We start from the raw sequence: 55,104 nt of genomic DNA, 5'->3' as shown, positions 1-55,104 counted from the left end.
CCGTCCGCGCCGGTTTCTTCAACCAGCGGCAGGATCGCTTTCCAGCTTTCCTCTTCGCAGGGCACCATGAGGGAGACAATCACCGCGCGGTCCGGGTAGTCGGCCTTTACCCGCTTGATCTCTTCGAGGTTGGTGTAGAGGTCGCGGTCGGTGATGAGCTCGATGTTGTTGAGGCCCAACAGCCGCCGGTCGGCGCCGTAGATCGCGCCGTAGCGCGGCCCGTTCACATTCACCACCGGCGGGCCTTCTTCGCCCAGCGTCTTCCAGACAACCCCGCCCCACCCCGCCTCAAAGGCGCGGCGCACGTTGTATTCCTTGTCGGTCGGCGGCGCAGAGGCGAGCCAGAACGGGTTGGGGCTTTTGATACCCAGAAAATCGGTCGTCAGGTCAGCCATGTCTCAGCCCTCCGTCAGCATCTTGTGCATATCTTCTGCGGCATCGCGGCCCTCGGCCACGGCCACCACCGTCAGGTCTTCTCCGGCGGTGCAATCGCCGCCCGCCCAGACCCGCTCCAGATTGGTGCGGCCCGGCCCGGTGACCTTGATCTTGCCGCTCTCGATCTCGATCCGGGGCGAGGCAATATCGAGCCGCTGCCCGATGGCCAGCAGCACCTGATCGGCCTCCAGCACCAACGCTTCGCCAGTGCTCGCCAGCTTGCCATCCGCCCCCGTTTCGGTGCGCTCAAAGGTGATCGCCTCCACCGCGCCCTCTCCGGTGATCGCCGCAGGGCTGGCATTGGTGACAATCGTCACCCCATGCTTGGCCGCGTGGTCCTGCTCCATCACGCTGGCCCCCATCGCATCGCGCCCGCGCCGATACACCATCGAAACGCTCTCGGCCCCCAGCATCTTGGCCTGCACCGCGGCATCCACGGCCGTCATGCCGCCGCCGACAACCACCACCTTGCGCCCAACGGGCAGGGCTGTGGCATCATCTGCCTGCCGCAGACGCGCGATGAAATCCACCGCGTCCTCCACGCTGTCGAGCGTCTCGCCCGGCAGCCCCGGGCGGTTCACCCCGCCAAGGCCGACACCGATGAACACGGCGTCAAAATCTTCCTGAAGCTCGCGGATGGTGAAGGCCTCGCCCAGCTTCACGCCGGTTTCCAGCTTGATGCCGCCGATCCCCAGCAGCCAGTCCGCCTCGCGGGCGGCAAAGTCATCAACCGTCTTGTAAGCGGCAATGCCGTATTCGTTGAGACCGCCCGGCTTTTTGCGAGCGTCATAGAGGGTGACCTCATGGCCATGCATCGCCAGCCGATGCGCACAGGCCAGCCCGGCAGGCCCGGCCCCTACCACGGCCACCCGCTTACCCGTGGGCGCGGCGCGGGTGTAAGGGTGGGTGTTGCCCGCCATTACCTTGTCGGTCGCATAGCGTTGCAGCCGCCCGATCTCTACCGGGTCTTCCTCCGCCGTGTTTCGCACGCAGGCCTCTTCGCACAGCGTCTCCGTGGGGCAGACCCGGGCACACATGCCGCCCAGAATGTTCTGATCGAAGATCGTGCGCCCCGCGTCACCGGGCTTGCCGCCCTGGATCTGGCGGATGAACAACGGAATATCAATCGTTGTGGGGCAGGCCGTTACGCAGGGCGCATCATAGCAAAAGTAGCAACGATCCGCTGCAACGGCAGCCTCATGCGCCCCAAGCGGCGGGTGCATATCTGTGAAGTTCTGCGCGATTTCTTCACCCGAAAGTCGCCCCGGCCGCACTCCCGAGGCATAGCGTGTATCGGTCATCGTGGCTTCCCTGCTGCAATGATCGGTTGAGAGAAGGCTGGCACAGGGTAAATTTTTTATCAAACGGTAAATTTCTTACTTGTGAAATTCAGGGGGTTCAAAGCGCTTGCGCTTTCACTTACGTGGCATTGGGCGTATAACGCTGCCCATAATTTGTGCCCGGCACGAACCGGGGCAGGCGAGAAAGAGGACGGCATGAGTAAGACCCACGATGCAGACGTCGCCTTTATTCAGGCGCTGGCAGAATTGTTGCGATCCAATGATCTGACCGAGCTTCAGGTAAAGCGGGATTACGGGCAGGACGACAGCCTGAATGTGCGGGTAAGCCGCAAGATGGAGCAACAGGTGGTGCAAGTCGCCCCCTCCGCCGCTCCCGCTGTTGCCGCACCCGCGCCCGCTGCGGCCCCGGCGCCCGCCGCTGCTGCGGCAGGTGAGGCCGAAGATCCGGCACAGGCCCCCGGCGCGGTGACCTCGCCGATGGTGGGCACCGCCTACCTTCAGGCCGAGCCCGGCTCGCCCGCCTTCGTCAAGGTTGGCGACAAGGTTGAAGAAGGCCAGACGCTCCTCATCGTCGAGGCGATGAAGACAATGAACCAGATCCCAAGCCCCCGTGGTGGTACGGTCAAGCGCATCCTCGTCGAAGACGGTGCGCCGGTTGAGTTTGGTGCCCCCCTGATGATCGTCGAGTAAGGCGCTGGCAATGTTCGATAAGATCCTCATCGCAAACCGCGGCGAAATCGCCCTGCGTGTGGTGCGTGCCTGCCGCGAAATGGGCATCCCCTCGGTTGCCGTGCACTCCACCGCCGACAGCGACGCCATGCATGTGCGCATGGCCGATGAGGCAATCTGCATCGGCCCGCCCTCCTCGGCCCAAAGCTATCTGAGCTTTCCGGCGATCATCTCGGCCTGTGAAATTTCCGGCGCCAACGCGATCCACCCCGGCTATGGCTTCCTGTCGGAAAACGCCAACTTCGTGCAGATCGTCGAAGACCACGGCCTCACCTTCATCGGCCCCACCGCCGAGCATATCCGGGTGATGGGTGACAAGATCACCGCCAAGGACACGATGAAAAAGCTCGGCGTGCCCTGCGTGCCCGGCTCCGATGGCGGCGTGCCCGATTACGAGACGGCGCAGAAGGTGGCCGAAGAGATCGGCTATCCGGTCATCATCAAGGCCACCGCAGGCGGCGGCGGGCGCGGCATGAAGCTGGCGAAGTCCGCCAAAGAGCTTGAGAACGCCTTCCGCACCGCACGTTCCGAAGGCAAGAGCGCCTTTGGCAATGACGAGGTCTATATCGAGAAATATCTCGGCAAGCCCCGGCATATCGAGGTGCAGGTCTTTGGCGATGGCAAGGGCGGCGCTGTGCATCTCGGCGAGCGCGATTGCTCTTTGCAGCGGCGGCACCAGAAGGTGTTTGAAGAGGCCCCCGGCCCCGCCATCACCCCGGAACTGCGGGCGAAAATCGGCAAGACCTGCGCAGATGCAGTAGCGTCGATCAACTATGCCGGCGCCGGGACGATTGAGTTTCTTTATGAGGACGGCGAGTTTTTCTTCATCGAGATGAACACCCGTCTTCAGGTTGAGCATCCGGTGACAGAGCTGGTGTTCGGCCAGGATCTCGTGCGCGAGCAGATCCGCGTCGCCGCCGGGCTTCCGCTGTCGTTCAGCCAGGAAGACCTCAAGCTCAACGGCCATGCCATCGAGGTGCGGATCAACGCGGAGAAGTTGCCCAACTTCTCCCCCTGCCCCGGTCGGATCACTCAGTTTCACTCCCCCGGCGGGCTGGGCGTGCGGATGGATTCGGCGCTTTATGACGGCTATTCGATCCCGCCGTATTACGACAGCCTGATCGGCAAGCTGATCGTCCATGGCCGGGATCGCCCCGAGGCGCTGGCGCGGCTCAACCGGGCACTGGGTGAGCTGATCGTTGACGGGGTGGATACCACCGTTCCGCTGTTCCGCGCCCTGCTGGAAGAGGCAGACGTGCAGAGCGGTGATTATGATATCCACTGGCTCGAAGGCTGGCTCGAAACCAACCTGCAAGGCTGAGGCCTAGCGGGTGGAGCCGCTCACAACCGATCTTCTGATGCGGGCCTATCGAATGGGCCTGTTTCCCATGGCCGACGATGCCGATGCAGATGAGATCTACTGGGTCGAACCGCGCCTGAGGGGCATCTTCCCCTTGGAGAATTTCCACATTTCACGCTCCCTCGCGCGGCTGATCCGGCGCGAGGCTTTCACTATTACAACAAACGCCGATTTTGGCGGCGTCATGGATGCCTGCGCCGACCGGGAGACCACCTGGATCAACGCAGAGATCCACCGGCTCTACCGCACGCTCCATGCCGAGGGCCATGCGCACTCGCTGGAGGTGTGGGACGGTGAGGCCTTGGTGGGCGGGGTCTATGGGGTGGCGCTGGGGGGCTGCTTTTGCGGAGAGAGCATGTTCTCGCGTCGCCGGGACGCCTCCAAAGTGGCGCTGGCCTACCTTGTCGATCACCTGCGCCGTTGCGGGTTTACCCTCTTTGACACGCAGTTCATCACACCCCACCTCGCCAGCCTCGGCGCGATCGAGATATCACGCGAAGACTATCGCAAACGCTTGGCCAAGGCGCGAAAACTCGACTGCGATTTCAGGAGCTTGACCGAGGTTCCGAGCGGTCACTCGGTGGTGCAGCGCAACACCCAGATATCATAGCGCTGGTGATCCATCGCATTGAGCGCGGGCGCCGAGGCAAGCATCCAGCCGGCAAATATCGGCGCTTCGGCGCTGTCATCTTCGATCACGAGGTAGGCCGTGGCCCGCGCCGGTGTTCCTTCGGGGTAGCGACAATCCGACAGCGTCACCTGAAGCGGCCCATAGCGCACCGTGCCACCCTTGCCCACTTCCAGATCGGAGGTGACGCTGGAGAGCTTATCCAACCCGCGCAAAACGGCGCCCTGCCCCTCCAGCACCGCCTGCCCAGAGGCCGACGTGGCAAAAAGCACCGTGGCGCCAAGGGCTTTCAGGGCCATCTTCATTCGTCAGATCCTGAAACGAACTTGGTCAGCAAGCCGATCAGGCTGATTGCGCCTTGGGTGTCGAGGATTTCGCCGCCCGCTTCGAGGTTGAAGGGCGAACCGCCGGGGATGATCTCGATGAAATTCCCGCCAAGCAGCCCTTCCGACGAAATCGCAGCAGAGCTGTCTTCAGGCAGTTCGATGCCATCGGAAATTGCGAAGGTCGCCTCGGCCCGAAAGCTCTGGGCGTTCAGCTCAAGTCCGCGCACCGAGCCGATCTTCACCCCCGCGAGTCGCACATCGGTGCCTACCGAAATGCCCTCGGCAGAGCGGAAGCTGGCCTGCAAAGGATAGCTGGCCCCCGAGGGGCCGCCCGCATCCGTCAGCCCTGCGGCATACCACAGGAACCCTGCAGCCGCGGCCAAAACGCAGGCCCCCACAATCGCTTCGGTGGTGTTTTCCGACATTGCCCCTCCGGCCGCCGCCCGGTTTCGCCCCTTACTCGGGGCTCCAGGCCTCATAATCTTGCCGCTTGGCCGGCTGGGCGCGGCGGATGGAGCCCGAAGGCGCATAGGCCAGCGGCGTGCCGGTCATGTTCTCGAGGTGCGGCTTCTCCCACGCTTTGTGGGGCAGCGGGCGGTCTGTCGGCGGTTCCTTGAAGGTCTTGTGCAGCCAGCCATGCCAATCGGGGCTGATCCGCGACGCCTCCACTTCACCATTGAAGATCACCCAGCGCTTGCTGTCGTCGGCATTGCGATAAAACACGTTACCGGCGTCATCCTCGCCCACGCGGGTGCCCTTGCGCCACGTAAACAGCTGAGTGCCAAGCGTGGAGCCGTTCCACCATGTGACGGCACGCAGAAGAGTGTTCAGTATACCCATTGGCTCGGCTCCTTTTGGTCTCGCCTGATATGCCTGAGCGCGGCGGAAAGGTCTAGAGTTTCGAAGAAATCACCCCGGTGTTGAACCCGCCCATGCGCAACTCGCCAAAGAGCCGCTGATACTCCATCTTCGGGCAGAGGTTCTGAATCACTGTCACACCCCGGGCCTCGGCCATCGCGGCAGCTTCGGCATTTTCAACGCCAATCTGCATCCAGACGGTTTTCAGATCAGGGAAGGCGGCCAAAGCCTCTTCCACGATGGGCGGCACATGCTCGGAGCGGCGAAAAATATCAACCATATCGACAGGCGCATCAATCGAGCTGAGGTCTGGCATGATGGTTTCGCCGAACAGCACCTTGCCCGCGTGGCCCGGGTTGACCGGAATCACCCGGTATCCCTTGAGCGAAAGATAGCGGGCCACGTAGTAGCTGGGGCGCACCTCGTTCATGGACACGCCAACGCAGGCGATCACCTTGGTTTCGGTGAGGATGCGGCGAAGCAGACTGTCAGCGTAGCTCATCGGCGGGCCCTGCAAGAGAAAAAAGCGCCCGAACCAAAAGGCCCGAGCGCAAGTCGCGGAACGAGGGACAGTGAAGTGAAACGCTGGTGTTCCGAACCAACGCTCCTGTTCATCGAGGTAGTCACGAGAACGATCTTTCCAAGAGCATGTAATGTACCTGTGAACGCGAGGTTAACGGCCGCGAGGTGATCCTGACGCGCTGCCGGGCAGGTTCAACCCTATTTTTTCAACGGTTTGGGCCAGTTGGCATCTGCCGCCGAGATATGGCCCGGGATATCCCGCTCCCATATGCCACGCACGGATTTGGAGTAGTTCAGGTAGAGCTTGCCTTCATGAACCGTAAAGGCCGATGGGTCTGTTGGGGCAACATAGCCTTGCGAGGCTGCATAGGCGCAATAGCCTCCATATTGCGGCGCATACCGCTGCGGCTCCCGCTCGAAAGCATCCCGATTCGCCGCGTTCGCAAAGCGCCAGGTTGCGCCCATCCACATGAGCTGATGCGCCGCCGTTCCCTCCACGGGCTTGCCCTCTTTGAAGTAGGCAACCGGGTCGTATCCCTGAATCGCAAGCGATGAGGTGGCAAAAATCGGCGGCTCTTCAGCAAGCGCAGGCATGGCGAGGCAGGCAAGAGCCGAGGCGAGCAACAGGCGGCGGGTGAGCATGGGCATCCTCCTTGGTGTGCTCAGAGGATGGGGCCGCACCCTCCACCTTGGCCAGCCCCTTCGCGCAAAGGTGATATCATGAAAACTTTCGCGCTGCGGCATAGAGAGACACCGCTGCAGCGTTGGAAACATTGAGCGAGCCGAACTCACCAGCAAAGGGAATCTTCACAAGCTGGTCGCAAGTATCGCGCGTGCGCTCGCGCAGGCCCGGCCCCTCAGCCCCCAAAACCAGCGCAACGGCCTGCCCTTCTGGCAGCGTCCCAAGGGCAGGCTCCAGCTCACTGTCGGCCTCGCCCGCAAGCCCAAGAATGGTGAATCCAGCAGCACGCAGTTCTTCCATCGTGTCGGCAAGGTTGCGCACCCGCAGGTAGGGCTGCCGCTCAAGCGCGCCGGAGGCCGTCTTGGCGAGGGCCCCGGTTTCGGGGGCCGAATGGCGCGCCGTTGCCACCACCGCACGCGCCCCGAACACCTCGGCGGATCTGAGGATGGCACCAACATTATGCGGGTCAGTCACCCTATCAAGCAGCACCACAAGCGGGCGGCCCGGCCCGGCAATGCACCGGCTCTCCACGCTGCCCCAATCCAGAGGCTTCACCTCAAGCGCGGCGCCCTGATGCACCGATCCCGGATCGAGCGGCACCGGAAACCGGCGCGGATCGGCGAGTTCGGGCTCCAGTCCCGCATCCTGCCAGCAGGCCTCTCCCAGCCGGTCGGCGGCATTGCGCGTCAGCACCAGCCGCAGCTTTTCGCGTGCCGGATTCGCGAGTGCATCGCGCACGGCATGCAGCCCGAAGAGCCACAAGGTCTCCGCCGCGCTTGCTCGCTTTGCGCGCTCTTTATCGACCACCCACGTCGGTTTTTTTGCCACGTCCACACCTCTCCTGATGTCGCGCCCCTGCATGGGGATGCTACGGGCAAATCGCAAGGTTTTTCGCCTTGACGCCCCGGGGCGGGCTTTGTATTCCGCTCCAGCGTTGGGCGACGAGCTGCAAGGTGCGGCAGCGGACTGTAACTCCGCCGGGGAGACCCATGCCTGGTTCGATTCCAGGGTCGCCCACCACTCCCCTACTTCGGAGATGATGAACCTGGGTTTGCTGGTGGCAGCCCTCGCGCCCGTGGCTCAGTTGGCCACGGCCTGCGCACCCGTTGTGATAAGAGACGGCGTGATCTGGCGCACAACACGGTTCCAGCGCGTAACCGGCTGCTCGGCAACGAAGATCACGTCATCAGGGCGCAACTGGAACTTGGCGGCAAGCGTGAAGTTGGCCGCATTGCGCGCGTCGAGATGCCAAGCTGTCACCGCACCAAACTCGCGCGGGTCCGCCGATGCCCGCAGCACGTAGATTTCTTTCACATTTCCGGTGTCGGTTGGGATGCCCCCGCCGCCTTCAAAGAGGGCATCAGCCAAGCTGGCCTGCTGCTCAAACGGCAGCGGGAACCGCGCCTGTTTGGCGACTTCGCCGGTGATGTACACGTAGTCTCGGTCAACCGCGCCCAACTCGGTGCGGGTCAGATAGTTCTGCCGCGCTTCGTTTAGCGCATCCCGGCGGATCGAGATTTCGGTGGAAAGCTCGCTCAGTGCGTCACGGCGCTGCTGGCTGCGGAAGCCGGCAAGGGTGATCTGCTGTTCAAAGTAAGCCTGCGCCCTGTCGAGCTCGAACTCGGTATCGACAAACACCGAATCTCCGTCGATCAGACGGATGCGCTTCAGGCCGGAGCGGGCGTAAAATTCACGCAGCGGAATCTGGTACAGCGTGCCGTCGCGGTAAATACGGATCGACGCGTAGTCATCGTCCTTGGCCGTCACACCGCCAGCGGCAGCAAGCACCTGATCAAGGTAGAGCGGTGTCAGCGTTACCGGAGCGACAGCCGGGTTTGCCACCGCACCGCCAACCGACACCTTCTGAGAATTGAATTCGGCGATCTCAAGCGAGAATGTCGGGTCGATCTGGGTTTCAACCAACCGTTGGAACATAGCCGCCTCGGCCTCTTCCACCGTCATACCGGCAATCCGCACGCGGCCGACGTTGGGCACGTTGATCGAGCCGTCATCCTGCACCGTATAGCCTTGGCGAGAGTTCTGCGCCGCCAGAAGGCCAGAGAGCTCTTCAACCGTTCCGCCCACTTGTGGTGTTGCCAGAAGCAACACATCGCCCACGCCGATGGTGTAGGGGCCGGGCTGTGCCGGTGGCGGCAGGCGGGTTTGCAGGCTTCCGGGCCGCGTTGTGGGCTCCACCACCGCATCCGGCACGGCTCCACCGCCACGCAGCCCACCGCCCGTTCCGGCGTTGGCCGAGAAGATGGCGGGCAGGGTTTTGGGCCGGTAGGCCCCGCGATTGGCGAGAAGCGTCGTCTCCGCGTTGACCGGCACAACCCGCACGCGCGTGCCATCGCTCGCGCCGCTCCGCACCTTCGGGCTTTGGTAGGCTGCACCACATGCGGCAAGGCTGGCCACAAGGCAGATCAGTGCCAGTTTTTGCATTGTTCTTGGTCCCTCGACTTCTCTCAACGCTTACTCCATCACCACGCGCATCACCAGCGGACCGGTGAAATCGCCCGCCCATTGGCGCGATTGCACCATTCGGCCAGACCCGGCGGCAAGCCAGTAGAGGTTGGTATAATCCTGATCCAGGCTTTTACAGGCTTCTTCGAACAGGGTGGTGTCCACACTGCGCAGCTGGCTGTCACGCGTGCCAACCTGAATCTGGCGCGCCCCTCGGCTGGATACAACGCAGACATAACCACGCGTCACAGCCTCATTCTCGCCATTCAAAAAGGTATGAAACCGCTCCGTCACGCCAGCGCGCCTGCCGAAAACGGCGGCCATGCTATCGTCCACATTGGAGCCGGTCATATCACCGCCAAAGCCCGCCGTTCCAACGAGAAACCCACGCCGCAGCTTTAGCGAAACCCCATCCGTACTGACATAGCTTTCCACCCCGTTACGGCTGACTTCGCGGAGCACAATCGTTGAGCTCTCGTCTTTCTCAACGGCCACCTGAATCGCCGGGGTGCCCGCCTCGAGCAATTGGGCAAAACGAGCCGTCGACGCGGTGCGAAGCTGGTTGGGCGAGGGAGGGCTGTCACTCCCAACGCCGAGCCCGCCACAGGCGGCCAGAACAAGCGTTGAAAGCAGGGCAAGCGAAGGCTTCATCGCAGGTACTTCCCCCAACTGTCGGCAATCTCACGCCCGCGGTAGGGTTCAACAACGCCGTAAAGACGGTTGCGGACCGAAAGCCGCGCGCCGCCATCCCGCACGATCGGGCGAATGGTCTGGCCGATGCTGCTGCGATTGGGCTGGCCGAGGATCCACGACATCGGCACCTCGACGAATAGGCCTTTGTCAAACGACCCTTCACCGAAATCATCGTAGGAAACGTCAGTAAAGGTGGCGAAGGCACCGACCTTGAAGCCATTCTTGAAACGGCGATCAATCGTTATCGTTGCGCCCCAATCACCTGCAAGGTAGCGCCCAACATCGAGCTGACCGTGAAAGCCGCGCCCCAAATCGTAATAGGCCGAAACGTGGCCTGTCACGACGTCATAATCCTGAAAGCCGAACAGCTGATCAAAGTCGCGTTGCACCGCGTAGTTCAGCTCGGCCCCAAGGGCGAGGCGGCTGTTGAGCGGATACCAGAGCAACTCGGCAGAGACGCCGCCAAACATCGGCTCAAGGTAGCCAAAGGTCAGCCGCCCGAACATGTCTTCGCGCGGGCGAAAGAAATACTCCGCGGTCAGATGAGAAATCTGAAGGTCAGACTGCTGTGCATAAAGCACCGTGTCAGAGCGCACATGCGGCAGCACACTGTCGGACTTGCGGGTTGCATCGTCGATGGTGCTGGTGAACGGCTTGCGCAGCTGACCAGAGAAGATCAGCCCCGGGCGCGGCTCCCACGCGGCGTTGAGCTGGATCCCGAGCTCATAACGCAGCGGCTCGTCAGGATCGAAAAGCGAAAACGCCGTGTAAGGCGAAATTCCCCAAGAAAAGCGCGGATAGGTTCCCGCCACCCCTGCCGGCTTTCCGACGCCGAATGCATCGGAAATATCAGCCCGCGCAAGACTGTGCCATTCGCCCTCAAGGTGGTTCTCCAGCTCTTCCAGATCGGTTCTGTTCACGGCAACAGTGGTTTGCGCCATGCCGCCTTCCACAAAGGTCACCTCAAAGCGTTCGATGCCGGGGGCAAGCGTGTTGGCCATGACCCGGGCCGTGCGCCCGGCGGCCTGCGCAGTGGCATCAAAGCGTTGGTTCTCAATCTGCACCTTCGCCGCGCCACCCTCCAGCCGATAGCCCACAAGCCGCAGGCCCTGCTCCGACAGGCGGGCCTGCAACGTGTCACGCGACGAGGCGACCCGCTTGGCCGGATCTGCAAGGTTCCAGCTCTGCGCAGCCACGCTGGAGCGAGGCAAAAGCGCTGGCGGCGCGGTCTCCTGCCCCCCCGGCGCGCGTGGGTTGGCGGGGTCGATCACATAGGAGAAGCGGAAACCAACTTCGTTGCCGTAGAGATAGTAGGCCCCGAAATCGAGGCCATTGCGGAACTTGTAGCTGACCCCGAAGTTGTAGGGCGACGACTGCGGATCAATGGAGATGCGGCTCTCGCGCCTGTAAGTGTCGCTGGAGTACTCGGCAACAAATGTCAGCCTGTCGGTGGCGTGCCATTTGATCCCGCCGAACAGGGCAGCGTCCCCCCGAAACCACTGGTCAAAGCCAAACTCCCCGGTCCGCGTGTCGCGATTGGGGCGGGTCTCAAAGCGATCGTCCAGCACGCCCAAAGGGTTCGCGAATCCGCCACGGCCTGCAAACCGGCCCCACCCCAAGCCGCCCGTGAACTGAAGCCTCGGCGTTACATACTTGCTGGCAACGATATACTCGCCACTGTAAATGCCTGTTCCGCCAAAGTCGCGGAGGCCGAGCGCGATGGCGGGCCACACATCACTCTCCTCGCGCAGGAGGAAATGCAAATCGAAGCTGCGATCGTAGAACAAAGTGTTTCGATTGAATACATATCCCTGCGCCGAGTATCGAAATGCACCTGTGATACGAGGAGTTATCTGAAAGGCGACCGTATTGCGCCAGATCGGCCCGTAGTTGGCGGTTGTCAGGGCAAGGTTTCCGTCGCCCAGGGCGCCGGCCGTTGGCATATCCACCAGACCGGGCGTACCAAAGAACGAGAGTTGCTCCGCTTTGGCCTGCGCTGTGGAGAGGGCAGAAAGCAAAGCGGCCACGCCTAAAATTCTAGTCGTAGCTCGCACCCACATCTCCGGTAACTTCACCCCAATCATCCCGTGCCACCTCTCCGGCGGCCTGCGCAGATAGAGGCGCGTGGCCAATGTCCGAGCGCGTCTCTTTTGCCGCAAATACCGTGGCTCTGCCACCTCTTTTACGGATGCCTCTGCGCAGAAAGCCCGACAGGCGTGATCCCGCCGACAGGGCGGCAAATCACCCTTTCGCCCCCTGCCCCCGCGCGTAAACGTCCTCGTAACGCACGATGTCATCTTCTCCAACATAGGTGCCCGTCTGCACCTCGATCAGCACCATCGGCACCTTTCCCGGGTTCTCCATCCGGTGCTTCGAGCCGAGCGGGATATAAACAGACTCGTTTTCAGTCACCAGCTTCACATCGTCATCAATCGTCACCTTCGCGGTGCCTTCGACAACGATCCAATGCTCGGAGCGGTGGAAGTGGCTTTGCAGCGACAGCGATGCACCGGGGTGGACCAGAATACGCTTCACCTGAAAGCGATCCCCAACAACAAGGCTCTCAAACCACCCCCACGGGCGGTGATCTTTCGGGAAGGTTGTCGCCTGCGGTGCCTGCTTCTTTTTCAGCGCCGTCACGGCCAACTTTACATCTTGCGCACGCGAGGTGTCTGCCACCAGCACGGCATCGTTCATGGCGATGGCCATCACGTTTTTCAGGCCAATCCCCACCAGCTCCAGCCGGTCGCTATCAGAGCGGAGCAATGTATCATCACAGTCGATTGCTGTCGCGCTGCCGCGCGCAACCACACCGCGCTCGTCAGGTTCGGTTTCACGCCAGACGGCATCCCAGCCCCCAAGGTCAGACCAGGCCCCATCGAAAGGAACAACCGAAAGGTTGTCGGCGCGCTCCATGACGGCGTAGTCGATAGAGATATCCTCCACCGCGGCCCAGGAGTCCGGATCAAGCCGTAGAAAACCAAGGTCAGGCTGAGCCCGCTCAACTGAGGCCCGAACCGGCGCAAGCAGCGTTGGGGCATGCGCCTCGAAGGCCTTCACCATATCTGCGGCACGGAACAGGAAAATACCCGCATTCCACAGGAAGTTGCCTGCCGCCAACAGCTCGGCCGCACGCGCCGCATCGGGCTTTTCAACGAACTGCTTCAGCACAATCGGGGCCGGCTCAGCCTGAGGCGGCGCAGCCAATTCCAGATATCCATAAGCCGTTTCGGCATGGGTGGGCTTGATGCCGAGCGTTACAAGGCGCCCTTCAGCCACCGCGGGCAACCCGGCCTGCACCGTGGCCACAAAACTTTCGGTATCAGGGATGAGATGGTCGGAGGGCGCGACCAGCAGCACCGCGTCCGGATCATCGGCCGTCGCACGGAGCGCCGCGGCAAGAACCGCAGGTGCCGTGTTGCGCGGCTCCGGTTCAATCATGACAGCACCGGGCTCTATCCCGGCTTGAAAAAGCTGCTCCGTCACGATGAAACGAAAGTCAGACCCGGTCAGCACGATGGGCACTGTAAACTCGGGCCCGCTCAACCGCCGCGCAGACCGCTGAAACAGCGTCTCCCCGTCGATGATCGCAGAGAACTGCTTGGGATAAGACTTGCGCGACAGCGGCCAAAGCCGGGTTCCAGAGCCTCCGCAGAGGATGACCGGGGTAATCTTCACTTCAGACCTCCTAGGCACATGTCGGTTTTAGGCCCGAAGAGGGCCGTTTCAAAAAGTCGGGCGTCCGACGGATAGGGGAAACACTCGCGCGAGTTGCCGAGATTCCAGCTTCGCCTTACTTGCCGGTAGGTGCGAAGACGACGCCAACGGTTTTGAAAATCAGGGCAACATCGGTGGGTAGGTTCATGCTGTGAGCATAAGACGCGTCCATCCGTACCCGCTCGGCGTAGCTAATGTCGTTTCTCCCTGACACCTGCCACGGGCCAGTTATCCCAGGGCGGACCGAGAGGTACTCACGGCGATGCTCTCCATAACGCGCAAGTTCTGAGGCCACGATCGGTCGCGGACCGACAAAGCTCATGTCACCCACGAGCACGTTCCAGAGTTGGGGAAGTTCATCGAGGCTGGTTTTTCGGATGAAATGGCCCAACCGAGTAATTCGCGGGTCATTGTCGAGTTTGAAGTCACGCTCCCACTCCGCAGCAGCTTCGGGGTTGGAAGCGAGGTGTTCTGCGAGACGCTCCTTGGCATTCGGCACCATCGAACGAATTTTCCAGCAATTGAACGGCTGCCCGTTCCGCCCCACGCGCTCATGGCCAAAAAGGCCCGGAGCACCATCGCGGCGGGTAATTGCACAGAGAACAAGAATAACTGGCAAGACGAGCGGCAGCAGCACCAGCGCTAACGAAAAATCGAATACACGCTTGCCATGCCGCATGTAGCTTAGCCCGTGGCGCTCATCTGCGGTCACCATATCCGCAGGCAGGTCCACAGGCTCGGCACCCGTCATTTTGACGTACTTCACTTTTTAATTCCCCCGGTGGTGGCATTCTCGTCGGTCTGTTTGGAGACTAGGCCCCACAGGCCACGAGGGCCTCTACTTTCGCTGCACTACAGTATCGAGCGGAGGCATAATCCAAGGATGCGGCAAAATCTACGACATTTTGGTGAAATTTGAGGCGACAGGCGAAAGATCGACTTCAATCTGAGCGAAAAACCCCGCCGAAACCAGCGGGAATGGGCCGATAGATGCTGCAACGCAGAGATTGCCGCCCAACTCAAAGTGAGGTACGGCAGCGACACTGAAAGGAGTAGCCCCCCCGTTCCGATAGCCACTCCTTAACCGCTTTACCGGTATTCAACGATTTCCGGATGCGAGCGTTGGGCAGGCCGGAACACCAAGCCGAATCAGATTCTGGCCGCTCATTCGGTAAAGGCCAGACGTTCTTGTTCGGCCCTCGGCGAGATACCAGTTTGCAATCGGCTCCGGATAATGACTGGCAATGACACGAGAGACATAGTCGAATTGCGCCGGCGACATGCGCCCAACAGCCATCGCCGGGCCATGAAACCCAAAGGTCGTCTTGGGAGATACGCAAACATCCTCGACACCAAGGTACATGGTGCAGGTCGAAAAGCAGACCTTGCCGCGAATCTCAACGCGCCGCTTCTCTGCCTTCAGTTCCTTAATCTCCGCCAGCCGGACGCGAATAAAACCGCCCCTGTCACTCCCGACGATAACAGCAACCGCGCTCTGCGCCTGCGCGGAACTGGGAGCCAGCGTTGATATGCCGGCACATAACGTCAGCGCGATTGCCCCCGTCTGACGTTTAAACATACGAAAAGCACTCCGGAAACCGGAGAGAATTGACCATTCCATGGCGATACACCCTTTTCCTCGCCGCCAGACAAACGCGAATGCGCAGACCAGCGGCCACCCTTTGCAGGGAGGATAAGAGCGTATGCAGATTAATTTCGGGTTTAGGACCGTCGAACATCATCCAAAAAATGATGAAAATTCAACGCGTTTTTAACGATACCGGGCAGCTCCCTGAGCTGCCCGGTGGTCTGGATCAGTTGGTCCCGGTCGTTCCGGTGGTGCCGGTCGTACCCGTGGTGCCGGTCGTGCCGCCACCACCGCCACCGCCAAGTCCGCCGAGGAGGAGCAAGCCGAGAGGTAGAGCAGCGAGTGGGCCTGCGTTGGTCGCAGAGCTCGGAATGCCCAGCTCTTCGGGCTTGCATTCGTCGAGTTCACGATTCGCCGGTTCGTCGCAGTCGATGACTTCAACGGTCTGGGCGAAGGCCGGGGCCGTTACGGCGGCAATAGCCGCAGCGGCGATGAGTGTGCGTACTGACATAACTGGTTCCTTCCGTTGCTGAGGCCTCCCTAACATGCCTCGCTGCAAAGCAGAATAGGGACTTCACATTCAACACGCAAAAATTGGCGGAAGCTTGCGCATGTGCGCACTTCTTGAGCGCAGCCGCCGCCTAAGCCTCGACAATAGCCTGCTGTTGTCGCATGGAGCGCGCATCCTTGGGGTCAGCGTCGGATCGCCGGTGCAATTGCACAGAGCATTGGCATATGCTCCAATTATCGTCTGGGTATGGGTAACTGAATGCAACAAATGACAAGTATTTCTGGTAGCGGAACTGTGCAGGACGCTCAGTCCGCCGTTCACGGCGATGGTGACGATGTCATCGACCTCGGAGCACTGCTGGGCACGCTCTGGCGCGGAAAGTGGATCATCGCGGTTATCGCGATGCTCGCAACCGTTATCGGCGGCTACTACGCTTATGGAATCGCCACGCCGAGGTACACGGCAACGTCCGTTGTAATCCTGGAAACTCAGGAACGCTCGGTCGTGGATATCGAGAGTGTCATGGGGGGCCTCTCGTCAGACTCGCAAATCGTGAACTCGGAAGCTGAAGTTCTCAAATCGCGGGGCCTGATCGGCAAAGTCGTCGATCGGCTCGATCTGACGGCGGATCCAGAATTCAACTCCGCCCTGCGCGATCCAAGCGCACTGTCAGAGCTGAAGTCCTCGATCAAAAGCACCCTTCTTGGCGCGCCCTCCGAACAAGTCGTCCCCGAGGACGTAACGATGGTGCGCCAACGGAACAATTCCATCGACTCTGTTCTCGAGAACATGACAGTCGCTGCCGTTCCCAACAGCCTCGTTTTCAACATCCGTGTAACATCGCTGGAGCCGGAGAAAGCCGCGCTGATCGCCGATACGATCGCCGAGCTCTACATTCTCAACCAGCTTGAAGTGAAGTTTGAAGCGACACAGGAGGCCACGAGTTGGCTGACCGAACAGGTTGGCGAATTGCGGGTTGAACTGGAATCGGGCGAAAGCCGTCTTGCCGAACTCAGCGCCGACAATGAGCTCGTCTCGGTTGAGGCGCTTCAGGCGCTGGAACGGCAGCTGAAAGAGATCCGTGATCGGGTCACCCAGACAGCCGACAACCTGGAAACGCAAAAGGCCCGCCTAGCGGTTTTTGAAGCAGCGAGCACGCGCGAAGAACAGGCAGCGGCGGCCAATGACATGCAGCTGACCAGAATGCTGCCCCGCGCTCAAAACGAGCCAGCCATGGCCACGGCCTTCGACACCCGTTTCACGCAGCTGGCAGAGCGCGCAAGGCTCGATGTGGCACGCACCAGCCAGCAGCTTGAGGGCCTGCGGACATCCGAAAGCGACCTGCGCGCACGAATCGACCAGCAGGGCGACGATCTAGTCGAGCTTCAACAATTGCAGCGTGAGGTCGAAGCCAGCCGCGCGCTTTATGAATACTTCCTGGGCCGGCTCAAGGAGACCTCTGCGCAGCAGGGCATTCAGCAAGCCGATAGCCGCGTTCTCTCAAACGCCGTCATCCCGATCAACGCATCCGAACCCCGGCGCTCGCTCATTCTGGCGATGTCCGGGATGCTTGGCCTGATGATCGGCGCCGGGCTGGTGCTGTTGAAAGAGGCGCGCAACAGCAGCTTCCGCACCTCCGACGAGTTGGAAGCCGCAACCGGGATCAGCGTGATTGGTCAGATCCCCCGCATCCCGGCCCGTAACCGCCGCAAGACGATCCAGTATCTGCGCGACAAGCCCACCTCCAACACCGCAGAGGCCTATCGGAACCTGCGCACCTCGCTGATGTTGTCCAATGTAGACAACCCGCCAAAGGTCATTGTCTCTACCTCGGCCCTGCCCGGCGAAGGCAAAACAACCAACTCCATCGCCATTGCCCAAAACCTCATCGGCATGGGCAAGAAGGTGCTGCTGATGGAGGGCGACATTCGCCGCCGCACGCTTTCGCAATATTTCGACGATCTGCCCAAACGCGGCCTTGTCTCCGTGCTGAGCGGCGACTCGTCGCTTGATGATGTCATCACCCAGACCGAAGCCTCTGGCATTGATCTGCTCGCGGGCGAACAGACCAGCGCCAATGCGGCGGACCTGTTCACCTCCGACAAGTTCCGTGACCTGATCACCGATCTGCGTGGCAAGTATGATGCGATCATCCTCGACACCCCGCCGGTTCTGATCGTGCCTGACGCCCGGATCATCGCCATGCAGGCCGATGCGGTGCTCTTCACGGTGAAGTGGGACGCCACATCCCAAGCGCAGGTGAAAGAAGGGCTGAAGCTGTTCCGCCAGTCAGACCAAAAGGTTACCGGCCTCGTGCTCTCGCAGATCAACCCCAAGGGCATGAAGCGCTACGGCTACGGCGGCAAATACGGTGCCTATTCCGCCTATGGATCTGGCTACTACAACAACTAAAGCAAACCGCCGCCGGCCAGACAGAAAACGGGGCAGAGCGCCACAAGCGCCCTGCCCCGCGATCTTTCTGGCACATCAGCTCTGGAAAGACTTCTCGATCTTGTCCAGTGTCTCCATTGCCGAGAGGGTCTGCGCTACCGATCCGTTCGGCTCGCGCCCCTCACGGATCGCCGCAAAAAACTCGCGGTCGATCAGCTCGATCCCGTTGTTCGACACGGCCACATCCGACAGGTCGATCGGGTTTTCCTTGCCGTCAAACAGGTCGTCGTAACGGGCAATGTACGTGCCGTTATCGCAGATATAGCGGAAGAAGGTGCCCAGCGGCCCATCGTTGTTGAACGACAGCGACAGCGTGCAAATCGCACCGGAAGGCACCTTCATCCCGATGGACATATCCATCGCGATGCCAAGCTCCGGGTGATGCGGCCCCTGAATGCCAAATGCCTCTGAGCAGGTCTCGCCGGTCTGATACTGGAACAGGTCCACAGTGTGGCAGGCGTGGTGCCACAGCAGGTGATCCGTCCAGCTCCTCGGCTCGCCCTTGGCGTTCATGTTGGAGCGGCGGAAGAAATAGGTTTGCACGTCCATCTGCTGGACCTTCAACTCACCCGCTTCGATCTTGTTGTGAATCCACTGGTGGCTCGGGTTGAAGCGCCGCACCTGTCCGGCCATGGCCACAACGCCGGTTTCTTTCTGCTTTTCCACCAGCGCCTCTGCACCCTCGATGGAATCGGCCATCGGGATTTCGATAAGCACATGCTTGCCGGCCTCCATGCAGGCGATGCCCTGCTCCACATGCACCTGCGTCGGCGTGGCGAGGATCACCGCGTCCACGTCATCCCGCGCGATGCACTCTTCCAGATTATCCGCCGCATGGGGGATACCGCGCTCGGCGGCCAGTGCCTCGATCTTGGCCTTGGTCGGCCCCATGACCGACGTCACCTCGACATCGTCAATGGCCGCCAGAGCGTCCAGATGTTTGATCCCGAAGGCCCCGTAGGCCCCCGCTACACATACGCGCATTGTCTTTCCTTCCGCTGAAGTTAAGCGTGATTTTCCAAGATGATATGGCCGACGGCCGTGTTGGACGCGGGCACGTGATAGTGCCGGTGCACCTCTGTGACCTTCTCGTCCAGCGCCCCGCGCATGACCAGCCACATCACCATTTCGATGCCTTCCGAGCCCGTCTCACGCAGGTATTCGAGGTGGGTGATATTGGCCGCCGCCTCGGGGTCGGTGGCCATGTAGTCGAGAAAGCGGTTGTCCCACTCGGGGTTGATCAGCCCTGCCCGCTCCGCCTGCAACTGGTGGCTCATGCCGCCGGTGCCGAAGATCATCACGTTGAGGTCTTCGGGGTAGCTGTCGATGGCGCGGCGGATGGCCTTGCCGAGGTTGTAGCAGCGCCGCCCGGTCGGGGCCGGATATTGCACCACGTTCACCGCCAGCGGCACCACGAGGCAGGGCCATTCGTCATCCACACCATGCTCGCCGAACATGACAGACATCGGCACCGTCAGCCCGTGATCCACCTCCATCTCGTTCATGATGGTCAGGTCGAACTCGTCGAGAATGACGCTTTGCGCGATGTGGGAGGCCAGCTTCTGATGCCCCTTCACCACCGGCACCGGGCGCGGGCCCCAGCCCTCGTCGGCGGGTTTGTACTCTGCCGCGCAGCCGAGCGCGAAAGTCGGGATGCAAGAGGCGTCAAAGGCCGTGCAGTGATCGTTGTAGACAAGAAAGATCACATCGGGCTTGTTTTCCTTCATCCACTCCCGGCTCTTGGTGAACCCTTCGAAGAGCGGCTTCCAATAGGGCTGCTCGGTGATGCCGGTGTCCATTGCCACGCCGATGGCGGGCACGTGGCTGCATCCCACGCCTGCGGTAATCCGCGCCATTATTTCTTCTCCCATTCAGATTTGCTGCGGTTGCCCTCGATGGGCCTGCCGCCGTGGAGCATCATGTCGCGGTATTCATCCCGGCTGACGCCCGTCATCATTGCGGCCAGATCCTGAAAGGTGATCCCGTCGAAGGCCGCGAGCTTGCTGGTGTAATAGATGTTGCCGCCCAGTTCGAGCAGCCGGTTCCAGGCCCGGTCACGGATGGCCTGCTTCTGATCTTCGCTCATCGGAAAGCGGCTCAGATACTCTTCCGGGTCCGACTTGAATGCGTCTCGCGCCTTCTGCGTTCTCAGCGAGATACAGAACTGGTTGAGGTGATACCCCTCCCGCGAGCGATCCGCATCGAAGACGTAAGTCCCCGGGATATCTTCATATTCCTTGTCGTCAGACATGGCATCCTCCCTATTCGGCAGCGCGGTGCGCGCCCGCCATGGCGTTGCTGATCCGGTCCGCGCGACCGGCGTAATCTTCGGGGCCAGCGGCAAGATCCAGCCGCATATCCCCTGCCCTTTGCTGCCACTCCACGATGGCGCGGGCCATGTCGGAGGGCAATCCAAGCTCTTCAACCGTGGTCACCACTTCGCGCATCTCGGCAGCACGGCGCAGGCCGTGCGTGGTGGCACGTTCCATGTTGTAGGCCGCCCGCTCGGGCCAGTTCCAGCCCGGCATGGAGGCGTCGAGCGAGGCCAAAACCGCCTCGTCCACCCCGGCGCGACGACCGGCAAGCAGGCACTCCAGCGTCAAGGCTTCGATTCCCTTGATCATAACCGAGCGCACCATCTTTGTTGCGCTCGCCGTTCCCACCTCTGGCCCTGCAACTTTCGCGGCCATATCCAGAGTGTCCAGCAGGGCCTTGGCCTCCTGCGCGTGCGGGCCGGAAATCAGCAGCGGGGTGCGGTGCAGCTTTGGGTGAACCGGGGCCATGACGGCCACATCGACATAGCGAATGCCCCTCGCCTCCAGCGCTTCCGCGCTCCGGCGCTTGGCCCCCGGCGCGCAGGAGTTGCAATCAAAGTAGATCGTGCCCGGGGCCAATGCTTCGGCCGCATCCTGCGCCGCACGCTCGGCCTGATCGGCGGTGACAAGCGAGAACACGGCACTGGCAAACGTGAGTCGTTCAAGCCCCGTCACACCGCAACGCTGATAGTCCTGCCACTTGGCCTCTGACGTCTCGGGCGAATTTGTTTTAATGTCGAAAGCGAAGAGATCGGCGGGCGCGCCAGATGCGCCCCAGCCCTTGGCAAAGGCCTGCCCCGCCTCGCCGAAGCCGAGCAAGGCAACTGCCATACGGTTTGAAAGCTCTTCATTATCAGACATTTGCGCCACCTCCTCGTGACGGGCAACTGATTACCAATTTTGCAGCCGAACGAAAAATCGAAAGGCGGGACAAGCCATTCAATTATTGGATAGTTCAACCATCGGATAGGGCACAGCACACCTCGCGCAACCGCACCAGCAGCCGCCCCTGCGCGGGCGTCGGGCGCCATGCCTTGCGAAAGGTCAGGCCGATGCTCCGCTCGTTGCGCTCCAGCGGAATCGGCAGCGCGGTGAGCACCCCCAACTCCTCCTCCATCTCGATCTGGCGGCGCGACATGATAGTGAGGTAGGGCCCGCGCATCATCAGCCCGCGCACCAGCACAAGCGAGGACGACACGATTTTGACGGGCGTGCCGGGCAGGCTGTCGATCTTGAGCGTATCAAACAGATAGGAGCCGGCGGGCGTGGCCTTGGGCGGGGCAATCCACGGGTACTCCAACGCATCCGCGAGCAGGGCCTGCGGTTTCGATGCAAGCGGATGGTTTTGGCTGGCCACGACCGAGAGGGCATCATCAAACAGCGGCTCCTGCACCACGTCATCGGCAGGCGCCGGGTCGCGCAAGGCGCCGATTATGAAGTCGATCTCACCGAAGCGCAGCGCGCGGAGCAACTCGGGATAGGGGCCTTCCACACTGCGTATCTGCGGCGCCCCCTGATCGGAAGTTATAACGTCATCAATGACTTGCGGCAAAATGGACGAACGGGCCAGCGGCAAGGCCCCGATCACGATGGTGGTGGCCTCCCGGCCCTGTTCCTCGGCAATTTCATACACCGCCTGCCGCAACTCGGCCGCGGCCAGACGGGCCTGCCGGGCTAGGAGCTCTCCGGGGAGCGTCAGGGCCACGCCGCGGCGGTCGGATTCGAACAGTCGAATGCCCGCAAGACGTTGCAGGTCTTTCGCAGCCCGGTGCACGGAGGGTTGCGACACGCCCAGCGCTCGGGCGGCCTGCGAGTAGTTGCCCGCACTGGCCATAGCGAGGAGCGTGCGCAGGTGCACCGGCGTCAGCGCGCCATGAAAATCCTTGCGCACCGGCCCGTCTTCGCCGGATTTCTCATCGCGGCTCGCACGCCGCACTGCCTCTGAAGCCCCCTCCCGCAGCAGCTCGATCATCCGCTTGGCCCGCGCCTGAAAGAGCTGCCCCGCCTGGGTGCAATACATCCCGTCCGGGCGCCGGTCGAAGAGCTTTACCCCAAGGTTTTTCTCTATCTTCGCAATTGCATGGGTCACCGCGGGTTGGCTCAGGTGAACCACATCTGCGGCGAGGGCAACGCGCTTCAGGCGGGCGGTTTCAACCACGGCCTGAAGGTGGCGGATGTTCGGAAATTCCATAAGGCAGCACCGCCGATTGCGGAGAGTGAGGGTGCCACTCTATAGCAAAAATCAATTGGGGCCGCAAAGGTTGGAATTTCCGCACCACAGCGCAAATGCGTATGACCGCGCGGAAGGCTCGGCTATGATCTGCCGTGCAAGCGGAGGAAAGCGACCCATGAGCGACAAGAAAACCGCCCTCGTCATCAGCGCCCATTCGGCAGATTTTGTCTGGCGCGCAGGCGGGGCCATCGCCCTGCACCAGTCCAAGGGCTACGATGTTACCGTCGTCTGCTTAAGTTATGGTGAACGCGGCGAAAGCGCCAAGCTGTGGAAGCAGGAAGGCATGACGCTGGAGAAGGTGAAGGCCGCCCGGCAGGACGAGGCCGAAAAGGCCGCTGCCGCGCTCGGCGTGACCGATATTCGCTTTCTCGATCGGGGCGATTACCCGCTCGATCTGGGCCGCGAGACGCTGGAGCAGATGGTGGACATCATCCGCGAAGTGCAGCCTAACTTCATGTTTTCCCACTCGAAATGGGATCCCTATAACACCGACCACATGCGCACCACCGACTTTGCCCTCGAGGCGCGGATGGTGGCGCAGGCCTGGGGGCATAATCCGGGGCAGAAGGTGCTGGGGGCGCCGCAGCTTTACCTCTTTGAGCCGCACCAGACCGAGCAGATGGAGTGGAAGCCCAACGTGTTCCTCGACATCACCGATGTCTGGGACAAGAAATGGGCGGCGATCCAGTGCATGCAGGGGCAGGAGCACCTCTGGCACTTCTATGAAAACGTTGCAGAAAACCGCGGCAACCACTTCCGCCGCAACTCCGGCGGCATGGCCGGCGGGCGCAACTGCAAATATGCGGAAGGCTTTCAGTCGATCTTCCCGCGCACCGTGGATGAGCTGGAATGAGCGTGCAACCGGGAACCACGGGCCTCGTCATTCAGAATGTCGATAGGGCCGAGCAGAGCGTGATCGACGGGCTGGCCGAATGCGGCGTGGCCACGGTGCATGAGGCGCAGGGCCGCAAGGGCCTGCTGGCGGCGCATATGCGGCCCATCTACGGCGGCGCACGCATTGCCGGATCCGCCGTGACCATCCTCGCCCCGCCCTGCGACAACTGGATGATCCACGTGGCCATCGAGCAGATCAAGCCGGGCGATATCCTGTGCCTCGGCACCATCACCCCCTCCAACGCGGGCTATTTCGGCGACTTGCTGGCCACTTCCGCGATGGCGCGGGGCTGCCGGGGGCTGGTGATCGACGCGGGCGTGCGCGACATTAAAGACCTGACAGAAATGGGTTTTCCGGTCTGGTCCAAGGCGGTGTTTGCGCAGGGCACAATCAAGGAAACGCTGGGCTCGGTCAACGTGCCCGTCGTCTGCGCCGACGAGCTCGTCAACGCCGGTGACGTGCTGGTGGCCGATGATGATGGCGTTGTTGTCGTGCGCCGCGAAGAGGCCGCCGAGGTGCTTGAAAAGGCGCGCGCGCGGGAGGCCAACGAAGCGGCCAAGCGGGCGAAGTTTGAGGCTGGCGAGCTGGGGCTCGACATCTACAACATGCGCGAACGGCTGGAGAAGGCCGGATTGAAATATGTTTGAGCGCCGCGCTTTCTGCGGCGCCGCGTGGTAACGCTTTACCACCGCCACATCCCGTGCACATCCTATGCACAACCCATGCATATCGCAGGTGCAGAAACGTAAAGACATGATGACCCGCACCGTGCGTTGTGCGGATGCAGAAAAGAGGCCAGATGAGCGACGGCGTGAAATGCATGTGGATGCGCGGCGGCACCTCCAAGGGGGGCTACTTCCTTGCCGATGATCTGCCCGAAGCGCGGGATGCCTTCTTGCTCCGGGTCATGGGCTCGCCGGACATTCGCCAGATTGACGGGATGGGCGGGGCGGACCCGCTGACCTCCAAGGTCGCGGTGGTTCGCAAATCCGAGCGCGACGGCGTGGATGTCGACTACCTCTTCCTTCAGGTCTTCGTCGACCAGCCCATCGTCACCGACGCGCAAAACTGCGGCAACATCCTCGCCGGGGTCGGCCCCTTCGCCATCGAGCGCGGGCTGGTGGCGGCGCAGGAGGGCGAAACGCCGGTGACGATCTTCATGGAGAACACCGGGCAAGTGGCCGTGGCGCGGGTGAGCACGCCGGGCGGCAAGGTGAGCTACGCGGGCGAGGCCAGGATTGACGGCGTGCCCGGTGGCTCCGCCGCCGTGCCGATTGCCTTCAAGGACACCGCCGGATCGAGCTGTGGGGCGCTGCTGCCAACCGGAAATGCGATGGACGAGATCGAGGGCGTCGCCTGCACCCTGATCGACAACGGCATGCCCTGCGTGGTGATGCGGGCCGCCGACATGGGGATCACCGGCGAGGAGACGCCGGATGAGCTTGAGGCCAACGAGGGCCTGCGCAAGAAGCTGGAGGCGATCCGGCTGAAGGCGGGGCCGATGATGAACCTTGGCGATGTGGCCGAGAAGTCGGTGCCAAAGATGACGATGGTGAGCGCCCCGAAGGCGGGCGCGATCTCTACCCGCACCTTCATTCCGCACCGCTGCCACAAGACAATCGGCGTGCTGGGCGCGGTCAGCGTTGCCACCGCCTGCCTCACGGAGGGCTCGCCCGCTTACGACTTGGCAGAGCGCGGCGAGGGCGACGAGCGGGCGCTTTCGGTGGAGCATCCGACCGGCGAAATGACGGTGGTGGCAAAGCTGGAAAACGGCGAAGTGACAGAGGCGGCGATCCTGCGGACGGCGCGCAAATTGATGGACGGGGAGGTTTTCGCATGAGCGAGACACAGGTGATGGACGCGGATTGGCTGGAATTTCACCCCAGCCCAAAGAAGCCCGATTTCAAGCTGCCCGAGGGGGCGGTGGACGCGCATTGCCACGTGTTCGGCCCCTCCCCCGAGTTCCCCTTTGCGCCGGAGCGCAAATATACGCCCTGCAACGCGGGCAAGGACAAGCTGTTTGAATTGCGCGATTATCTCGGGTTCAGCCGCAACGTGATCGTGCAGGCCACCTGCCACGGCAAGGACAACCGGGCGATGGTGGATGCCTGCCGCGCCGCCGGAGACCTCGCGCGCGGCATCGCCTCCGTCGGCCCCGATGTGACGGATGAAGAGCTGGCCGAGATGGATGCCGCCGGCGTGCGCGGCGTGCGCTTCAACTTCGTCAAACGGCTGGTGGATGCCACGCCCAAGGAGGTGTTTATCGGCATCGGCGAGCGGATCGCCAAGCTGGGCTGGCATATCGTGGTGTACTTCGAGGCCGCCGATCTTGAAGAGCTTATCCCCTTCCTCGAAAGCCTGCCGACGGTGCTGGTGGTCGATCACATGGGGCGGCCCGATGTGAGCAAGGGCGTGGACCACCCCGATTTTCAGCGCTTCATCGACCTGATGGCGCGCAACGAGAATATCTGGAGCAAGGTCACCTGCCCCGAGCGGCTGAGCCCGCAAGGCCCGCCCTATGATGACGTGATCCCTTTCTATCAGGCCATCGTCGAGCGCTTCCCCGACAGGGTGCTCTGGGGCACCGACTGGCCACACCCGAACATGAAGAGCCACATGCCCGATGACGGGGCGCTGGTGGATTACATCCCCAAAATCGCGCGCACGCCGGAACAGCAGCAGAAGCTCCTGGTGGACAATCCGATGCGGCTCTACTGGGCGCGCTGACCGCTTAGTTTCTGCTATTACGGGCGTCGCATTGCGGCGCCCGTTTGCGTTTGGGCGCGGGCCACTGCCACGCGGCGGCCATTCATTTTCTGTCTCCACAATTCGAAGGGTGCCGCCCGAGGCCTCGGCTTGATTCAGGTCAAATTCGGGCCGGGGCGGTCCATGCGATACCGAGGCAGGACAATGGAGGACAGCATGGCGCAGCACAGCCACGACTATCACATAGACATCCCCGGCACGACGGTCTTCGACGGGCGGATGGCCATGAAGGGCTATGCGCTCAACAAGATGTGCTACGACTTCAACCGCGCCGAGAACCGCGAGGCCTTCAAGGCCGACCCGGAGGCGTGGATGGAGAAGTATGGCCTGCGGGATGCGCAGCGCCAGGCGATCCGCGACAATGACATTCTTGCGATGATCGAAGAAGGCGGAAACATCTACTACCTCGCCAAGCTGGCCGGGATCTTCAAGCTGAGCGTGCAGGATGTGGGCGGCATGCAGACAGGGCGCACGCGGGAGGAATTTCAGCAATTCCTCGCAAGCCAGGCATAAGGGAGGCAGACATGGCACAAATTCTCGGAGGCATCACCACCTCGCACATCCCCGCCGTGGGCAATGCGATCGACAAGGGGTTGCAGGACGACCCCTATTGGAAGCCCTTCTTTGACGGCTATCCGAAGGTTCACGCGTGGATCAAGGAACATAAGCCGGACTACGTGGTGAACATCTACAACGACCACGGCCTCGGGTTCTTCCTGGACCGGATGCCCACCTTCGCCATCGGCGCGGCGCATGAGTACCGCAACGAGGATGAGGGCTGGGGCCTGCCGTCCCTGCCCCCCTTCCCCGGCGCACCGGAGCTGAGCTGGCACATCATCGAGAGCATGGTGGAGGACGAGTTCGACATCACAAGTTGCCAAGAGCTGGCGGTGGACCACGGCTTCGTGGTGCCGATGCAGCTTTTCTGGCCGGGCGCGCCGAACAACCCCGACATGCCCCGCGCGGTGCCAATCAGCGCCAACACGGTGCAACATCCGATCCCGACGCTTAAGCGCGCGTTGAATTTCGGCAAGGCTTTGGGCAAGGCGCTGCGGAGCTTTCCCGAAGAGGCCAAGGTGGTGATCCTCGGCACCGGCGGGCTGAGCCATCAGCTCGATGGCGCGCGGGCGGGCTTCATCAACAAGGACTTCGACCAGTATTGCCTTGAGAATATCGTCAGCAACCCGGAGGAGCTGACAAAGATCAGCCGGATGGAACTGGTGGAGAAGGCGGGGGCGCAGGGCACCGAGTTTATGATGTGGATGATGATGCGCGGGGCGCTGGGGGATGAGGTGACGGAGATCACCCGGAACTATCACATCCCGATCTCAAACACCGCTGCCGGCACGCTGCTTCTGGAATGTGCCGCCTAAGAGATTTTGGGCCTCCGGCGGGGAGTATTTGGAGCAAGAAAATGGAGCGGGAACGCGCGCAATTTTAATCAAATTGTCCATTTTCTTGCCGGAAGTACTCCCGCCGGAGGCCCTTTTCTTTTTGGTGCCGCCCATGAATTGAACGGTCGTTCAGCCGAGGAAGTGCTTCATGATCCGCGTTGTCCATTTGCCATAGGGCGGGCGGATGAGGTGGGCGCCGTTGGGATTGCGCTGGGTGAAGACCGATTTGGCGTGGCTCATCGCGCGAAAGCCCTCTGGGCCGTGGTAGCTGCCGATCCCTGACGCGCCGATGCCACCGAAGGGCATGTCGTCCACCGCGATGTGCAGCAGCGTATCGTTCACCGTGACGCCGCCCGAAGTGGTGCGGGTTAGCACCGTCTCGCGGGCGGCATCATCGGGGCCGAAGTGGTAAAGCGCCAGCGGGCGCGGGCGGGCGTTGATATAGGCCACGGCCTCTTCGATGCTGTCATAGGGGATGACAGGCAGGTGGGGGCCGAAGATTTCTTCCTGCATCACCTCCATCTCATCCGTCACATCCAGCAGCATTGCGGGCGCGTTTTCACCATCCAGCAACGGAAGGCGGCGGGCGCCCTGCCCCTCTGCCTTTTCGGCCAGTGCCTTCAGGCGGTCGGCGTGGCGGCTATGGATCGGGAGGGTAAAGTTGGGGTCGGCCAGCCCCTCGGGGTAGAGCGCTTTTGCGGCCGTCTTCATGCCCGCGCAGAAGGCATCAACCTGGTCGCGGGGCACGAGGGCGTAATCGGGGGCGATGCAGGTTTGCCCGCCGTTCACCAGCTTTGCGTAGGCGATCGAGCCGGTGGCCTGATCCAGATCGGCCCCGGGGGCCAGCACGGCGGGGCTTTTGCCGCCAAGTTCCAGCGTCACCGGCGTGAGGTTGGCGGCGGCGGCCTGCATCACCTTGCGGCCCACTTCGGTGCCGCCCGTGAAGAAGAGATGATCGAAAGGCAGCGCGGCAAAATCCGCGCCCACCTCGGCGCCGCCTTCAACCACCGCCACCTGATCCGGGCGGAAGATATCTTCAAGCAGCGCGCGCAGGGCGGCGTTGCAGGCGGGGGTGAATTCGGACGGCTTCAGCATCACCCGGTTGCCCGCCGCAATCGCGGTGGCGAGCGGCGCGAGGGCCAGTTGAAACGGATAATTCCACGGCGAGATGATGCCCACCACGCCCTTGGGCTGGTAGTGCACCCGCGCCTTGCCGGGCCAGAGCGCCACATGCACCGAGCGGCGCTCGGGCGCCATGAAGCGGCGCAGGTGGCGGTCGAGGTAAGTGATGGTGTTGAGGCTTGGCACGAGGTCGAGCAGCTTTGTTTCCTCAACCGCGCGGCGGCCAAAGTCTTCCGCTGCTGCGGCGGCCAGTGCATCGGCCCGCCCCTTCACCGCCTTGGCCAGCCGCGAAAGGTCGGCCCGCCGGGTGGCAAGGCCGGGGGCCGGCGCGGCAAGAAAGGCGCTGCGCTGGGTATCGAGCAGGGCCTTGAGGGCGGCGGCGGGGGGCGGGGATGCGTTCATGCTCTGCTCACCAGCTGCCGGTGTTTTCCATCGAGGCCCAAGGCTCTTTCGGCGGCAGGGCCTCGCCCTCCTGAATCAGCTCGATCGAGATATTGTCGGGCGATTTGACAAAGGCCATGCGGCCATCCCGCGGCGGGCGGTTGATGGTGACGCCCTTGTCCATCAACTGCTGGCAGGTGGCGTAGATATCATCGACCCGGTAGGCGAGGTGGCCCCAGGCGCGGGCAGTCTCGTATTTTTCGTCGCTGTCCCAATTGTAGGTCAGCTCAAGTTCGGGGGCGCGGGTTTCTTCGGCGCTCTCCTTGTCCTTGGGCGCGGCGAGAAAGATCAGCGTGAACTTACCGTCGGGGTTTTCGGTCCGGCGGATTTCTTCAAGCCCGAACTTGGTACACCAGAAATCGAGACTCTCATCGACATCGGTGATCCGGATCATTGTGTGTACGTAGCGCATCTGTGCCCCTCCTATGGCGTTTGACCAGAGGATAGCGCGCGATGGCCCGGCGACTAGGGCGAAGTGTCAGGGAATGAGCACCTGCTTGCGGGTGATGACCGATTCCGACAGCGAGCCATCGTCATACATCATCCGGATGGTCACCGATTGCACCGAGTTGGCGGGCGCTGTGACGAGCGGGATCGGGTCTCCATCCACCATCACATTGGGGTTGGAAAATTCGGTGTGGCACGCGGCCATTTCCAGCTCGCGCGTCGGATCTTCATCATTGAAGCCGAATTGCACCGCCTGCACGCCGCAGCGCCACGAGACGATGGGGGTAAAGAAAACATAGTCTTCATCGCCCTCCACCCGGATGGCGATCCATTGATCCTTGATCGACTCGAGAATCGGGCGAACCTCGGCGGCGGTGGTGAAGTTTTCGGCCTGCGCGGTGAGCGGTGCGGTGGCCAGCAGCGTAAGTGTGACAAGGCTGCGCAAAGGCATCGGGGATTTTCCTTTTCGGCAAATGGACTTTGGCTATAGTGGCCCCGAAAATGCGAGGCCCGATCAATAATAACGGTCAGGAGCAGTATGGCCGCGACGCGCAAGAAATCAAAGCCTTTCAACATCGTCGTGGTCGGCCAGGACGGTAGACTTCAGTATGAGGCGGCGCTGTTTGCCGCGTCGCTGAGGCATTTCGACAGGGGGTTCAAAGGCCGGCTGATCGTGGCCGAGCCCCAGCCCGGGCCGCGCTGGAGCAATGACCCGCGGATGGGCTCTGCCGCCGTGCGCAGGCTCTTGGAGGAGGAGCTGGGCGCCGAGATCATGCCCTTCGAGAGCCGCCATTTTGGCGAGGCCTACCCCTATGGCAACAAGATCGAGGCGCTGCGCGAATTGCCCGAGGGCGAGCCGTTCATCTTCTTTGACAGTGACACGCTCATCACCGGTGCGCTCTCTGCCCTGCCCTTCGACTTCTCCCGCCCCGCCGCCTCGATGAAACGCGAGGGCACATGGCCGGAGGTGCCGCTTTATGGCCCCGGCTACGCGGCAATCTGGAAGAGCCTTTATGACAAGTTCGGGCTGGAGTTTGAGAGCACGCTCGATACCAGCCAGCCGGATGAGTACTGGCAGCGGTATCTGTATTTCAACGCCGGTTGGTTCTTTGGCCCCTGCGGGCCGAGCTTTGGGGCGCGGTTCGAGGAATATGCGCTGGCGATCCGCGATGATGCGCCCGACGAGCTGGCCTGTCAGGAGCTGGACCCTTGGCTGGATCAGGTGGTGCTGCCGCTGGTGATCCACAGCTTTGGCGGCGGGCGGCCCGGGCCGGAGCTGGACGGGCTGGATGGCGATGTGACCTGCCATTGGCGGGTGCTGTCGCTGCTTTATGCCCGCGAGAGCGATCACGCGGTGGAGGCGCTGGCCGAGGTCGCCGCGCCGAACAAGATCAAGAAGGTGCTCAAGGAGTATGAGCCCTTCAAGCGGCTAGTCTTCCAAAACAAGGGCGATAAGGCGCGAGCGCTGTTTGACCGCGAAAACCTGCCTCGCAAGGAACAGGCAATTCGCAACCGGCTAAAGCGCGAGAACCTCTGGATGCGATAACCGAAAGCACCGCGCGCACCCTGCCGGGGGTGCGCGGCTTACCGCGTCATCGCCGTCGCGCCCAGCCGTTCGGCCCAGGCCGCGCGCAGGCTCTTCACCGCGTCCTGCCGGGCGAGCGGGCCAAGCGTGGCGTCCAGCTCTTCAAGCGCCTCCACTGTCAGGTTGCCGTCATGGGCCGTCTGCATGCCGGGCACGGTGCAGCTCTTCATCTTCAGCTGAAAGGTCAGCCGGTTTTCGGCGGCGTGCAGGTTGGGCGTAGCCCCCACCCAGCACTGGCCGCCGGTGCGGGCGGCGTAAATCACCCAACGGTCCGGGGCTTCTTTGTAGGCGGCGCGGGCGGTGCGTTTGTCGATCATGGGATATCCCCTTTCACGGGGCGGATTGACATATTTTTACCCGGGTGTAAATAGCGACACATGGAAGAGACCTATACCGCCTTCAACGGCCACACCCGCATCACCAGCGCCCCGCGCCCGGAGCTTGCCACCCTGCTCGCCGAGCAGGGCCACGGGCCGGGTGCCGCGCTGCTCATCTTCTCCGACCTCACGGGCCGGGAGACCGACCTTGATCTGTCAGGCGGGCCGGAGGCGGTGGCGGCGCGCTACACCCCCGCCCCGCGCGGAAGGGGCCGCCCAAAGTTGGGGGTGGTGCCCCGCGAGGTCACCCTGCTGCCGCGCCATTGGGATTGGCTGGCCAGCCAGCGCGGCGGGGCCTCGGCTGCGCTGCGGCGACTGGTGGAAAGCGAAATGCGCAAACCGGACCCGGCCGCGCGGCGCGATGCGGCCTATCGCTTTTGCACCGCCATCGCGGGCGACCTGCCGGGCTTTGAAGAGGCGATACGGGCGCTCTACGCGGGCGAGGGTTTTGCCGAGGCGATAGCGAGCTGGCCGGAAGACATTCGCGATCATGCCCTGACGCTCGCGGGCGAAGGCTGATGCCCCCGCCTCAAGCCGAGCAGGCTGCCAGCCCCCTGATGCCCCGCGCGCCGCACGCCCCGCTGGTGATGGTCAACCTTCTGCGGTTTCGCGCGCAGGCGGATTATGCCCATGCCCCCGATCTGGCACCGGAGGGGCCGCGCACGGGGCGGGAGGCCTATCGGCTCTATGAGGCCGCGATCCTGCCGATGTTAGAGGCGAGCGGCGGTGAGGTTCTGTTCGAGGGCACGGGCGGGGCGTGGTTTGTCGGGCCGGTGGGGGAGCGCTGGGACAGGGTGCTGATGGTTCGGCAGGTAAGCCTTGAGAGATTCATGGCCTTGGCACAGCAGCCCGAAGCAAAGGCCGCAGCCGCGCATCGGCAGGCCGCGCTCGAAGACAGCCGGCTGTTGCCGGTTTTGCCGGGCTAACCCACTGGCCCCTTCTGGCCTCAGCCAGACGAGGTGGCAAACGTGCAGCCCCTGCATGATGATATTGCAGCGTTTTCACACCATGCCGCCCCGTGTTGGCGTTGCCCCCGCCACGCGCTTTGCCTAGGGTCACGCGCAAAACCAGCCCCAAGGGAGGACAATCCATGAGCCACGGCTTCGATACGCTTCAAATTCACGCAGGTGCCCGGCCAGACCCGGCAACAGGCGCACGTCAGACGCCGATCTACCAGAGCACCGCCTACGTGTTCCGCGATGCCGACCATGCCGCCGCGCTCTTCAACCTTCAGGAAGTCGGCTACATCTACTCGCGGCTGACCAACCCGACGGTGGCCGTGTTGCAGGAGCGGGTTGCCACGCTGGAAGGTGGCGCGGGGGCGGTGTGCTGCTCCTCCGGCCATGCCGCGCAGATCATGGCGCTGTTCCCGCTGATGGGACCGGGGCTGAACGTGGTCGTCTCGACCCGGCTTTACGGCGGCTCGATCACCCAGTTCAGCCAGACGATCAAGCGCTTCGGCTGGTCGGCCAAGTTTGTGGATTTCGACGATCTCGACGCGGTGGAAGCGGCGATTGACGACGACACCCGCGCTGTCTTCTGCGAGTCCATCGCCAACCCGGGCGGCTACATCACCGACCTGCCGGCCATTGCCAAGATTTCCGACAAGGCGGGCCTGCCGCTGATCGTGGATAACACCTCGGCCACCCCCTACCTCTGCCGCCCCATCGAACATGGCGCCACGCTTGTTGTGCATTCGATGACCAAATACCTCACCGGCAACGGCACGGTAACGGGCGGTGTTGTAGTGGATTCGGGCAAGTTCGACTGGGCGGCGAGCGGCAAGTTCCCCTCGCTCAGCGAGCCGGAGCCTGCCTACCACGGGCTCAAGTTTGCCGAAACCTTCGGCCCGCTTGCCTTCACCTTCCACGGCATCGCCATCGGACTGCGTGACCTCGGGATGACGCTGAACCCCCAGGCTGCCCATTACACCTTGATGGGGATCGAGACGCTGAGCCTTCGGATGGAACGCCACGTCGAAAACGCCAAGAAGATCGCGGCTTGGCTGGAGACCAATCCGAACGTCAAGGAAGTGACCTACGCCGGCCTGCCCTCCTCGCCCTATGCCGACCGGGTGAAAGCCGTGTGCCCCAAGGGCGCTGGCGGCCTCTTCACCGTGGCGCTGAAGGGCGGCTACGAGGCCTGCGTGAAGGCGGTGGACAGCCTTGAGCTGTTTTCCCACGTGGCCAACCTCGGCGACACCCGCAGCCTCGTGATCCACTCCGCCTCCACCACGCACCGCCAGCTCACCGAAGAGCAGCAGGTGGCGGCGGGCGCGGCGCCGGATGTGCTGCGCCTGTCGATCGGGATCGAGGATGCAGACGATCTGATCGCCGATCTGGAGCAGGCGCTGGAAAAGGCCCACGCCTAACGGCGGAAATCCGCGCAGGGCGGGCTTGCAGTTTCACGACATTGTCAGCCCCGCCCTGCCACAAATCCGGCCCCTCCGAGGGCCGGATTTTTTGTTTTGCAACAACGGCCTTCGCGGCGCAGTGAATGTAGCGGCGTGGAAAGTGGGAAAAATTGAAAACCTGACGTTAAGCCTGTATAGACTATAGCAGTTTCTCATGTGCCCCTGGGGCGCACCCTCTTTGGTTGGAAATCCTTGGATGACGCCCCAATTCGCCCTCGACCTCAGCCCTGACGGTATTTCGCTTCTGCGCCGGGCCGATGACGGCTGGCGGCGGGTTGGTGTGGTGTCGCTGGACGCCGACGGCCTGGCCGACGATCTTGCCGCTCTGCGCGAGAAGGGCAGCGGCGGCGCGGAACTGACGACCAAGCTGATCATTCCCAACAGCCAGATCCTCTTCACCACCTGCCCGGCAAGCGGCAAGGATGAGTTGGCCGACGAGGTGCGCGTGCGCGCCGCGCTGGTTGGCGCGACGCCTTATGAGGTGACCGATCTGGTATTTGACTGGGAGTCGGACGGGGAGACGCTCCACATCGCCGTGGTCGCCCGCGAAACCCTTGATGAAGCCTGCGCCTTTGCACGTGAATACGGGTTTGGCCCGGTCGGCTTTGTCGCCGTGCCGCCGCGCGGGGCCTTCCTGAGAGAGCCGTTCTTTGGCCCGGCAGACCGCGGCCCCGGTGCCCCTCCGGCGATGCTGGCAGAGGCCGAGCCGATCGAGGTGGTCGGCGACTGGGCGGAGCCAGGGGCGGCGGAAGATGTGGTGGTGGCCGATGCCGCTACGGCGGAAGTGGCCACGCCCGAGGCCGAAGCCGAAGCGCCCGAGGCCGAACTGCCCGTGCCAGAGGTCGAAGCGACAGAGGCGGCGCCTGAGCCTGTGGCGGAAGATGCGGCAGTTGCCGAGAGCATCGAGGCTGAGGCTGAGGCTGAGGCTGAGGCTGAGGCTGAGGCTGAGGCTGAGGCTGAGGCTGAGGCTGAGGCTGAGGCTGAGGCTGAGGAAGATGTGGCGGATGTCGTCGCAGCGGAAGAGCCCACGCGCGAAGATCCATCACCAGCCCCGCAGCAAGAGGCCGAGCCGGTTGAACCCGAGCCCGCCCCCGCGCCCGAAGTGGCACCGGCTGCCGCCCCCACGGCGGAAGACCCTTCCGAGGCTGAGCCGGAGGCGGCGACTGACATCGCAGCCGAACCCTCCGCCCCGGAGGAACCCGAGGCCGAGGCGGCAGAAGCCGAGGTGGCCGCGCAGGTGGAGATGCCTCAGGATGCGGCTGAACCGGTCGCAGAAACCCCTGCCGAGCCCACCGTTGCCGCCGATGCCGTGCCTGCTGAAGAGCCGGTGCCGATGCCCTCCTTCAGCTCGATCCGCGCCACGGCAAGCGAAGGGCTGGCCCCCAAGCTGGGCGGTGCGCGCGATGAAGCGGCCAAACGCCCGGCCCGCAAGCTGGGCGGCGCTGTGCGCGGCGACACGCCGGCCTCGCCGGCAGAAAAACCCAAGCCCAGCAAGGCGCCAGCCGCCCCGGCAGCCCCTGCGCCCGAAGCGGCCAAGGCCCCCGATACAGCGCCGGTCGCCCAAAGCGCCGTGCAAGACGCCGAAGCGCCCACCGCCGAACTCGCTCCGCAAGATGGCAATCCGCGCAGCAAGGCCGCCTTTGCCGCCTTCCGCGACAAGGTCGCCAGCCTGCGCCGCCCCACGGTGGAACGCGGCGCGCTGACGCCGGAAATCATTGCAGCCCCCCTCCCGCGCCCCGAGCCTGAAGACCTGCCCGAGCGCGTTTCGCAAGAGGCCCCGAGCGGCGAGCTGACCATCTTTGGCGCACGAGGCAAGGCGGCCGCCAAACCCCGCAAGGGCTTCCCCGTGGCGCTCACCGTGGCGCTGGTGGTGTTGCTGGGCGGGGCCGGGCTGTGGTCCAAGCTGTTCCTTTCCAGCGATGACGGCACCACGGCGCAGACCACCGCGGAAGGCGAACAGGTGATCGCCAGTGCCACCGCCGTGCCGCTGCTGGGCGATGATGGCGCGCTGACCAGATCGATCACCTTCTCCGAAGCGGGCACCAGCGGCGCAACCACCGATGTTGAGGGCGAGGCCGAGCTAGCCGAGGCGTTGCAGGCCCCGCTGGATGACATTGAGGCCAGCGAGTCGGTCGATCTGGCCAGCCTGACGGATGATCCCTTCTCGGCCCTGCCCGAAGAAGAGCCGCAGCTGGCCGAGCCGATGTTTGAAAACCCGCCGCTGCCCGAGGTCGACGCCGATGCCGCCTCCGCCGAGGACGAATTGGCCGATGCCGAGCCCGAGCCTGAAAGGGCAGCGGCGCAGCGGATGTCGCCCGAAGAGGCGCAGGCCGCCTATGACGAAAGCGGCGTTTGGCAGCAGGCCCCGGTGCCCGCCTCACTCCCCGAGGAGGAAAGCACCGACGATATCTACATCGCCTCGATCGACCCGAGCGTGCGCCCGCATGATGCCGTGGCCCTGCCCCGTGCCGATACCGGCGGTGGCAGCGATGCGGCCCTGCCGCGCCAGCCCGCCCCGGTGCCCCCGGGACAGGTGGTGGAGTTTGAGGAAGACGGCACCATTCGCCCGACGCAAGAGGGCGTGGTGACGGCGGAGGGCATCACGCTCTATGCCGGGCGCCCGCATGTGGTGCCCCGCGCCCGCACCGGCGAAGAGGCCGAGGCCGCAACCGCCGATGACACCGCCCCCGAGGCCTCCGAGGCCGAAAATCGCCTTGCCGGCCTGCGGCCCCGCGCCCGGCCCGAGGGGATTGTTGAAGAGAACGAGAAGGCCGAATTGGGCGGGCGCACCCGCGCCGAACTGGCTGGTCTGCGCCCCAAGAAACGCCCGCAATCGGTGCAGGACGAGGCCGAGGCCGCGCGTCAGGCCGCCATTGAAGAGGCCGTGCGCGACAGCGCCGAAGAGGCCGCTGAGTTGCAGCAGGATGAAGAGCGCGCGCAGGCCGAGGCCAAGGCCCGCGCCGAGGCGGAGTTGCGCAATGCCTCGCGCCTTGCCGTTGCCTCCTCGCGCACCCCTGCGGCCAAGCCACGCGGCTTTGAGCGCAAGGTTGCTGCCGCCCGCAAACGCGCCGAGCGCGAGGCCGCCGAGGCCCGCAAACAGGCCGCAGCCGCCCAGAAGCAGGAAGAGACGACAGCCACCGCCGCAGTGGCCCTGCCGCGCAACCAAAAGGTGCGCCCGAGCGCGCCCTCCAGCGCCTCGGTCGCCAAGGCCGCAACCAACCGCAACGCGATCAAGCTGCGCGACGTCAACCTGATCGGCGTCTTCGGCTCTCCCTCGCAGCGCCGCGCCCTCGTGCGCCTGCCCTCGGGCCGGCTGGTGAAAGTGAAGCCGGGTGACAGGCTGGACGGCGGCAAAGTGGCGGCCATCGGCAAGAGCGAGCTGCGCTACGTCAAACGTGGCCGCAACATCACCCTGTCGATGCCCAGCGGCTGACCGGCCAACCACCCAAGCCTCCGGCCCCCCATATAATGGGGCCACTACCCCACCACCACGCCACGGCCCGCCGCGTGCGCCTGCTGGCGGTTTGACATCGCCGCACGGGCGGTGTTCCTCTGCGCCGGACTGGCATCGGGAGAGACAGCATGAAATCGGTAGAGCTTGGCAGCGTTACAATCGCAAATGACCGGCGCTTTGCGCTGCTGGCGGGCCCGTGCCAGCTGGAGAGCCTCGATCACGCGCGGATGCTGGCCGAGAAGATCGGCAAGGCAGCGGAGGCGCGCGGCGTGCCCTTCATCTTCAAGGCCAGCTACGACAAGGCCAACCGCACCTCGCTTTCGGGCAAGCGCGGCCTCGGCATCGAGAAGGGGCTGGAGGTGCTCGCCGCCGTGCGCGAAGAGTTCGGCTGCCCCGTGGTGACAGATGTGCATGACGTGGCGCAGGCCAAACGCGCGGGCGAGGTTGTGGACATCCTGCAAATCCCCGCCTTCCTCTGCCGCCAGACAGACCTGCTGCTCGCCACAGGCGAAACCGGCTGCGCGGTGAACGTGAAAAAGGGCCAGTTCCTCGCACCCTGGGACATGGGCAACGTGGCCCAGAAGATCGCGAGCACGGGGAACGAGCGGATCATGCTCTGCGAGCGCGGCACCAGCTTTGGCTACAATGCGCTGGTGAGCGACTTCCGCAGCCTGCCGATCATGGCCGAAACCGGCTACCCGGTGGTGTTTGACGCCACCCATTCTGTGCAGCAACCCGGCGGGCTGGGCGGCTCAACGGGCGGCAAGCGCGAATATGTGCCGGTGCTGGCGGCAGCGGCGATGGCAGTGGGCTGTGCGGCGGTGTTCATGGAGGTGCATGAAGACCCCGACAACGCCCCCTCGGACGGGCCGAACATGCTCCGGCTGGAAGACTTGCCGGCGGTGCTGGATCGTCTGGTTGCACTGGATGATGTGACAAAGGGCTGAGGCGGGGGCCGCTCATCCGCCCTCCGAGGCGTCTTCGCGGCCAGCCCGGGCGATGAAAGGCCAGAGGGCCTTGAAGAGCCCGCCCGTCAGGCCGCATCCTCCGGCTTCAGCTCGCCGCTGTCGATCTGCTCCTGCTCGATGCTCTCGAACAGCGCCTTGAAGTTGCCCTCGCCAAAGCCGTCATCCCCCTTGCGCTGGATGAACTCAAAGAAGATCGGGCCGATCACCGTTTTCGAGAAAATCTGCAGTAGGATGCGGGTTTCGCCGCCGTCCACCACGCCCTCGCCGTCAATCAGGATGCCGTGCTTCATCATCCGGTCCAGCGGCTCGTCGTGGCCCTGCACACGGTCCTTCGACATCTTGTAATAGGTCTCGGGCGGGCCGGGCATGAACTTGACGCCCATTTCGGCAATCTGGTCGGTCGCCTCATAGATGTCGCGCGCACCCACCGCGATGTGCTGAATACCCTCGCCGTTGTACTTTTTCAGATAGGCCACGATCTGCCCGGTTTCGCCCCGGTCCTCGTTGATCGGGATGCGGATGCGCCCGCAGGGGCTGGTGAGCGCGCGGGAGAACAGGCCGGTGAATTTGCCCTCGATGTCGAAAAAGCGGATTTCGCGGAAGTTGAACAGCTTGCCATAGAACTGGAACCACTTGTCCATGTTGCCCTTGAAGACATTGTGGGTCAGGTGGTCGAGGTAATAGAAGCCTACGCCCATCGGATGGGCGCTGTCGTGCCAGTCGAACTCTGCGTTGTAGGCGCTGGTCTCGAAGTAATTCTCGATGAAATAGATCAGTGAGCCACCGATGCCGCGAATGGCGGGCACATCCATGGTTTTGCCCGGGCCTTCATAGGGCTCAGCACCGTTTCTCACCGCGTGATCAAAGGCATGCTGCGCATCGACCACACGCCAGCCCATCGAGGGGGCGCAGGGGCCGTGCTCTTCCACGAAGTCGCGGCCGTGGGTGCCCGGCTCGTCATTGATCAGGTAGCTGATATCGCCCTGCTGCCAAAGCTCGATGTGCTTGGTCTTGTGGGTTGCAACATGGGTATAGCCCATTGCGCGGAAGGTCTCGCGCAGGTGCTCGGGGTCGGGATGGGCGAACTCGACGAATTCAAAGCCATCGGTGCCGGCGGGGTTTTCATCACTGATGGTCGCCTTGGGGGCGTCGTGGGGGAAGGGGCCCATGGGTATCTCCTGTTCGCTTTTCGGGAGTTTAGCGTATCTTTGGGGCGGATTGTGCGCGTTATTCCTAGGACAAAGCCGACAACCCGGGTTAAAACCGCACATAAACCAAACTTAACGCGAAAAACACGCATGACGCTCGATAAAGCCGACTCAGCCCTTCTGCGCCTTCTGCAAGAGGATGCGAACCAAACGGCGGAGGCCCTCGGGCAAAGGCTGGGGCTTAGCCCAAGCCAAGCCGGGCGACGGCGGCAGCGGCTGGAAGCCGCCGGGCTTATTGCGGGCTATGTGGCCCGGGTCGAGCCGGAGGCCGTTGGGCTGGGGGTGCAGGCGATGATCCAGGTCCATATGGCGGCCCATGCGCCAGACGCGGCCCAAAGCTTTGCCCGGCTCGTCGCCACAACGCCGGAGATCACCAGCGCCTGGGTGATGACCGGCGATGCCGACTACCTCCTGCGCATCTTCTGCACCGATCTGGCAGCCCTCAATCGGCTGGTGCAGGAGGTGCTCCTGCCCCATGCCTCGGTGGCCCGCGTGCAAAGCCAAATCGTCATGGCCCAGCTCAAACCCGACGGCCCCCTGCCACTCTAGTCCGGGTTACTTCCGCCCGAACCGCTTTCGATTGCGCTCCAGAAAATCCGCCACCATTCCCGGCAGGCCCCCGCTTGCCCGCCCCTTGAGGTAAAGCGCCCCCGAGCCCGCACCGATGAACCCGCCGACAGCATCCACGATGATGTCTGTCATCGTGTCCGGCAGGCCCGATTTTTGCATGTTGGTGCCAAACCCCTCATCCATCGCAAATTCGAACACCTCCCAAAGCGCGCCGATCGTCATGGCAAAGCAAAAGGCAAACAGCGCCATTGCCCAGGTCGGGGCGGCGTAGCGGTCTCCCTGAAACAGGATGAAGACCAGGACAAAGCCGATCAGCCCGAAGCCCACCGCCGAGCCGCCGTGCAGCAGCACATCCCACCACCAGAACCTGTCATAAAACTGCCAGACCTCGCCAAAGAACAGCGTGGCGACGATGAAGAAGGTGAGCGCCGCCATGAAGGAGGGCGGCACGTAAATCTCGAACCGCCGCGCCAGCGCCATCGGCACCAGCGTCAGCGAAAAGGTCGCCACCGCGATGAAGGCCGTTTGGTAGCGCCCAACCCAGAGCGACTCGGCCAGCGCGCCGGCAAGGATCAGCCAGAGTGCCTTGGTGAACCAGCTTGCCTGCGCCATTTCGCCCCCCTTGGCACCGCGCCCCGCGATACCGACATATAAAGCATGGCCGCATCATCGCCCATTCGGGTTGCCAGCTACAACCTTCGCAAATGCCGGGGCACCGACGGGCGCCGCGATCCGGCCCGCGTGCTTGACGTGATCGGCGCGCTCGGGGCCGATGTGGTGGCGCTGCAAGAGGCCGATCTGCGCCTTGGCGCGCGCCCCGCCGCCCTGCCCCCGGCGATGGTGGAGGCCGAGAGCGATTTTGAGCTGGTGCGCCTTGCCGCCTCGCCGGTGTCCATCGGCTGGCATGGCAACGCGATCCTGCTGCGCAAGGGCATGGCCCATGGCGCACCGCGCCGTATCGAGCTGCCCGGGCTGGAGCCGCGCGGGGCCGTGGCGGTGGATCTGGACGCGCTGCGCATCGTTGGCGTGCACCTCGGCCTGCTGCGCCGCTACCGCCGCGCCCAACTGGCGCAGCTGCGCGAGCGGCTCGCCGCCCTGCCGCCCCTTCCAACGGTGATCACCGGCGATTTCAACGAGTGGCGGCTCAATCGCGGGCTGGAGCCGCTTGATGGCGCCTATAAGGCGCATGCCCCGGGCCGCAGCTTTCCCACGCGCCGCCCGATGGCTGCGCTGGACCGGGTGGCCCTTTCGCATGATCTGGCGCTCCAGGACGCGGGGGTGAATGATAGCCCGCTGGCCCGCCGCGCCTCCGATCACCTACCGATATGGGCAGACATCATCCCTGCCGGGTAGCCGCCCGCTCCCCCGATGAGCGCAGCGAAAAGGCCCGCGCAGCCGCCTTCAGAAAAAGCTCAGCGGGTCCACGTCCACCTGCACACGCACCCGGCCCGGCCAGTCAAACTGCGCCAGCCAGGCCGTCACCGCGCCCTGCACCGGCGCGGCCTTCTCGGCCTTGATCAGCAGTCGCACACGATGCCGCCCCCGGATCCGCGCAATCGGCGCGGGCGCGGGGCCAAACACCTGCGCCCCGATCGCCCGCAACGGCTCCTTCCGCCGCGCCATCGCCATGCCCAGCGCATTCACATCCTCAAGCTCGGGCGAGCTCAGAACGATGCCCACCAGCCTGCCATAGGGCGGCACCCCCGCCGCCTTGCGCTCCTCCGCCTCGGCGCGCCAGAAGGCCTCTTCATCCCCGCTCAGGATCGCCCGGATCACCGGATGCTCGGGCTGGTAGCTTTGCAGCACCGCCAGCCCCGGCGCTTCGGCCCGCCCGGCACGGCCCGCCACCTGCCGCATCAGCTGAAAGGTCTTTTCTGCCGCCCGCAGGTCACTCCCCTGAAGGCCCAGATCGGCGTCGATGACCCCCACCAGCGTCAGCAGCGGAAAGTTGTGCCCCTTTGCCACCATCTGCGTGCCGATCACGATATCCGCCGCCCCGCCCGCGATGCCCTCCACCGCCGCCTTGAGCGCCCGCGCAGAGCCAAAGAGATCGCTCGACAGCACCGCCACACGCGCCTCGGGGAATAGCTCTTTCACCTCTTCCGCCAACCGTTCCACCCCCGGCCCCACCGGTGCCAGCTTGCCCTCCACCTCGCAATTCGGGCAGACCTCGGGCACCGGCTCGGTATGGCCGCACTGGTGGCACATCAGGCGCTTCAAAAACCGGTGCTCCACCATCCGCGCATCGCAATCCGGGCAGGCCACCTGATGGCCGCAGGCCCGGCAGATCGTCACCGGGGCATAGCCGCGCCGGTTGAGAAAGAGCAACGCCTGCTCCCCCTTCTCCATCCGGTCGCGCACCAGCCCCTGCAGGCTGGGAGACACCCACTTGTCGCCCGGCAACCCCTCGGTGCGCATGTCGATGGCGTTCATCTCCGGCAGCACCGCCGTGCCGTAGCGCGATGTCAGCTCAACGCGGGCATATTTTCCGGCCTCCGCGTTGGCCCAGCTTTCCAGCGAAGGCGTGGCCGAGGCCAGCACCATCTGCGCGCCCTCGATGCTGGCGCGCAGCACGCCCATGTCGCGGGCCGAATAGGTCACCCCATCTTCCTGCTTGTAGGAATTGTCGTGCTCCTCGTCGATCACGATGAGCCCCAGCTCGCGGAACGGCAAAAACAGCGCCGAGCGCGCGCCCACCACCAGAGAGGCGCCGCCCTCGCCCACCATCTTCCAGCAGCGCCGCCGCTCGGTGACGGTCACGCCGTGGTGCCATTCGGCGGGCTTGGCGCCAAACCGCGCTTCCACTCGGGCCAAAAACTCCTGCGTCAGCGCAATTTCCGGCAGCAGCACCAGCGCCTGCCGCCCTTGGCTGAGGCACTCCGCCACCGCCTCCAGATAGACCTCCGTCTTGCCAGAGCCGGTCACCCCCTTCAGCAGCGTGGTGCCATACTCCCGCGAGGCGACCCCAGCCCGCAGCGCCGTGGCGGCCTCGGCCTGCTCTGCATTCAGCGCCTTGCCGCCATAGCCCGGGTCCAGCGCCGGATAGGGCACATCGCGCGGGGCCAACTCCTCGCTCACCGCGCCCAGCTTCACCAGCCCCTTCACCACGCCAGTCGAGACACCCGCGATCTCCGCCAATTCGCCGAGGGTAAAGGACAGCCCGCCATGCTCTTCCAGCACCGCCAGCACCCGCTCACGCGCGGGCGTCATCCGGTCCACCTCGCCCTGCCCGGGCCGATAGACCTTGCGCATCCCCGGCGGCGTGGCGAGGCCGGGCGCACGGGTGGCCATGCGCAGCATCTGGTGCATGTCGGTCAGCGTGTAGGCCCCGGCGCGGGTCAGGAATTCGCGCATCCCCGCGCCCATCGGAGCCACATCCAGCACCTCACCCACGCGGCGCAGCTTGGCGCGGTCAAACCCGCCCTCGCCCGGCCCCCAGACCACGCCCATCACCCGGCGCGGCCCCAGCGGCACCACCACAAAGGCCCCTTCCGCCACGCCGCCCGCGGGCGCGGCATAGTCCAGCGTGCCGCCCAGCGGCTGGGTGGTCAGCACCGCAACCGGCTCGCCCTCAGCAAAATGGCATCCCTGCGATGTGGCGTTAGCGCTCACATTTCCACCTTATCCGGGTTTCAGTGCCCCCTGTCCTGCGGTATGAGAAGCGCAACCGCAAGTCTGCCCGAGGAGGCCGCCCATGAAATTTTTCGTAGATACCGCCGAGATCGACGCCATCGCAGAGCTGAACGACCTTGGCATGGTCGACGGCGTCACCACCAACCCCTCGCTGATCCTCAAGTCGGGGCGCGACATCCTCGAAGTCACCAAGGAAATCTGCGACCTCGTCGATGGCCCGGTCTCTGCCGAGGTGGTCGCCACCGACGCCGAAACCATGCTCGAAGAGGGCAAGAAGCTGGCAGGCATCGCCGAGAACATCGCGGTGAAAGTGCCGCTCACATGGGCCGGGCTGAAAACCTGCAAGGCGCTCTCCGACGCGGGCACAATGGTCAACGTCACGCTCTGCTTCTCCGCCAATCAGGCGCTGCTGGCCGCCAAGGCCGGGGCCACCTTCATCTCGCCCTTCATCGGGCGGCTGGATGACCTCAACCTCGATGGCATGGAGCTGATCGGCGACATCCGCACGATCTATGACAACTACGCCTTCTCCACCCAGATCCTCGCCGCCTCGATCCGCTCGGCCAACCACATGAAAGACGCCGCCCTGATCGGCGCCGACGTGGCCACCGCACCTCCGGGCGTGATCAAGGCCATGGCCAATCACGTGCTTACCGACAAGGGCCTCGCCCAGTTCGTCAAAGATGCCGCAGAGGCTAACATCAAGATCGTCTGACAGACCCGGGCGCAGGGGCAACTTGCCTAGACAATTCGTCTAAAATTGTCCCTGCCCCATTTTCTTGCTGCAAATATTCCCACGGGGGTGTGGGGGTGTGAAACCCCCACGCCTGCCCTGTGACTCAAGCGCCACCCTCACGGCCGCTCCCCCCGCCTCACCGACAAAACCCTTGCCCGCCCGCGCTTCGGTTTGAAACAAAAGAGGCAACCAAAAACCACGCATGGGCTATAATGCACCCATGACGGATCGAGAGGCAGATATGAGCGAAGCAGCGGAGCAGCTGATCGGGCTGCGGTCCATGATCATTTCCGAACCCGATATGATCCTTGAGGATCGCGACATCATGCATGCGCTGATCGCGGCCAACGAGAAGGCACTGGGCGGCAATATCGTCGACCTGCGCGGCATCGCGATGGAGCGGCTGGAGGCCCGGCTTGACCGGCTGGAAGATACCCACCGCTCGGTGATTGCCGCCGCCTATGAAAACCTCGCCGGCACCAATCAGGTGCACCGTGCGGTGCTCACCATGCTGGAACCAATGGAATTTGAAGAGTTCCTGCGAAACCTCGGCGGCGAGGTGGCCAATATCCTGCGGGTCGATTGCCTGCGCCTCGTGCTGGAAAGCGTGCAGGAGGGCGAAGATCCCGCCGTGCAAAAGCTGGGCGACGTGCTGCATGTGGCCCCCCCGGGCTTCGTGAACGACTACCTCACCATGGGCCGCGACAAGCCGGTGCGGCAGGTGACGCTGCGCCAGACCCGGCCGCAGTTTTCGGTGATCTACGGTGCCGCCGCGCCCGATATCCACTCCGAGGCCTGCCTGAAGCTCGACTTCGGCGCAGGGCGCCTGCCCGGCCTGCTGGTGATGGGCGCCGAAGACCCGCACCAGTTCCGCCCGAGCCAGGGCACCGACCTGCTGGGCTTCTTCGCCGGTGTGTTCGAGCGCCAGATGCGGCGCTTTCTGGGATGAGCCTGCTGCCTCCGGCGCTGGCTGACGCGCTGGAGCTGTGGCTTTCGCAGCTGCGGGCGCTCGACGGGCGCGCCGAAAACACGCTGACCGCCTATCAGCAGGATGTTGCGGCCTTTCTCGCCTTCCTCCCCGGCCACCTCGGCGGCGAGGGGCTTGGCGTGGCGCGGATGGCCGACCTCACGCTCACCGATATGCGGGCCTGGATGGCCCATGAGCGCGGCACCGGGCTGGGCGCACGCTCTCTGGCGCGGCGGCTCTCGGCGGTGAAGGGCTTTCTGGGCTGGCTGGCCGAGCGCGAGGGGCTGGAGCTTTCGGCACCGCTCTCGGTGCGCGCGCCGAAGTATCAACGCAAGCTGCCCCGCCCCGTTGCGCGCGGTGCGGCCCGCGACCTGATCGACACCGTCTCCCTGCAACACCCCGACCCTTGGGTTGCCGCCCGCGATGTGGCGGTGGTGACGCTTCTCTATGGCTGCGGCTTGCGGATTTCCGAGGCGTTGGGGCTGCGCGGGGCGGATGCGCCGCTGGCCGAGGTGCTGCGGATCACCGGCAAGGGTGGCCGGGAGCGGCTGGTGCCGGTGCTGCCGGTGGCCCGCGCCGCCGTGGAAGACTATCGCCGCGAATGCCCGCACGAGTTGGGCGCGACCGAGCCGCTGTTTCGCGGCGTGCGCGGCGGGGCGCTTGGCCCGCGCGCCGTGGCCCGGGTGACAGAGGCCGCCCGAATGCAGCTTGGCCTGCCCGCCACCTGCACCCCCCACGCCCTGCGCCACAGCTTTGCCACCCATCTGCTTGAGGCAGGCGGAGATCTGCGCACGATTCAGGAGTTGCTCGGCCATGCCTCGCTTTCAACCACGCAGGCCTACACCGCGGTGGACAGCGCCCGGCTGATGCAGGTCTATGACCGCGCCCACCCGCAGGGCCGCAAGCGCGCCTGATGCAACTGCACCGCACCCCGGCACCGCCGGCCCGCGCTTCGCGCACTGCAGCAAGCTATTTCCTTGCCGCGCCCGCCCCGGCCCGGTAACCCTTCGCCCCATGTCGGATCAGTTCAAGGCCTATGGGGTCCACCTCTTCACCGCCACCGGGGCAGCGCTCGCGATGCTGGCCATGCTTGCCGCCGTGCAGGGCGACTGGCCGGTGATGTTCCTCTGGCTGCTCGCCGCCTTCGCCGTGGATGGCATAGATGGCCCACTGGCGCGCAAGTATGACGTCACCCTGCATGCGCCGATCATCGACGGCACCCTGCTCGACCTGATCATCGACTTTCTCACCTATGTCTTCATCCCCGCCTTCGCGCTCTACGGCTCCGGCCTGCTGCCCAACCCCTGGGCGGCCCTCTGCGCGCTTGGCATCTGCTTTTCCTCGGTGCTCTACTTCTCCGACACGAGGATGAAGCTGACCGACAAGAGCTTTCGCGGCTTTCCCGGCTGCTGGAACCTTGCTGTGCTGGTCTTCATGGCCATGCATCCCGCACCCTGGATCATCGTCGTCAGCTCGGTGGTGCTCGCGGCGGCGATGTTCTTGCCGCTGAAGTTCGTTCACCCGACGCGCACCAAGCGCTGGCGCAACATCACGCTGCCGGTTGCGACGATCTGGGTCATCCTCGCCGTCGTCGCCGCATGGCAGAGCTTCGAGCAACTGCCGTGGCTCACATGGTCGCTCGGGCTGACAACGCTCTACCTCACCTTTGCGGGCATTCTTCAGCAGGTGATCCCCCAGCGCTGAGCCTCACGGGATTGTGCCGCGCGCCGGGCTGCACGGCGCGGGCAAACGCGCTACCTTGAGGGCGAACGTGACCGACCCGGGAGACGCCCCATGCAGATGCCCCGCCGCCAGTTCCTCCTTTCCGCAGGCCTTGCCGCCGCCGCGCTGACCCTGCCCGCCACCGCCCGCGCCGCCTCGCTTTCGCCCACCCGCAGCATGCGCGGGGGTGCCAACAACTACCGCCCCGGCGCACCGCTGGTAGAGCGACTCGGCTCCGGCTTCACCGTGCACGGCAAGGTGCTGCGCGCCGCTGATGGCGCGCCGCTCAAGGGCCGCCGCATCCAGATCTGGGCTGCCACCACGCTGGGCGGCGAGCGCGAGCCGCGCAATCACGGCTCGGTGCTCACCCGCGCCGATGGCAGCTTTGCGCTGGAGATGGAGCAGATCGTGCCCAACTTCGGCCAGCCCCACGCGCACCTCGCCTATGACGGTGGCGAGTTTGAAACCGTATTCCTGCGCCCGGTCATGCCCAGCCCGCGTGACACCTCCGTGCGGGCCGATTTCGTCCTCGCCTGAGCTTGCGCGCCGCGCTGATCTGGGCCGCGCTCGCCGCGCTCATCGCCGTGCCGCTGGCGCTCGCCGCTCTCAGCCCGTGGCTCGCCTATCGCGGTTTTGCCTATATCACCGGCGGCTTCGCGGGCATTCTCGCGCTTTGCCTGCTGCTGCTGCAACCGCTCCTCGTAGCGGGCTACCTCCCCGGCCTGCGCGGGCCAAGGGGCCGCCGCTGGCATCGCCGGGCGGGCATGGCGCTGGTGGGGCTGACGCTGCTGCATATCGCCGGCCTTTGGTTCACCAGCCCGCCGGATACCGTGGATGCGCTGCTGCTGCGCGCGCCCACGGCCTTCTCGGTCTGGGGTTTCATCTCGCTCTGGGCCATCCTCGCCACCGCCGCCCTTGTCGCCCTGCGCCGCCGCATCGCCCCGCCGCGCTGGCGGTGGGCCCATAACGCGCTGGCCGCGCTGGTGGTGCTGGCCACCGTCCTCCACGCCGTTCAGATCGAGGGCGCGATGGAGCTTGTCTCCAAATGGGCGCTCTGCCTCGCCGCACTGGCTGCCACCGCCGCCGCCCTCGTCGACCTGCGCCTGCTCCGCCGCTAGATCAGCAGGCTCGCCGCGCCCTCGTGCTTGAGCAGCGCCACCTTGGTTTCCACGCCAACCCCGCCCGAGAAGCCACCAAGGCCACCGGCCCCAAGCACCCGGTGGCAAGGGATGATCAGCGGAATCGGATTTGCCCCGCAGGCCCCGCCGATGGCTTGAGCCGGAACGCCCAGCGCTTTCGAGATCGCGCCGTAGGTTGTGGTTTCACCAAAGGGGATCTCGCACATCTGTGCGCAAACCAGTTTTACGAGGTCAGAGCCCTCCACCCTCAGCGGCAGGTCAAACACCTCGCGCTTGCCGGCAAAATAGCCCTCGATCTGCCGCCCCGCCTCACGCAAAAGCGGCGAGCCCTCGCCCGCCGCCTCATCGCTCCACGCCACGCGGGTAATCGCCCCGCCCTCCTCGGTCAGCACCATGCGGCCGACGGGTGTAGGCAAGGCATAGGAAGCCACTAGTCTTCGCTCACCTGCGAATTTAGTTTCCAAAGCTTGGTGTCTGCATCCTGAGTCACGACCCCTTCCTTCTGCATTATCTCCAGAAGGGTTCTTGGAATATGGCCGACGTGCTCAACATGTCCCATGTAAATTCCCAGAGACTTACCGATGTCGACGTTTCTCAGGCCTTCTTTCGGCCCCTCGCTCAAGGCAACCCGCACGGAAGCCTTGAGTTGCGCAATCGCGGCTTGTGCCATCTCATAAGCACTATCGAGCCTTTCAGACATTGCCACTTCCTCTCTACTACATCCGCTTTCACCCCAGCGCCTCGTCGCAGCGCCCGCAGACGCCCGCATGGCTATGCGTTCCCACATCCGGCAGGATCTTCCAGCACCTCTGGCACTTCTCGCCCTCGGCCCCTTCAACTGCTGCAAATGCAAACTCAGTAATGTCCGGCGCCCAAGCTGAGGTCATCGTCGGGACGTCAGCAACCAGCTCTTCATATTCGTCAAAGGCAAGAGGAACATCTACACCGAGTTTAGCCGCGCCTTCCACAATCGTAGCCTCCGAGCAAATGAGAAGCTCAGCAGCATCAACACCTTCGAATATCCCATTGAAGTCCTTTGCAAGGAAAATGGTCACCTTAGCTTCCAGAGAAGATCCAATTTTCTTTTCTCTGCGATCCACCTCAAGAGCCAGATTCGCAATTCTTCTTACTAATCGAATTTTAGCCCACTTGGCCGCCAGCGCCTCGTCGCGCCACGCCGCAGGCGTCTCGGGGATATCGACCAGATGCACCGACGAACCCTCGCCGCCGAACCTCTCCAGCCAGACCTCTTCCATGGTAAACACCAGCACCGGCGCAAGCCATGTGGTCAGCCGGTGGAACAGGATATCCAGCACCGTGCGGGCCGCGCGTTGGCGCAGGCTTGGGCCGTCGCAATACAAGGCGTCCTTGCGGATATCGAAGTAGAAGCTTGAAAGCTCCACCGTGGCAAAGTTGAACACCGCCTGAAACACGCCCTGGAAGTCGTAGGAGTCATACCCCTTGCGCACCACCTCATCGAGCTCGGCCAAGCGGCTCAGCACCCAACGCTCCAACTCGGGCATATCGGCGGGCTCAACGGCCTCTGCCGGGTCATACCCGGCCAGATTGCCGAGCAGGAAACGCATGGTGTTGCGCAGCCGCCGGTAGCTGTCGGCCACCCCTTTCAGGATCTCCGGGCCGATCCGCTGGTCGGCGGTGTAATCGGTCTGCGCCACCCAAAGCCGCAGGATGTCGGCACCATACTGCTTCACCACCTCCTCGGGCACGATGGTGTTGCCGAGCGACTTGGACATCTTGTTGCCCTTCTCGTCCAGCGTGAACCCGTGGGTCAGCACGCCGCGATAGGGCGCAACCCCACGCGTGCCGACCGATTGCAGCAACGAGGAGTGGAACCACCCGCGATGCTGGTCGGTGCCCTCAAGGTAAAGATCGGCCACCCCATCGGGCGCGCCATCCTCGCGGTCGCGCAGCACGAAGGCATGGGTGGAGCCGGAGTCAAACCACACATCGAGCACGTCGAACACCTGCTCATAGGCCTCCGGGTCATGGTCCCCGCCAAGGAAGCGCTCCTTCGCGCCCTCGGCATACCACGCATCCGCACCCTCGGCCTCGAAGGCCTCGATGATCCGCGCGTTCACCGCCGCGTCGCGCAGCAAAAAGCCCTCGTCATCGGGCATCGCGCCCTTCTTCACGAAGGCCGTCAGCGGCACGCCCCAGGCCCGCTGGCGCGAAAGCACCCAGTCGGGACGGCTTTCCATCATCGAATAGAGCCGGTTGCGCCCGCTCTGCGGGGTCCACTTCACCTGATCAATCGCGGTGAGCGCACGGGCGCGGATGGTGGTGCCAAGCGTGTCCTGCTCGTCGCCCAAATCCTTGTCGATTGCGGCAAACCACTGCGGCGTGTTGCGATAGATCAGCGGCGCCTTGGAGCGCCAGCTGTGCGGGTAGCTATGGGTGATCCGCCCGCGCGCGATCAGCATCTGCGCCTCCGCGAGCTTGTCGATCACCGCCTTGTTGGCCCCGCCTTCCTTGCCGTTGGGCTTGACGATGACCTGCCCGCCAAAGAACGGCAAATCGGCGCGGAAGGAGCCATCCTCCAGCACGTTGTAGGTCATCGGCAGGCCATACTGGCGGCCGATCTGGTAGTCGTCGTCCCCGTGGCTCGGCGCGGTGTGCACAAAGCCGGTGCCTGCCTCGGCGGTGACATGATCGCCCGGCAGCATCGGCACGTCATAGTCCCATTCGCCCTCGGCCCCGTCGAGCTTGTAGAGCGGATGCACGGTTTTCATCGCGCCCAGCTCGGCAGCGGCGGCGCCCCGCAGGCGCTCGTAGCTTTCCACCCGCGCCTGCGCCATCACCGCCTCGGCCAGATCGTCGGCCAACAGATACTTGTCGCCCACCTTGGCCCAATTGTCCTCGGCGGCGGCGGTCACCTTGTAGAGCCCGTAAGAGATATCGGGGCTGAAGCAGACCGCGCGGTTCTGCGGAATGGTCCAGGGCGTCGTCGTCCAGATGATGACGGAGGTGTCGGCGAAGTCCTCGGCCATGGCCTGCACCGCGCCCATCACCGCATCCTGCCCCTCGTTGCCGGCCTGCGCGAAATGCTCAATCAGCTCCGGCGTGCCGGCAAAGCCGCCGATCCGGAACTTCACCCAGATCGTGTGGCTCTGATGGTCATGGTATTCCACCTCCGCCTCGGCCAGCGCCGTCTTCTCGACGGGCGACCACATGACAGGCTTGGACCCCTGATAGAGCGCGCCATTCATCAGAAACTTCTGGAACTCTGCGGCAATCGTGGCCTCGGCGTGGAAATCCATGGTGAGGTAGGGCTTCGGCCAGTTGCCGGTGATGCCCAGCCGCTTGAACTCCTCGCGCTGGATATCCACCCACTTCTCGGCAAAGGCCCGGCACTCCTGGCGCAGCTCGACAATCGGCACCTCGTCCTTGTCCTTGCCCTTCTGGCGATACTGCTCCTCGATCTTCCACTCGATCGGCAGGCCGTGGCAGTCCCAGCCGGGGATGTAGCGCGCATCGCGACCCATCATCTGCTGCGAGCGCACCACCATGTCCTTCAGGATCTTGTTGAGGCCGTGGCCGATGTGCAGGTGGCCGTTGGCATAGGGCGGGCCGTCATGCAGCGTGAAGGGGGTGCGGCCCTCCTTCTCGCGCAGGCGGTCATAAACGCCGATCTCCTCCCAGCGGGCCAGCCAGCCCGGCTCGCGCTTGGGCAGGCCCGCGCGCATCGGAAAATCGGTTTTGGGAAGGTTCAGCGTGTCTTTGTAGTCAGGCGTTTCGGCGCACATTGGGGGCGTCCTTGGCGTAGTCTTTTGAAATGGTCGGTGAGGGCGGCGCGGCGGGGCCATGCGCCTTGTCCCGGCGACTCCTGTTTCAGAGCGCCGGGCCGCTAATTCGAATGATGGCGAGGCCCGTATGTGTCATGGGCAGGCTTATAGGCAGCGGCGCGGGCAAGGTCCAGCGGCGAGGACACCTCGCAGGGTGGACGAGCCGCTCACCCGGGCGGCTCTTCGCCCTCTTCGCCCCGCTCAGATGCCTCATCGCCCTCGGCCCGCTCCGCCGCCTCCTGTGCCGCCCAGCGGTTGAGCCATGCCAGCGCAGCCAGCGACAGGCCCAGCGCGAGGAAGCTGAACACCCGAAACAGCCCGGTCAGCCCGCGCGCGTCGATCAGGAAAACCTTGACCACCGCCACACCGATCACCACCAGTGCCGCACGGCGCAGCGGCGTGGAGCCCTTGGCAATCGCCTGCCACAGAAGCGCGGCGCCCACCGCGATCAGCACCACCGTGTAGGTATAAAGCTCGCCATCCAGCCAGCCGTTGCCAAGCGACAGATCATCGCCCAGCCAGAACCGCCGGATCTCTATGAACACCCAGAAGCAGCCCAGCGCCACGGCAGGCACCAAGGCCCAAGGCACCAGCCGCCGCCCGCCGATCCGCGCCAAAGCGGCAAGCGCCAGTGCGGGCAGCAGGTAGGCCACCGCCAGCGTGTCCAGCACCAGCGGGCCGTGGATCCGCGCGAGCGGAAACAGGAACCCGCCCCCCGGCGAGATAAACGGGTTGAACAGCGTCAGCCCCAGCAGCAGGAACATCCCCGCCGCCGCCAGGTAGAGAGCGGCCAGCACGATCCGCAGCCACTTCAGCCGCCCGCCCAGCCGCATCCGGTAAACCTGAGCCAGCGCGCAGAAGATCCAGACCGTTGCCGTCAGCCCCATGCTCCAGTGGCTGAACAGCCCGTCCTCGCCCACCCGCTCCTCGATGAAGCGCCAGAGCGCAGCGGTGACGAAGATGCCGCTGATCATCAGCAGCCCGCTCTCCAAAAAGGCGCGGCCCGTCAGCCGGTTTTCGCGCGGGATCAGCCGCAGGGCCACCGCCATGCCGGCCAGTGCCGCGCCGAACCCGAGGGCGAAGGCGCCCCAGCTTGCCCGGAGCGACCAAAACAGCCCCGGGTCGGCCACCACACGCCAGCCCAGCACGATCACGCCGAGCGCGATGAAAATTTGCATCTCGCGCAGCCGGAAGCGCCTGTCGAGCGCGGCGGCCATCACCAGCAGCACCGCCAACGCCACCGTGAGGGCAACCTTGGTCAGCAACACGAAGAGCGCCAGCGCGATCAGCGCCGAGGCCGAGAGCACCGCCCAGGCCGCGCGGCGGCGCTGCGCCCCGTCGGCCTTGGCAAAGCGCACCGCAATCGCCACCATCAGCGCCGCCAGCGCCAGCACATGCGCCGCCCAGCCAAAGCTGCCCGGCGTGCGCGGGGAAAGCCAGAACAGCTCCAGCCCCAGCGGCACCAGCGGCGCGAAGAGCGCGGCGAAAATGCCCCAGAACAGCGCTTGCCGCCCCACCGCCTCGCGCCCCTCCACGAGGCTGCGCCACGCCGCCGCCACGGTGCCATGGGCCGCCATCACCAGCACGAGGCTGGCCTCAAGCGGCAGCGCGGGGATCGGCACGCCGGTGGCATCCACCCGCGTGGCATCGCGCATCAGCACCCCGCCCATCAGGCTTTCCATCGGGATCACCGCGAGGAAGCCCAGCGCCGGAAACAGCACCATCTCGCTCAGCGCCTTGGCCTGCCACGCCCAAAGCGTCACCGCGAGGATCAGCACCGTGAAGAGCCCCTCGATCAGCAAAAACTCCCCTGCCCCATCGCGCGGCAGCACCAGCAGCACAAAGCAGGCCGCCGCCATCGCGCCCCAGGCGATCAGCACCTCGTAGCCGCCCCAGCCGCCGCTTCTGTCCAGCAGCCAGCGCAGCGGCGCACCGCCGTCATGGGTTGGGCCGATCTCGCGGCGCGGCAAGGCCATCGCCGCCAGCACCATCACCGTGAGCAAAATGGCAAAGCCGGGCATCTCTTCCGACCCGGCAAAGCACGCCAGCCCGCCAAGCCCCGCCACCACGAGCGCCAGCACCGAAACCCAGCGCCACTGCCGCCAAGCGTCAATCCCGAGGCCCGCCACCCCGAGCAGCCCGTAGTAGACGTAAAACATCGTCGCGCTCTCGGCCTCGCCGCCCACGAGAAAGGGGGCCGCCCCCGCGCCGATGAGGCCGAAGGCCGCCAGCACCGGCCCGTTCAGCCAGCCCAGCAGCAACGCGCCGACAGACACTGCCACCAGCCCCGCCATCGCCGGGCCCGCTGCGATCAGGTCATAAAGCCCCCGCGCCGCCAGAACCGCGCCGTAAAGCGAGACTAGCCCCGCCGCGCTGAAGGTATCGGGCAGATAGGCCACCGCGTCCTGATGGCCGTGCTTGCGCCGGATCCATTCGCCGCCCGCGATCAGCGCCGCGCCCAGCGCCAAGGCAGCGGCCACGCGCATCACCGGCGTCAGGTAGCCCTGCTCGATCCCGTATTGCACAAGGAACAGCCCCGCCAGCGCCAGCGACAAGGCGGACACGGCGTAAAACCAGTTGGCCTGCAGCCAGTGCACCAGCTTCTCGCCCCAACCGGGCTGCGCCGGGGCCTGTGGTTCTTTCGGGGCGGGC

General features: G+C 64.1%; 55 protein-coding genes and 1 tRNA gene (2 of these 56 cut by a window edge). 25 read left to right on the top strand and 31 right to left on the bottom strand.

What is annotated here, in order from left to right; all coding sequences use genetic code 11:
- Together preA and FHY55_RS07665 are read right to left on the bottom strand one after the other, a co-directional pair.
- Positions 1–395 carry the 5' portion of an NAD-dependent dihydropyrimidine dehydrogenase subunit PreA gene (gene preA, locus FHY55_RS07670; protein ID WP_140013624.1) on the bottom strand. 910 nt of this gene lie to the left of the window's left edge, so 395 of the gene's 1,305 nt are visible here — the first part of the coding sequence; it begins with the start codon at positions 393–395; its stop codon lies off the left edge, out of view.
- A gap of 3 nt (positions 396–398) precedes the next feature.
- Entirely contained in the window at positions 399–1,736 is a 1,338-nt protein-coding gene (locus FHY55_RS07665) for an NAD(P)-dependent oxidoreductase (protein WP_140013623.1), read from the bottom strand.
- Positions 1,737–1,931: 195 nt separating this feature from the next.
- Here FHY55_RS07665 and accB point away from each other — a divergent pair, with 195 nt between their 5' ends.
- Genes accB through aat form a run of 3 tightly spaced genes read left to right on the top strand, consistent with a single transcriptional unit; the run spans position 1,932 to position 4,435 of the window.
- Positions 1,932–2,426 carry an acetyl-CoA carboxylase biotin carboxyl carrier protein gene (accB, locus tag FHY55_RS07660; RefSeq protein ID WP_140013622.1) on the top strand — a complete coding sequence of 165 codons (495 nt, stop codon included), beginning with the start codon at positions 1,932–1,934 and terminating at the stop codon, positions 2,424–2,426.
- Between the two features lie 10 nt (positions 2,427–2,436).
- Positions 2,437–3,786 (top strand): acetyl-CoA carboxylase biotin carboxylase subunit, encoded by a 1,350-nt coding sequence (gene accC, locus FHY55_RS07655; RefSeq protein ID WP_140013621.1) that lies wholly within the window; start codon positions 2,437–2,439, stop codon positions 3,784–3,786.
- Positions 3,787–3,823: 37 nt separating this feature from the next.
- Positions 3,824–4,435 carry a leucyl/phenylalanyl-tRNA--protein transferase gene (aat, locus tag FHY55_RS07650; RefSeq protein WP_371707720.1) on the top strand — a complete coding sequence of 204 codons (612 nt, stop codon included), beginning with the start codon at positions 3,824–3,826 and terminating at the stop codon, positions 4,433–4,435.
- Here aat and FHY55_RS07645 read toward each other — a convergent pair.
- From FHY55_RS07645 to rlmB, 6 genes are all read right to left on the bottom strand, one after another.
- Entirely contained in the window at positions 4,399–4,752 is a 354-nt protein-coding gene (locus tag FHY55_RS07645) for a DUF2155 domain-containing protein (RefSeq protein WP_254695451.1), read from the bottom strand. The two genes, aat and FHY55_RS07645, sit on opposite strands and share 37 nt — an antisense overlap.
- 2 nt (positions 4,753–4,754) lie before the next feature.
- Entirely contained in the window at positions 4,755–5,204 is a 450-nt protein-coding gene (gene mlaD, locus FHY55_RS07640) for an outer membrane lipid asymmetry maintenance protein MlaD (RefSeq protein ID WP_140013618.1), read from the bottom strand.
- Positions 5,205–5,235: 31 nt separating this feature from the next.
- Positions 5,236–5,619 carry an NADH:ubiquinone oxidoreductase subunit NDUFA12 gene (locus tag FHY55_RS07635; RefSeq protein WP_140013617.1) on the bottom strand — a complete coding sequence of 128 codons (384 nt, stop codon included), beginning with the start codon at positions 5,617–5,619 and terminating at the stop codon, positions 5,236–5,238.
- A 52-nt stretch (positions 5,620–5,671) separates the two neighbouring features.
- Positions 5,672–6,139 carry a CoA-binding protein gene (locus FHY55_RS07630; protein WP_140013616.1) on the bottom strand — a complete coding sequence of 156 codons (468 nt, stop codon included), beginning with the start codon at positions 6,137–6,139 and terminating at the stop codon, positions 5,672–5,674.
- A gap of 218 nt (positions 6,140–6,357) precedes the next feature.
- The gene (locus FHY55_RS07625) at positions 6,358–6,801 is read right to left on the bottom strand and encodes a YHS domain-containing (seleno)protein (protein ID WP_140013615.1); all 444 of its coding nucleotides are present in this window, start codon (positions 6,799–6,801) and stop codon (positions 6,358–6,360) included.
- 76 nt (positions 6,802–6,877) lie between these two features.
- The gene (gene rlmB / locus FHY55_RS07620; RefSeq protein ID WP_140016043.1) at positions 6,878–7,702 is read right to left on the bottom strand and encodes a 23S rRNA (guanosine(2251)-2'-O)-methyltransferase RlmB; all 825 of its coding nucleotides are present in this window, start codon (positions 7,700–7,702) and stop codon (positions 6,878–6,880) included.
- 75 nt (positions 7,703–7,777) lie between these two features.
- Between rlmB and FHY55_RS20470 the strand changes: the two genes are divergently transcribed.
- Positions 7,778–7,861 (top strand) — tRNA-Tyr (locus tag FHY55_RS20470).
- 60 nt (positions 7,862–7,921) lie between these two features.
- On the opposite strand, the gene FHY55_RS07615 is transcribed toward FHY55_RS20470, so the two are convergent.
- The 7 genes from FHY55_RS07615 to FHY55_RS07585 all read right to left on the bottom strand — a co-directional run bounded on the left by FHY55_RS07615 (position 7,922) and on the right by FHY55_RS07585 (position 15,813).
- On the bottom strand, positions 7,922–9,283 hold the full coding sequence (locus FHY55_RS07615; RefSeq protein WP_210410545.1) for a polysaccharide biosynthesis/export family protein: 1,362 nt from the start codon (positions 9,281–9,283) through the stop codon (positions 7,922–7,924).
- Positions 9,284–9,313: 30 nt separating this feature from the next.
- Positions 9,314–9,955: a YjbF family lipoprotein gene (locus tag FHY55_RS07610; protein WP_140013614.1), complete on the bottom strand. Its 642-nt coding sequence runs from the start codon at positions 9,953–9,955 to the stop codon at positions 9,314–9,316.
- Positions 9,952–12,081: a YjbH domain-containing protein gene (locus FHY55_RS07605; protein WP_254695449.1), complete on the bottom strand. Its 2,130-nt coding sequence runs from the start codon at positions 12,079–12,081 to the stop codon at positions 9,952–9,954. Before FHY55_RS07605 ends, FHY55_RS07610 begins: the two co-directional genes overlap by 4 nt.
- A 157-nt stretch (positions 12,082–12,238) precedes the next feature.
- A complete protein-coding gene (locus FHY55_RS07600; protein ID WP_140013613.1) occupies positions 12,239–13,675 on the bottom strand; it encodes a mannose-1-phosphate guanylyltransferase/mannose-6-phosphate isomerase in 1,437 nt (478 codons plus the stop codon).
- 115 nt (positions 13,676–13,790) lie between these two features.
- On the bottom strand, positions 13,791–14,429 hold the full coding sequence (locus tag FHY55_RS07595; protein ID WP_254695498.1) for a sugar transferase: 639 nt from the start codon (positions 14,427–14,429) through the stop codon (positions 13,791–13,793).
- A gap of 384 nt (positions 14,430–14,813) precedes the next feature.
- Positions 14,814–15,293, bottom strand: a complete 480-nt coding sequence (locus FHY55_RS07590; protein ID WP_140013612.1) for a hypothetical protein — start codon at positions 15,291–15,293, stop codon at positions 14,814–14,816.
- A 235-nt stretch (positions 15,294–15,528) separates the two neighbouring features.
- Positions 15,529–15,813: a hypothetical protein gene (locus FHY55_RS07585; RefSeq protein WP_140013611.1), complete on the bottom strand. Its 285-nt coding sequence runs from the start codon at positions 15,811–15,813 to the stop codon at positions 15,529–15,531.
- A gap of 294 nt (positions 15,814–16,107) precedes the next feature.
- On the opposite strand from FHY55_RS07585, the gene FHY55_RS07580 reads away from it, so the two are divergent.
- A complete protein-coding gene (locus tag FHY55_RS07580; RefSeq protein WP_254695448.1) occupies positions 16,108–18,225 on the top strand; it encodes a polysaccharide biosynthesis tyrosine autokinase in 2,118 nt (705 codons plus the stop codon).
- A gap of 75 nt (positions 18,226–18,300) precedes the next feature.
- Here the strand turns inward: FHY55_RS07580 and FHY55_RS07575 are convergent, their stop codons facing one another.
- The 5 genes from FHY55_RS07575 to FHY55_RS07555 form a co-directional block, all read right to left on the bottom strand.
- The gene (locus FHY55_RS07575; protein ID WP_140013609.1) at positions 18,301–19,248 is read right to left on the bottom strand and encodes a Gfo/Idh/MocA family oxidoreductase; all 948 of its coding nucleotides are present in this window, start codon (positions 19,246–19,248) and stop codon (positions 18,301–18,303) included.
- Positions 19,249–19,268: 20 nt separating this feature from the next.
- Complete coding sequence (locus FHY55_RS07570) at positions 19,269–20,120, bottom strand: class III extradiol dioxygenase subunit beta (protein ID WP_140013608.1); 852 nt, start codon at positions 20,118–20,120, stop codon at positions 19,269–19,271.
- On the bottom strand, positions 20,120–20,515 hold the full coding sequence (ligA, locus tag FHY55_RS07565) for a protocatechuate 4,5-dioxygenase subunit alpha (protein ID WP_140013607.1): 396 nt from the start codon (positions 20,513–20,515) through the stop codon (positions 20,120–20,122). The genes FHY55_RS07570 and ligA overlap by 1 nt, the downstream gene beginning before the upstream one ends.
- Positions 20,516–20,525: 10 nt before the next feature.
- Entirely contained in the window at positions 20,526–21,440 is a 915-nt protein-coding gene (locus FHY55_RS07560) for an NAD(P)-dependent oxidoreductase (protein ID WP_140013606.1), read from the bottom strand.
- A gap of 94 nt (positions 21,441–21,534) precedes the next feature.
- A complete protein-coding gene (locus FHY55_RS07555; RefSeq protein WP_140013605.1) occupies positions 21,535–22,770 on the bottom strand; it encodes a LysR family transcriptional regulator in 1,236 nt (411 codons plus the stop codon).
- Positions 22,771–22,927: 157 nt separating this feature from the next.
- On the opposite strand from FHY55_RS07555, the gene FHY55_RS07550 reads away from it, so the two are divergent.
- The 6 genes from FHY55_RS07550 to FHY55_RS07525 all read left to right on the top strand — a co-directional run bounded on the left by FHY55_RS07550 (position 22,928) and on the right by FHY55_RS07525 (position 27,846).
- Positions 22,928–23,665: a PIG-L deacetylase family protein gene (locus FHY55_RS07550; RefSeq protein ID WP_140013604.1), complete on the top strand. Its 738-nt coding sequence runs from the start codon at positions 22,928–22,930 to the stop codon at positions 23,663–23,665.
- Positions 23,662–24,354: a 4-carboxy-4-hydroxy-2-oxoadipate aldolase/oxaloacetate decarboxylase gene (locus tag FHY55_RS07545; protein ID WP_140013603.1), complete on the top strand. Its 693-nt coding sequence runs from the start codon at positions 23,662–23,664 to the stop codon at positions 24,352–24,354. The genes FHY55_RS07550 and FHY55_RS07545 overlap by 4 nt, the downstream gene beginning before the upstream one ends.
- Before the next feature lie 152 nt (positions 24,355–24,506).
- On the top strand, positions 24,507–25,547 hold the full coding sequence (locus tag FHY55_RS07540) for a 4-oxalomesaconate tautomerase (protein WP_140013602.1): 1,041 nt from the start codon (positions 24,507–24,509) through the stop codon (positions 25,545–25,547).
- On the top strand, positions 25,544–26,434 hold the full coding sequence (locus FHY55_RS07535; RefSeq protein WP_254695447.1) for an amidohydrolase family protein: 891 nt from the start codon (positions 25,544–25,546) through the stop codon (positions 26,432–26,434). Before FHY55_RS07540 ends, FHY55_RS07535 begins: the two co-directional genes overlap by 4 nt.
- Before the next feature lie 195 nt (positions 26,435–26,629).
- A complete protein-coding gene (locus FHY55_RS07530; RefSeq protein WP_140013601.1) occupies positions 26,630–26,986 on the top strand; it encodes a protocatechuate 4,5-dioxygenase subunit alpha in 357 nt (118 codons plus the stop codon).
- An 11-nt stretch (positions 26,987–26,997) separates the two neighbouring features.
- The gene (locus FHY55_RS07525; RefSeq protein ID WP_140013600.1) at positions 26,998–27,846 is read left to right on the top strand and encodes a class III extradiol dioxygenase family protein; all 849 of its coding nucleotides are present in this window, start codon (positions 26,998–27,000) and stop codon (positions 27,844–27,846) included.
- Positions 27,847–27,996: 150 nt separating this feature from the next.
- On the opposite strand, the gene FHY55_RS07520 is transcribed toward FHY55_RS07525, so the two are convergent.
- The 3 genes from FHY55_RS07520 to FHY55_RS07510 all read right to left on the bottom strand — a co-directional run bounded on the left by FHY55_RS07520 (position 27,997) and on the right by FHY55_RS07510 (position 30,328).
- Complete coding sequence (locus FHY55_RS07520) at positions 27,997–29,391, bottom strand: coniferyl aldehyde dehydrogenase (RefSeq protein WP_140013599.1); 1,395 nt, start codon at positions 29,389–29,391, stop codon at positions 27,997–27,999.
- Between the two features lie 7 nt (positions 29,392–29,398).
- Entirely contained in the window at positions 29,399–29,842 is a 444-nt protein-coding gene (locus FHY55_RS07515; protein ID WP_140013598.1) for a VOC family protein, read from the bottom strand.
- A gap of 66 nt (positions 29,843–29,908) precedes the next feature.
- A complete protein-coding gene (locus FHY55_RS07510; RefSeq protein WP_140013597.1) occupies positions 29,909–30,328 on the bottom strand; it encodes a hypothetical protein in 420 nt (139 codons plus the stop codon).
- Positions 30,329–30,415: 87 nt separating this feature from the next.
- On the opposite strand from FHY55_RS07510, the gene FHY55_RS07505 reads away from it, so the two are divergent.
- The gene (locus tag FHY55_RS07505; protein ID WP_140013596.1) at positions 30,416–31,423 is read left to right on the top strand and encodes a hypothetical protein; all 1,008 of its coding nucleotides are present in this window, start codon (positions 30,416–30,418) and stop codon (positions 31,421–31,423) included.
- A gap of 38 nt (positions 31,424–31,461) precedes the next feature.
- Here FHY55_RS07505 and FHY55_RS07500 read toward each other — a convergent pair whose 3' ends face one another.
- Positions 31,462–31,779: a hypothetical protein gene (locus FHY55_RS07500; protein ID WP_140013595.1), complete on the bottom strand. Its 318-nt coding sequence runs from the start codon at positions 31,777–31,779 to the stop codon at positions 31,462–31,464.
- Positions 31,780–31,839: 60 nt separating this feature from the next.
- Here FHY55_RS07500 and FHY55_RS07495 point away from each other — a divergent pair, with 60 nt between their 5' ends.
- The 5 genes from FHY55_RS07495 (at position 31,840) to kdsA (ending at position 38,653) form a co-directional block, all read left to right on the top strand.
- Entirely contained in the window at positions 31,840–32,358 is a 519-nt protein-coding gene (locus FHY55_RS07495; RefSeq protein ID WP_140013594.1) for a DUF2239 family protein, read from the top strand.
- Complete coding sequence (locus FHY55_RS07490; RefSeq protein WP_140013593.1) at positions 32,358–32,765, top strand: DUF1330 domain-containing protein; 408 nt, start codon at positions 32,358–32,360, stop codon at positions 32,763–32,765. Before FHY55_RS07495 ends, FHY55_RS07490 begins: the two co-directional genes overlap by 1 nt.
- A gap of 164 nt (positions 32,766–32,929) precedes the next feature.
- A complete protein-coding gene (locus tag FHY55_RS07485; RefSeq protein WP_140013592.1) occupies positions 32,930–34,210 on the top strand; it encodes an O-acetylhomoserine aminocarboxypropyltransferase/cysteine synthase family protein in 1,281 nt (426 codons plus the stop codon).
- A 238-nt stretch (positions 34,211–34,448) separates the two neighbouring features.
- Complete coding sequence (locus tag FHY55_RS07480; protein WP_140013591.1) at positions 34,449–37,685, top strand: hypothetical protein; 3,237 nt, start codon at positions 34,449–34,451, stop codon at positions 37,683–37,685.
- Between the two features lie 149 nt (positions 37,686–37,834).
- Positions 37,835–38,653 carry a 3-deoxy-8-phosphooctulonate synthase gene (kdsA, locus tag FHY55_RS07475; RefSeq protein WP_140013590.1) on the top strand — a complete coding sequence of 273 codons (819 nt, stop codon included), beginning with the start codon at positions 37,835–37,837 and terminating at the stop codon, positions 38,651–38,653.
- A gap of 86 nt (positions 38,654–38,739) precedes the next feature.
- On the opposite strand, the gene hppD is transcribed toward kdsA, so the two are convergent.
- The gene (hppD, locus tag FHY55_RS07470) at positions 38,740–39,843 is read right to left on the bottom strand and encodes a 4-hydroxyphenylpyruvate dioxygenase (protein WP_140013589.1); all 1,104 of its coding nucleotides are present in this window, start codon (positions 39,841–39,843) and stop codon (positions 38,740–38,742) included.
- Positions 39,844–39,972: 129 nt separating this feature from the next.
- Between hppD and FHY55_RS07465 the strand changes: the two genes are divergently transcribed.
- Positions 39,973–40,431, top strand: a complete 459-nt coding sequence (locus FHY55_RS07465; RefSeq protein ID WP_140013588.1) for an Lrp/AsnC family transcriptional regulator — start codon at positions 39,973–39,975, stop codon at positions 40,429–40,431.
- A 6-nt stretch (positions 40,432–40,437) separates the two neighbouring features.
- On the opposite strand, the gene FHY55_RS07460 is transcribed toward FHY55_RS07465, so the two are convergent.
- Positions 40,438–41,064, bottom strand: coding sequence for a hypothetical protein (locus FHY55_RS07460; protein WP_140013587.1), 627 nt, complete (start codon positions 41,062–41,064; stop codon positions 40,438–40,440).
- A gap of 45 nt (positions 41,065–41,109) precedes the next feature.
- Here FHY55_RS07460 and FHY55_RS07455 point away from each other — a divergent pair, with 45 nt between their 5' ends.
- Positions 41,110–41,805, top strand: coding sequence for an endonuclease/exonuclease/phosphatase family protein (locus tag FHY55_RS07455; RefSeq protein ID WP_140013586.1), 696 nt, complete (start codon positions 41,110–41,112; stop codon positions 41,803–41,805).
- Between the two features lie 48 nt (positions 41,806–41,853).
- Here the strand turns inward: FHY55_RS07455 and FHY55_RS07450 are convergent, their stop codons facing one another.
- Entirely contained in the window at positions 41,854–44,064 is a 2,211-nt protein-coding gene (locus tag FHY55_RS07450; RefSeq protein WP_140013585.1) for a primosomal protein N', read from the bottom strand.
- 82 nt (positions 44,065–44,146) lie between these two features.
- Here FHY55_RS07450 and fsa point away from each other — a divergent pair, with 82 nt between their 5' ends.
- The 6 genes from fsa (at position 44,147) to FHY55_RS07420 (ending at position 48,628) form a co-directional block, all read left to right on the top strand.
- A complete protein-coding gene (gene fsa, locus FHY55_RS07445) occupies positions 44,147–44,800 on the top strand; it encodes a fructose-6-phosphate aldolase (RefSeq protein WP_140013584.1) in 654 nt (217 codons plus the stop codon).
- 262 nt (positions 44,801–45,062) lie between these two features.
- On the top strand, positions 45,063–45,770 hold the full coding sequence (locus tag FHY55_RS07440; protein WP_140013583.1) for a DUF484 family protein: 708 nt from the start codon (positions 45,063–45,065) through the stop codon (positions 45,768–45,770).
- Positions 45,767–46,702, top strand: a complete 936-nt coding sequence (locus FHY55_RS07435) for a tyrosine recombinase XerC (protein ID WP_140013582.1) — start codon at positions 45,767–45,769, stop codon at positions 46,700–46,702. The genes FHY55_RS07440 and FHY55_RS07435 overlap by 4 nt, the downstream gene beginning before the upstream one ends.
- Positions 46,703–46,802: 100 nt before the next feature.
- Positions 46,803–47,492 carry a phosphatidylcholine/phosphatidylserine synthase gene (locus tag FHY55_RS07430; protein WP_140013581.1) on the top strand — a complete coding sequence of 230 codons (690 nt, stop codon included), beginning with the start codon at positions 46,803–46,805 and terminating at the stop codon, positions 47,490–47,492.
- 90 nt (positions 47,493–47,582) lie between these two features.
- On the top strand, positions 47,583–48,047 hold the full coding sequence (locus FHY55_RS07425; protein WP_140013580.1) for a twin-arginine translocation pathway signal: 465 nt from the start codon (positions 47,583–47,585) through the stop codon (positions 48,045–48,047).
- Between the two features lie 2 nt (positions 48,048–48,049).
- The gene (locus FHY55_RS07420; RefSeq protein ID WP_210410544.1) at positions 48,050–48,628 is read left to right on the top strand and encodes a ferric reductase-like transmembrane domain-containing protein; all 579 of its coding nucleotides are present in this window, start codon (positions 48,050–48,052) and stop codon (positions 48,626–48,628) included.
- On the opposite strand, the gene FHY55_RS07415 is transcribed toward FHY55_RS07420, so the two are convergent.
- From FHY55_RS07415 to FHY55_RS07400, 4 genes are all read right to left on the bottom strand, one after another.
- Positions 48,625–49,065: a methylated-DNA--[protein]-cysteine S-methyltransferase gene (locus FHY55_RS07415; protein WP_371707516.1), complete on the bottom strand. Its 441-nt coding sequence runs from the start codon at positions 49,063–49,065 to the stop codon at positions 48,625–48,627. The genes FHY55_RS07420 and FHY55_RS07415 overlap by 4 nt on opposite strands.
- 14 nt (positions 49,066–49,079) lie before the next feature.
- Positions 49,080–49,349, bottom strand: a complete 270-nt coding sequence (locus FHY55_RS07410) for a hypothetical protein (RefSeq protein WP_140013578.1) — start codon at positions 49,347–49,349, stop codon at positions 49,080–49,082.
- Positions 49,350–49,377: 28 nt separating this feature from the next.
- Positions 49,378–52,413, bottom strand: a complete 3,036-nt coding sequence (ileS, locus tag FHY55_RS07405; RefSeq protein ID WP_140013577.1) for an isoleucine--tRNA ligase — start codon at positions 52,411–52,413, stop codon at positions 49,378–49,380.
- Between the two features lie 206 nt (positions 52,414–52,619).
- On the bottom strand, positions 52,620–55,104 hold the 3' portion of the coding sequence (locus FHY55_RS07400) for a DUF2339 domain-containing protein (RefSeq protein ID WP_140013576.1). The gene runs 350 nt beyond the window's last position; only the last 2,485 of its 2,835 coding nucleotides appear in the window; its start codon lies off the right edge, out of view; the stop codon is at positions 52,620–52,622.

The sequence above is a fragment of the Oceanicola sp. D3 genome (assembly GCF_006351965.1).
Classification (GTDB): Bacteria; Pseudomonadota; Alphaproteobacteria; order Rhodobacterales; family Rhodobacteraceae; genus Vannielia.
Note: the sequence above shows the minus strand (reverse complement) of the source record. Positions and strands in the feature narration are given on the sequence as shown.

Excerpts from the sequence above, each read along its gene's own strand:
- aat (WP_371707720.1), top strand. The coding sequence starts at position 3,824 with ATGCGGGCCTATCGAATGGGCCTGTTTCCCATGGCCGACGATGCCGAT.
- FHY55_RS07515 (WP_140013598.1), bottom strand. The coding sequence starts at position 29,842 with ATGCGCTACGTACACACAATGATCCGGATCACCGATGTCGATGAGAGT.
- FHY55_RS07495 (WP_140013594.1), top strand. The coding sequence starts at position 31,840 with ATGGAAGAGACCTATACCGCCTTCAACGGCCACACCCGCATCACCAGC.
- FHY55_RS07595 (WP_254695498.1), bottom strand. The coding sequence starts at position 14,429 with ATGGTGACCGCAGATGAGCGCCACGGGCTAAGCTACATGCGGCATGGC.
- FHY55_RS07410 (WP_140013578.1), bottom strand. The coding sequence starts at position 49,349 with ATGTCTGAAAGGCTCGATAGTGCTTATGAGATGGCACAAGCCGCGATT.
- FHY55_RS07555 (WP_140013605.1), bottom strand. The coding sequence starts at position 22,770 with ATGGAATTTCCGAACATCCGCCACCTTCAGGCCGTGGTTGAAACCGCC.
- accB (WP_140013622.1), top strand. The coding sequence starts at position 1,932 with ATGAGTAAGACCCACGATGCAGACGTCGCCTTTATTCAGGCGCTGGCA.
- FHY55_RS07435 (WP_140013582.1), top strand. The coding sequence starts at position 45,767 with ATGAGCCTGCTGCCTCCGGCGCTGGCTGACGCGCTGGAGCTGTGGCTT.
- kdsA (WP_140013590.1), top strand. The coding sequence starts at position 37,835 with ATGAAATCGGTAGAGCTTGGCAGCGTTACAATCGCAAATGACCGGCGC.
- FHY55_RS07535 (WP_254695447.1), top strand. The coding sequence starts at position 25,544 with ATGAGCGAGACACAGGTGATGGACGCGGATTGGCTGGAATTTCACCCC.
- FHY55_RS07540 (WP_140013602.1), top strand. The coding sequence starts at position 24,507 with ATGAGCGACGGCGTGAAATGCATGTGGATGCGCGGCGGCACCTCCAAG.
- FHY55_RS07630 (WP_140013616.1), bottom strand. The coding sequence starts at position 6,139 with ATGAGCTACGCTGACAGTCTGCTTCGCCGCATCCTCACCGAAACCAAG.
- ligA (WP_140013607.1), bottom strand. The coding sequence starts at position 20,515 with ATGTCTGACGACAAGGAATATGAAGATATCCCGGGGACTTACGTCTTC.
- FHY55_RS07645 (WP_254695451.1), bottom strand. The coding sequence starts at position 4,752 with ATGGCCCTGAAAGCCCTTGGCGCCACGGTGCTTTTTGCCACGTCGGCC.
- FHY55_RS07440 (WP_140013583.1), top strand. The coding sequence starts at position 45,063 with ATGAGCGAAGCAGCGGAGCAGCTGATCGGGCTGCGGTCCATGATCATT.
- hppD (WP_140013589.1), bottom strand. The coding sequence starts at position 39,843 with ATGGGCCCCTTCCCCCACGACGCCCCCAAGGCGACCATCAGTGATGAA.
- FHY55_RS07520 (WP_140013599.1), bottom strand. The coding sequence starts at position 29,391 with ATGAACGCATCCCCGCCCCCCGCCGCCGCCCTCAAGGCCCTGCTCGAT.
- FHY55_RS07485 (WP_140013592.1), top strand. The coding sequence starts at position 32,930 with ATGAGCCACGGCTTCGATACGCTTCAAATTCACGCAGGTGCCCGGCCA.
- FHY55_RS07430 (WP_140013581.1), top strand. The coding sequence starts at position 46,803 with ATGTCGGATCAGTTCAAGGCCTATGGGGTCCACCTCTTCACCGCCACC.
- FHY55_RS07460 (WP_140013587.1), bottom strand. The coding sequence starts at position 41,064 with ATGGCGCAGGCAAGCTGGTTCACCAAGGCACTCTGGCTGATCCTTGCC.
- FHY55_RS07425 (WP_140013580.1), top strand. The coding sequence starts at position 47,583 with ATGCAGATGCCCCGCCGCCAGTTCCTCCTTTCCGCAGGCCTTGCCGCC.
- fsa (WP_140013584.1), top strand. The coding sequence starts at position 44,147 with ATGAAATTTTTCGTAGATACCGCCGAGATCGACGCCATCGCAGAGCTG.
- FHY55_RS07500 (WP_140013595.1), bottom strand. The coding sequence starts at position 31,779 with ATGATCGACAAACGCACCGCCCGCGCCGCCTACAAAGAAGCCCCGGAC.
- FHY55_RS07615 (WP_210410545.1), bottom strand. The coding sequence starts at position 9,283 with ATGCAAAAACTGGCACTGATCTGCCTTGTGGCCAGCCTTGCCGCATGT.
- FHY55_RS07590 (WP_140013612.1), bottom strand. The coding sequence starts at position 15,293 with ATGTTTAAACGTCAGACGGGGGCAATCGCGCTGACGTTATGTGCCGGC.
- FHY55_RS07545 (WP_140013603.1), top strand. The coding sequence starts at position 23,662 with ATGAGCGTGCAACCGGGAACCACGGGCCTCGTCATTCAGAATGTCGAT.
- FHY55_RS07505 (WP_140013596.1), top strand. The coding sequence starts at position 30,416 with ATGGCCGCGACGCGCAAGAAATCAAAGCCTTTCAACATCGTCGTGGTC.
- FHY55_RS07575 (WP_140013609.1), bottom strand. The coding sequence starts at position 19,248 with ATGCGCGTATGTGTAGCGGGGGCCTACGGGGCCTTCGGGATCAAACAT.
- FHY55_RS07585 (WP_140013611.1), bottom strand. The coding sequence starts at position 15,813 with ATGTCAGTACGCACACTCATCGCCGCTGCGGCTATTGCCGCCGTAACG.
- FHY55_RS07635 (WP_140013617.1), bottom strand. The coding sequence starts at position 5,619 with ATGGGTATACTGAACACTCTTCTGCGTGCCGTCACATGGTGGAACGGC.
- FHY55_RS07625 (WP_140013615.1), bottom strand. The coding sequence starts at position 6,801 with ATGCTCACCCGCCGCCTGTTGCTCGCCTCGGCTCTTGCCTGCCTCGCC.
- ileS (WP_140013577.1), bottom strand. The coding sequence starts at position 52,413 with ATGTGCGCCGAAACGCCTGACTACAAAGACACGCTGAACCTTCCCAAA.
- FHY55_RS07510 (WP_140013597.1), bottom strand. The coding sequence starts at position 30,328 with ATGCCTTTGCGCAGCCTTGTCACACTTACGCTGCTGGCCACCGCACCG.
- FHY55_RS07605 (WP_254695449.1), bottom strand. The coding sequence starts at position 12,081 with ATGATTGGGGTGAAGTTACCGGAGATGTGGGTGCGAGCTACGACTAGA.
- rlmB (WP_140016043.1), bottom strand. The coding sequence starts at position 7,702 with ATGCAGGGGCGCGACATCAGGAGAGGTGTGGACGTGGCAAAAAAACCG.
- FHY55_RS07550 (WP_140013604.1), top strand. The coding sequence starts at position 22,928 with ATGAGCGACAAGAAAACCGCCCTCGTCATCAGCGCCCATTCGGCAGAT.
- FHY55_RS07530 (WP_140013601.1), top strand. The coding sequence starts at position 26,630 with ATGGCGCAGCACAGCCACGACTATCACATAGACATCCCCGGCACGACG.
- FHY55_RS07665 (WP_140013623.1), bottom strand. The coding sequence starts at position 1,736 with ATGACCGATACACGCTATGCCTCGGGAGTGCGGCCGGGGCGACTTTCG.
- accC (WP_140013621.1), top strand. The coding sequence starts at position 2,437 with ATGTTCGATAAGATCCTCATCGCAAACCGCGGCGAAATCGCCCTGCGT.
- FHY55_RS07490 (WP_140013593.1), top strand. The coding sequence starts at position 32,358 with ATGCCCCCGCCTCAAGCCGAGCAGGCTGCCAGCCCCCTGATGCCCCGC.
- FHY55_RS07525 (WP_140013600.1), top strand. The coding sequence starts at position 26,998 with ATGGCACAAATTCTCGGAGGCATCACCACCTCGCACATCCCCGCCGTG.
- FHY55_RS07610 (WP_140013614.1), bottom strand. The coding sequence starts at position 9,955 with ATGAAGCCTTCGCTTGCCCTGCTTTCAACGCTTGTTCTGGCCGCCTGT.
- FHY55_RS07570 (WP_140013608.1), bottom strand. The coding sequence starts at position 20,120 with ATGGCGCGGATTACCGCAGGCGTGGGATGCAGCCACGTGCCCGCCATC.
- FHY55_RS07455 (WP_140013586.1), top strand. The coding sequence starts at position 41,110 with ATGGCCGCATCATCGCCCATTCGGGTTGCCAGCTACAACCTTCGCAAA.
- FHY55_RS07465 (WP_140013588.1), top strand. The coding sequence starts at position 39,973 with ATGACGCTCGATAAAGCCGACTCAGCCCTTCTGCGCCTTCTGCAAGAG.
- mlaD (WP_140013618.1), bottom strand. The coding sequence starts at position 5,204 with ATGTCGGAAAACACCACCGAAGCGATTGTGGGGGCCTGCGTTTTGGCC.
- FHY55_RS07480 (WP_140013591.1), top strand. The coding sequence starts at position 34,449 with ATGACGCCCCAATTCGCCCTCGACCTCAGCCCTGACGGTATTTCGCTT.
- FHY55_RS07560 (WP_140013606.1), bottom strand. The coding sequence starts at position 21,440 with ATGTCTGATAATGAAGAGCTTTCAAACCGTATGGCAGTTGCCTTGCTC.